Genomic DNA, 57,402 nt, shown 5'->3' with positions numbered 1-57,402 from the left:
GCGTACGGCCTTGAATGAAGCCCTGGAGTACGGCGATCCGGGCGCTTTTTACAGTTACCTGGCGATGGCAGAGCTGGCAGCCTCTGAGGATGATATCTCCGGTGCCTTCGCGTTGCTTGCCGAGGCCGAGCGTCTGATGCAGCGCCATCGTGTGGCAGATACCCTGTACCGCGGCGTTTTGCTCTTGGCCAGCAGTCAGCTATGGATATGGCAAGGCCATCGTAAACGTGCGCGGCAGGCGCTTACCCGCGTGCTTGCTTACCACAAGCGTGAGCAGGGCATGTTGCCACCGCAATATTACCCTGAGCTGATCGTTCGTCTGCGCTACTCACTGTTGAATGTTGACCTCGGCGAGGGTGAGGATGTACGTGGGCCTGTGCGGCAAATGCTCGATGAGGTGACCGCGCAGGGACGATTGGCCGTCGCGTGCGAGCTGTGGTCATTATTGGCCCGAGCCTGTGAGGTGATGGACGACACAGCAGGCGAGATGCAGGCCCGTCAGCAGTTGCGTGAGTTGATGGCACGCCTGAACTACCAAGGTTTGTGGTCTCAGCGCGGCGAGGCTGTAGCTGAGGTTGTCAGTGGTCCTGCAGAGAACCTATTGAGCAGCCGCGAGCTTGCAGTGCTGAAGTTGATCGCCCAGGGCTGTTCCAATCAAGAAGTGGCCGATCAACTGTTTATATCGCTGCACACGGTGAAAACCCATGCCCGGCGTATCAACGGTAAGCTCGGCGTGGCACGCCGTACGCAAGCAGTTGCCAGCGCTAAAGCCCAGGGGCTGTTATAGCGCAACCTCAGTGCAGGGGTTGGGCATGGCCCAGCTTGCGCAGGCGCTGGCTGAGGGTAAGCTGCTCGGTGCTGCCGTCGCAGAGCATCAAGGCGCGCTCCACATCAAAACGCTCGCCTTGTGGGCACGCCAGTTGTTGGTAAATATCGGCGCGGGCCAAATGGTCAGCCATGCTGGGAGGGCCGAGTTGTAATACCCGCTCGGCATCTTTGAGTGCTGCCAGGTAATCATTATCCTGTACATGCAAGTGCCGCAGATTGCGCGACATCCGCTGGATAATGCTCTGAGCATTGCAAGGGGCCAAATGTTCCGCTTGCAGCGCTTTGCTGTCACCAAAATAACCTATGAGCAAGGCCCGGCAATCCTGAGTGTATAAGCGCCTGCCACTGCAGGGGTCGAGCAGATGATCGGCACCAACGGCGCGAACGAGAAAGTGTCCCGGAAAACTCACCCCTTGCAGCGCAATGCCCAGACGTTGGGCCAGTTCCAAGGCGATGATCGCCAGTGCCAGAGGCTGTCCTCGACGCCGCCGCATTACCAGGTGCAGCAAACTCGCTTGGGGCCGTAAGGGGGCAGTGTCATCTTCGTGGAAATCCAGGTCGTTCAAACACCGCAGCAAGGGCATTGCCAATTCCGCTGCTGGCAGGTGCGGCAGTCGCGATCGGACCTGATGCAGCAGGTCATTAAGCTGCGCCAGTGTATCCTCGGGCTGCACGCTTGAATCATGCTCAGCCGCAAGCCACAGCGCAGCCTCAAACAATGCAGGCGGGCTTTGTGCAAGACAGGCAAGGCAGCGTTCGCGTGGGCTCATGGCATCCCTCTGATGTGCCATTTGTAACCCTGTTGTGGCGCGGCGTCCAGTCCCTTGCAGTGGAAATGCGCGAGGTCGAGTACGGCTTGTATCGGGCTATTAAACCATCCTGCTTATGCAAACAGAGTAGGGCGCCGCAGCGGCTTATGCTCAGGCTGTCAGTTGTACCAGTAGCGGCTAGCTATACTTGCTTCAGTCCGTAATAGGGGCTGTGACTGTTTCGCTGCAACGCGGCGCATGCAGGCCCATGGGAGCCATATCATGTTTGACATCATGGACGCCGCCCAATTTGAGACCCTGCATGTTGCACAGGACCCGCACACAGGGCTCAAGGCAATTATTGCGATACATAACACCCAGCTGGGACCTGCGTTGGGTGGGTGCCGATTCCTTCCCTATGCCACGACTCAATTGGCGGTGCAGGATGCGCTGCGTCTTGCCCAGGGCATGAGTTATAAAGCAGCGCTGGCGGGCTTGAAACAGGGCGGTGGTAAAGCCGTGATCATGCGACCCGCCCATGTAAATGACCGTTCAGCCCTGTTTGAGGCCTTTGGCCGGCTTATCGAGACATTCAATGGCCGCTACATCACGGCTATGGACAGTGGCACGTCCAGTGCAGACATGGATTGCATTGCCCAGGCCACGCAGCATGTTACCAGTACCACGCAAGCGGGTGACCCATCACCCCACGCAGCAATGGGCGTCTTTGCCGGCATTCGGGCCACGGCCTATGCGCGTCTGGGATCTGATGATCTGGAGGGCTTGCGCGTGGCGATTCAAGGCTTGGGCAATGTCGGCTATGCCTTGGCTGAACAATTACACGCCGCTGGCGCCGAGTTGTTGGTCAGTGATTTGGATTTGGGCAAGGTTGAGCTGGCGATAGAGCAATTTGGCGCCCATCCCGTGGCGAATAGCGAAATACTCAGTGTGCCTTGTGACATTCTCGCGCCCTGTGCCTTGGGCAGTGTGCTTGATGCCCAGGCAGTGGCTAAGTTGCGCTGCTCTGCAGTTGCTGGCGCGGCCAATAACCAACTGGCCAGCCCGGATATTTCCGAAGCCCTTGAAGCCCGAGGCATTCTGTATGCACCAGATTATGTGATTAATGCCGGTGGACTGATTTACGTCGCCCTCAATCACCAAGGTGAAGACTTGTCTTCGGTCACTGCACATTTAGCCAGAATCGCTTCACGCTTGACCGAGATATTTGCCCATGCGCAAGCCGATAAGCGCCCACCCGCGCGGGTGGCGGATGCGCTGGCCGAGCGCCTGTTATACCCCTATCGACCTTAAATCTAGACGCAGCTTTGGTTGCGAGCAGGCTTCATGGCTTTGATCACTCCAAACAAAAATGGCCCTTGAATCGGGCCATTTTTGTTTTCGCTGGGCTCGGTCAATAGCCGAGCATTCTGGGCAGTGTCAGGCTGATTGCCGGGATGCAGGCGATGATAAAGGTGGCAATGGTTAACACTGCAACGAATGGCAGGGCACGCTTGGATATATCCTCGATTGCGGTGCCGGATATCCCGGATGCAATAAACAGGTTTTCGCCCATGGGTGGCGTCATAAAACCAATGCTCAGGCAGCAGATCAGTACGATACCAAAGTGCACCGGGTCAATGCCCAAGGTGTAAGTGATCGGCAAGATTACCGGGGTCAGAATCATGATCGCGGCGAGGGTTTCCATGAACATGCCGACAAATAACAAGAAGCCAATGATCAGTATCCAGATCAGGTAGATGTTATCCGTCAGGCTTAGCATGGAATCTGCCACCACCGCTGGAATTTGATTCTCCACCAATAGCCGACCGAACACCGTGGCCGTGAACAGAATGACCAGTACCCGGCCGGTGATCCATGTGGTGGTTTCCAGTGATTTGAAAATGTCTTTGATCCGCAGTTCTTTGTGGATAAACAGGCCAACAAACAGGGTGTAGAAAATCGCCACAATGGCTGATTCGGTTGGGGTGAACAGGCCTGTGTAGATGCCGCCTAAAATCACGAACGGCGCCAGCATCGACCAGAATCCTTCCCTCATGGCCTTGAATATTTTGCTGGATGACCAGCCTTCCTTGCTGCCGACGTACCCCAGCGATTTGCAGCGAAAGTAGTTCATGATCAGCAGACCACCGGCCAGCATCAGGCCAGGTACCACGCCTGCGATAAACAGCTTGGGAATCGACACAGTGCCGAACGCACCGTATTTCTCCACCGCCGCAGGGGGCGGCAGCATGCCCATGGCCGAAATACCGAATATCACCATGGGAATAGAGGGTGGAATAATGATGCCCAAGCCGCCGGATGATGCCGTGACCGCAGAGGCGTAACCTTTGGCGTAGCCGCGTTTGACCATTGCCGGAATCATCAGCATGCCGACTGCCGCTGTGGTGGCAGGGCCAGAGCCTGAAATGGCGCCGAAGAACAAACAAGCCAGTACTGCTGCAGCCGAGATACCACCGGTGATGGGGCCAGCAAAACTTTCTGCCAGCGCCACAAGACGTCTGGATATGCCTGCCGCCTCCATCAAGGCGCCTGCAAGAATAAATGCCGGCAGGGCCATCAGTGGAAATGAGCCTACCGAGGTGAAGGCTATCTGGACAAACTTGATCGGGTTTTCGCCCAAGTAAAGAAAGGATGCCAAGGCTGAAACGGCCAGCGAGATGCTGATCGGCGTGCCAATGAGCAGCAACAGAATAAATGAGCCAAACAGGATATAAACAATCGTGGTGTCAACCATGGACACGCTCCTGCAAATGGCTTGTTTTAGGGGTGTCTGGTTTGGCTGATGCTACTTGAGAGTCATGGATTATCTTGTCCAGCTCCTGAGTCTCAGGGTCACGAATATCAATACCCTTGACCAGCTTGTAGTAGTTGACCTGAAGTACGCGGATAGTCATCAAGCTGAAGGCGATGGGTAAAATCAGGTAGAGGTACTTCATCGGCACGCCCAGGGTTTGTGACTTCCAGAAGACATTTGCCTTCATGAAGAAAATCACGCTGAGGTAGACGAAGTAGCAGTTGAAGCACACCCAGACCAAATCCGAGAGCGTCTCAAGCGCAGTAGCCATCTTGGCGGGCATCAGTTTGAATTGAAATGTAACCCGATTATGGGCGGCCAGTTTGGCGGCGTAGCTGGCGCCAAAGAAGGCGAACCAGACAAACATGTAGGTCACCAACTCTTCTGTCCAGGACAGCGAGTGATTGAACAGGTTACGGCTGAGAATTTGGGCAAACAGGATAATTACAAAGAGGGCCAGAAGTACCCGGCATATGTAATTCTCCAGGTTGTCGATAATCTTCCAGAAGCGGCTGGCAGGTTTCATAAACACCTTCCTGAACGCGGCTGATGCTTCGCGTTCTACAGCGTGAGCGGTTAGCCATCGATGGGTCTGCGACTCATCGATGGCGATGGCAACGTTCAGATGCCGGTGCAAACCGACAGCCTGCTGACTTAGATGGCGTCGCGGCCCAATGCCTTGAGCACCACGTTAATCTGGTCTTTGCCGCCGAGCTGCTCGTAATACTTTGGCCATACTTTTGACACGGCCAGGTCAATCCACTCTTTCTCACCATCGGCCGGATCGGTGATTTCCATGCCTTTGGCGGTCAACTCTTGCTTGATTTTACCTTCCTGCTCGACCAACCACTTGGCGCTATGCAGCGTGGCTGCTTTGCCCGAGTCGAGAATGATTTGCTGCATTTCCGGCGTTTGCTCCTGAAACATCGACTCACTGACAATCAGTGGCTCGATGGAGAACAGGTAGCGCAGATTGGTGACGTATTTCTGCACCTCGTCAAACTTCATGGCGTTAATGGTCAAGTACGGATTGTCCTGGCCGTCCACCACTTTCAATTGCAAGCCGGTAAAGGTTTCTGACCATGCCATTGGCGTCGGGTTAATACCCCAAGCGCGGTAGGTGTCGATCATGATTTCGTTCTTCGGCACACGAATCTGCAAGCCTGCCAGGTCTGCAACTGTTTTTACGGGTCTTTTCGAGTTGGTCAGCACGCGAAAGCCTGAGTACGCCCAGCCAATGATGCGTACACCGGCATCGCGCACGGTGTTGTCGATCAAGGTTTTACCAATATCGCTCTGGGTCAGGGCGACGGCATCATCGAGGCTTTGGATCATGTAGGGCAATGTTAGAACCCCCACCGAAGGCGAGAAGGGGGTGACGTTGTTGATCGCCAGAATCGAGAAGTCCAGAGTGCCCATCGCAGCGTTGCTCACGGTGTCTTCTTCACTGCCGAGCTGGCCATTGAGAAACAGTTTGGCGTCGTCTTTGCCTTGGGTTCTGGTTTTCAATTCTTCAGCAAATTTGAGGCCCAGTTCGTGTTGGGTGCCACCAGCGCCATCGCCGACAGCAACGCGGAAGGTTTTCGCCTGAGTCAGACTGCTGCCCAAAGCAGTCGCCAGAATGCACAGGGCGAGGGCCAGGGGGCGGGTTAATCCTTTGTTGGTTGTCATAACTGCGTACTCCGTTCTAGTTGTTTTGGATTACGAAAGTGCAGATCAAGCGGCATCACACAGGTGGGTGTGAGCCAAGGACGAGCAATGCTTCACGGGTAAAATGGCTGCAAGTCTGGGTGCTTGCTTCCCGTCAATTACAGGTGACCGAAGCAATAATCCGCCTGTGTTGAAGTGCTGTTTAGGGCCACATTTAACGCCTGTCTGGGGCCAGTTTTTTATGCCCGAATGCGGGGCAAAAAAACAAGTTAAATCAGGTGTTTGCACCAAGATATAGCGGGCATGCGATTGCGCGATTTGCAGGTTGCAGGGAGCCAGATGAGCGCCAATCTGGCAGCTTAGAGAGCGCGGCGCAACAGCTGTAGAATTTCATCGAATACGCGGTTGTCGAAACTGTTCGACAGGTCTAGTTCGAGGCTGTTGCGGTAATAGTTGCTCAGGTCCAGGCCTACGCCCAAGGCATACAGTTCGACCTCGGATTGTTGTTCAATCTGCTGAGCGACATATTTCAAGTGCAGGTCGAGAATGTCACTGGAATTGCTCTGGTGAGTGGCGCTGTCCATCGGGCAGCCATCACTGATGATGATCAGGATGCGCCGTTGCGCCTCGCATTTCAGCAGCCTGCTGCGGGCCCAGAGCAGGGCTTCGCCGTCGACGCTTTCGCGGAATAAGTCAGACTTGAGCAGCGCGGCGATACCCGGGCGTGCCTTGCGCCAAGGGGTGTCGGCGTCCTTGTAGATGCGATGCTCCAGCTCATTCAGGCGTCCTGGGTTGGCGGGTTGTCCTGCTGCGCGCCAGCGCTTGAGGGGTCGGCCACCGTTCCACTGGCCGGTGGTGAAGCCGAGTATTTCGCTCTGCGCGCCTGCAAGTTCCAAGGCACGGCTTAGGGTATCTGCGAGCAACGCGATGGCGTCGATGTGGTTGCGCATGGAACCCGAATTATCAATTAACAGGCAAACTGCACAGTCGCTTTGCGGGCGCTGGCGCTCATGGCGGAAAATTTCCCGATGTTCCGGGCTGATAATCAAGCGACTGAGTCGGCCTGCATCGATTTGCCCGTCTTCTTGGGCAAACGCCCAGCCGTCACGCTGTGGGCGCGCGAGCAGAGCGCTAAGGCGTTTGGCCAGGCGAGGCAGATTGAGGCCTTGAGTTGCCATGCGCTGGTCCATGCGCAGGCGCAATTGTTTTAGCAAATCGTCACGGACCAGGCTGCGGGCAGGTATTTCGCGGTCATAGTCGCGGCAAGATACCTGATAGACGAATGCACCCTGGCTATCACGTGAGTTGCCTGATGCGCTTGCGTTGGCGCTGTCCTCAGACTCGCTGTCGTTATCACTGTCTAGTAACAACGCAAAGGCTAGGTGGGTTTTCTCAGCGATTTGCGAGACGTTGCGCTCGTCGTTGTTGAGCAGTTCAGCGTCAAGTTGATCGAGCAGTTCAACCACTTTGTCGGCAATAAACAGCGCATGTTGGCTATAGGCCAACTGTTGATGACGGCAGCGGCGCAACAGGCCAAAGTGTGCACCGAAATGTCCGAGAAGGCTCAGCCTGGGAGCCTCGATCAACATCTCGGTTTGCTCTGTGGCTCGCCCGCCACAGAGCAGAAACCAGCTCATTTGCGCCAAGGTGTAAAGCATAAGGCCCACATGGCCGTCTGTTTGACCCGAGTCGAGAAACTGTTGGCTCCACTGGGCAAAGCGCTGCATCAGATTACGCCGCACGCCCGGATGCCGATCACTGACCAGCGATTCAACACGCAGCTGCTCGAGCAGCTCAAGGACCAGGCGAGCGATCGGCTGTTCCGGCAGGTACGTCTGCAGCAGGGTTCGGTCGCTATGCTTGAGGCGCAGAGCCAAACTGTCGGCGACACCGCGGTAGGCTGAGAAATCATCGCGTTCAGGGTCGGGGTGCAGGTGCGGTGCGCGAACCGGAACAAACTGTCCGTTGACTTCAAGACGAGCGCCACGGTAACGCAGGCGGCGTTCGCCGGAGAGTGCGCGTAAGCTTGCTGCGCATAATTCTTCCAGCCGCTGTTGCTGCTTCTCACGCCGCGGCGGCTGGTTCATATGTGAGCTCAAGCCAGGGCCAACTGCGGCAGGGCCGATTCTTTAAGCTCATGATCGAAGCAGCGTTGGTAATACTCGGCGACGATGCTGCGCTCGGCTTCGTCGCACTTGTTGAGAAATGACAAACGGAAAGCCAGCGCTGTATCACCGAAGATTTCCGTATTTTCCGCCCATGAAATCACGCAGCGTGGCGACATCAGGGTTGAAAGATCGCCGCAGGCGAATCCCTCACGGGTCAAGCCCGCCACCGCAACCATTGAGGCCAGCAGGCTTGAGTCATACAGCCCAAGCAGTTGGGGAACGCGGGCTGCGACTATGGCTTGTTCTTCTTCGGGCGGCAGGTAGTTAAGGGTGGCAACGATATTCCAGCGATCAAGCTGCGCCTGATTAAGCACCTGGGTGCCGTTGTATAGGCCATTGAGGTTGCCAAGGCCAACGGTATTGGATGTGGCAAACAAGCGAAACTGCGGATGGGGCGTGATCAATTGGTTCTGATCAAGCAGGTTGAGTTTGCCGTCGCGTTCGAGGATGCGCTGAATCACAAACATCACGTCAGGGCGTCCGGCATCGTATTCGTCGAATATCAAGGCCATGGGGCGACGCAGGGCCCAAGGCAGAATCCCTTCCTGAAACTCGGTAACCTGCTTGCCTTCACGCAAGACGATGGCGTCTTTGCCGATCAAGTCGAGGCGGCTGATATGGCCATCCAGATTAACCCGCACGCACGGCCAGTTGAGGCGGGCGGCGATCTGTTCAATGTGGGTGGATTTCCCCGTACCGTGCAACCCCTGCAACATGACGCGCCGGTTGCGGGTAAAGCCGGCGAGCACCGCTTGGGTCACTTCCGGGTTAAAGCGATACGCGCTGTCGATCTCCGGTACTTGATCATCCTGCTTGAGCAACACGGGTACGCGCATGTTGCTGTCGATGCCAAACAGCTCGCGGGCAGAAACTAACTTGGCAGTGGCTGGGCAACTGGCAGATTCAAGTGTCAGGTCGGTCATGCGCGGGGCCTCGATAACAGGAGATTGACCTGATTCTAGAGACGCAGCCGCTGTGGCGAAGGGACCAGTTGGCTGCCCGTTATGCGGCCAACGGGGCTGGAGCAGGCCCAAATACGCTCCAGCATGGGCTTTCCTGGAGCCAATAGCGGCCATGAACTGGCTCTATGGTCTGGCCGTTAACCCGCTAAGGATGGGGCCAGACGCGTGCACACACCTATTGTTTAACGAGGTTTACCTGATGGTCACAGAAACGCTGACGCTGCCAATCAACAGCCAATTGCTTGATCTGTTTAAGCGCTATCAAGCGCATACCCAGGTTACGCCAGAGCAGTACATTGAAGCACTGCTGAGCAAAACCCAGCCGACATTGCAGGCTGTGGTTGAGGCGCTGGACGAGTCGGGCGGCGACTCGGACGCACTGGCTCAGCTGTTTGCCAGCAAGATGGCGCACATGACTAAAACCGCTGAGCCTGTAGAGTCCTGATGTTGATTCAGGCCAGGCACTCGATTTTTTGACTGATATCGGCCATGACTGGCGCTTGGTGCTGCTGATTTGGCGACAGCGGTTGAACTGCAACGGCGGTTAGCTGTTTGAGCTCTGCCAGCGCGCTGCGCAATACCGGGCTGCTGCTCTCCAGCTCGGCGAAGGCTTGACTGTGTCGGCTCTGCCCTGGAATGGCCTGACGTGGACGGGCAAAGGTGAATTTCTGGCTCTCAGAGCGCAGCGCATTGGCTTGGCGATGAAAGTGGATCTTCAGCACCTCGCGGTCCCGTTCGTGGCGCAGGCTAAAGCGTTTAATGGTTTCTGTGGCGTGGATGCCCATCTCTTTCAGGGTCGGGTAGTGCGTCATGGCAGTGGCTCTTCTCAAGTGTCAATAATGTTCGGCTCCATTTAAAAAACGCACAGCAAAGATTCCAACTGGCTTATTCAGCAGCTGGACGTTTGTGGCGCATTGTTATTGTTTTCAGCGGTTGCCACTCTGCAGGCTAGGCGCAAAGCATGCTGCAGATCGGCAAGGGAGACCGCTCTCCTGTGGAGAGTTACACAGAGTTTAAAGTGCTACTGGTTTTAGCCAAGAGCCAGGGTTAGCGCATTGATGGTGCCAGCACGCGATGCTCTATTGGATGCTTCATGGGATTCAAGCCATTTATAGGCGCAAAAATCCCGCTAACGGCAAGCCGGAAGCGGGACTGATAGCAATATCGGATCAGTGACTCGCAGCCGCTGCCGCAGGCATTTCGGCCTCAGTCGGCGTTGGTTTTTTGCGTTTGCCAATCCACCAAACGGAGTAAGCGCTAACGGCGCCGGCGAATAGCACGTAGAGGCAGGTCGTCCAGGGCTGTCCGTCGCTGCTGCGCATCAAGGCGGTGGCGATCATTGGGGTCAGGCCGCTGGCGAATATCCCGGAAAATTGGTAGACGAACGAGATGCCGGTGTAGCGCACCTTGGCGTCAAACAGCTCGCAAAACAACGCGGCTTCTGGCCCATAGACCGCTGCGTAGAAGATCCCGAGCGGCACCACTATGGCCATCCAGATGGTGAACATATTGCCGTCGCTGGTCATCATCAGCCAGAACGCCGGGAAGGCTGATATTGCGGTAATCAATGATCCCCAGAAATACACCCGGGTTCGGCCAATTCGATCAGACAGCGCGCCAAACATGGGAATGCTGAAACACATCACCACCGCCGCCACCATGACCCCGATTAATGCTTCAGAGCGCGGCAGATTGAGGGTTTGCGTCAGGTAACTGAGCGAGAACACCCCGAACACATTGAAAAACACCCCGTCGATATATCGCGCCCCCATGCCGGCCAGCACGTTTTTCGGGTAGCGCTTCATCATGTCAACAAATGGAATGGCCGCTTCGGCGTTGGCCGCTTTAACTTTGGCGAACTCAGGGCTTTCCATGACATTGAGGCGAATCCAGGTGCCGACAAACACCAGGCCTGCACTGAGCAGGAAGGCAATTCTCCAGCCCCATTCAAGGAACTGTGCGTCTGTCAGAAAATACGACAGCAGGCCGACCACGCCGGAGGCAAGGCACAAGCCGATGGCAAGGCCGATTTGTGGCAGGCTGGCATAGAATCCGCGTTTTTTCTCAGGGGCATACTCAAATGCCATCAGTACGGCTCCGCCCCATTCGCCGCCCAGGCCGATGCCCTGAAAGACGCGCAACAGCAGCAATATAATCGGTGCCCAGATACCGATATGGTCGTAGGTAGGCACCAAGCCGATTAGAAAGGTGGCCACGCCCATGATCATCATGGTCATGATCAGCATGCTTTTTCGGCCGATCTTGTCACCAAAATGTCCGAAAATTACCCCGCCAATTGGCCTGCTCAGAAAACCTACGGCGAAGGTGCCGTAAGCCAGCATGGTGGAAATAAGCGGATCATCACTGGGGAAGTACAGGTGATTGAACACGATGCCGGCAACGACGCCGTAAAGAAAAAAGTCGTACCACTCGATGGTGGCGCCGATGACACTTGCGACTACGACTTTGCGCACGGGATTTGGCGTGGACATGTCAGTATTCCTATGTGTTTGGCTTGGCATCAAAGCCCGCTTGCGGCGATTGGCTCGCAGCGTTGGCTTCAGTGCCCTAGGTGCTCAGACAGCGTGGCAAAGCGCTTCTGAGGGCTGCGTTGGAAGCGCATTTGGCTCAACGCGCGTGGGCCGGACGGCATCTTCAAGAATCATCGCCGAGGCTTTCTCTGCGATCATCACCACCGGCACGTTGGTGTTGCCGGAAACCAGGGTCGGCATAATCGAGCAATCGACCACCCGTAAGCCCTGGATACCGTGAACACGCAAGCGTGAATCAACCACTGCCAGTGGGTCAGAACCCATTTTGCATGTGCCTGAAGGGTGGAAGATGGTCGCACCATATTGGCGACAGAACTCGAGAATCTGCTCGTCACTTTGCTGCTCGATACCGGGCCGGTATTCGCGTTTTATCAGCGCTTTAAGTGGCCCCGTTGCCGCCAGCTTGCGGGTGTAGCGCACGCCAGCTATCACGGTTTGCCGGTCCAGTTCCGTAGACAGGTAATTGGGCTGCATGGCGGGCGGCTGATTGGGGTCGTTGGAAACGATCCGCACATAACCACGGCTTTCGGGCCTCAACTGGCAAACTGACATGGTAAACCCCGAGAACGGGTGAACCTTGCCGCCAGCAGAGTCGGCGCTGAGTGTGCCAAAGTGATACTGGATATCGGGGGTTTTACTCTGTGCAAGCACTTGGGTAAACAACCCTCCCTGATTGATGCCAATGGCCAGTGGTCCGCTGCGGGTAAACAGCCATTGCAAGCCCATGCGCAGTTTGCGCCAGGGCGAGCGCAGCTCGTCATTGGTGGTAATGGGACGGGTGCATTCGTACATGAGGCGGATCTGCAAGTGATCCTGCAGGTTTTCGCCGACGCCAGGCAGCGCCTTGACCAGTGGAATCGAGAACTGCTTGAGTAGCTCGCTGGGACCGACGCCCGAGAGTTGCAGAAGCTGAGGCGATTGCAATGCACCGGCACTTAGAATGACTTCGCGCTGGGCCTGCACGGTCTGCACTTGGCCGTCCTTTTCAAATACAACTGCCTTCGCACGGTTGCCTTCAAACAGCACTTTATGCGCCTTGGCCAAGGAGACTATCGTCAGATTGCTGCGCTTTTGCGCGGGGCGCAGATAGGCTACTGCCGTGCTGCAACGCAGGCCATTGCGGGTGGTTAGCTGGTAATAACCGACACCTTCCTGGTCGCCGGTATTAAAGTCATCAGTACGCGGCACGCCCAGCTCATTGGCAGCGTTAATGAAGCCTTCCGTCAGTGGGTGGCGAGCCTTGATGCTGGATGCAGACAATGGACCTTCGGTACCACGGGTCGGGCCTGGGCCAAGGTCATTGTTCTCGGCGCGGCGGAAGTAGGGCAGTACGTCCTTCCAGCTCCAGCCTGGGTTACCTGATTCAGCCCAGGCATCGTAATCAGCCTGCTGGCCGCGAATGTAGATCAGGCCGTTGATTGAACTGCAGCCGCCCCAGACGCGTCCGCGTGGCCAGTATATGCGGCGGTTGTTCATGCCTGGGTCTGGGTCGGTATAGAACCCCCAGTTGTACACAGGGTGGAACATGGTTTTGGCGTAGCCAATGGGGATGTGGATCCACGGATAACGATCCGGTGGGCCCGCTTCCAGCAAGCAGACGCTGTAACGTCCGTTCTCGCTGAGCCGGTTTGCCAGCACGCATCCAGCAGAACCAGCACCCACTACGACGAAGTCATAGATGAGCGACATTCGAAATCCTCTTTGTTTTTATTAGTGTGAAACCGAACTTCAAAATCAAATTAGAACAAAATGGTCCATTGATGTTGGGCCAGAAATATATTTCGATTGAGTCCAATGCCCTGCTATCACTGGATATTGAGGTTAATTGTTTTATAATCATGCAGTTAATTCAGGGATAGGATTTCAAGGTGATTAAAAAAATGGAACAAAACGTACCAGATAAAGACATTTTGCTGGCTGATATGGATTCCAGCGCCAATCCTGATCGCAGTTTGCGGGCGCTGTTGCTGCTGGAAGCCATTGCCGTGGCTGATGCGCCCCTGTCGCTGGCGCAGTTAGGTCATCGCCTCGCCACGCCCAAGGCCACGCTGCTGCGCCTGTTGCAGGCGCTGGAACGATTGGGTTTCTTATTGCGCGAAGTGGATGAGAAGACCTACTTGCTCGGGCCTCGCGCCAGCCAGCTAGGGCTGCGGCTCATGCGCAACGAGGTGGTCATGCAGCGCCACCGGCTGGTCCTTGAAGCGCTGGTCCAAACCTTGGGCGAGACCTGCAATCTCACGGCGCTGGACGGCTCTCAGGTGATCTATATAGATCGGGTTGAAACCCAGCAACCCTTACGCCTGCATGTCGAGCCCGGCACGCATGTGCCTTTGCACTGCACGGCGAGCGGCAAATTGTTCCTCGCCGAGATGCCAGGCGATGCCCGTCAGCAGCTCCTGCAATCTTTGCCGTTGACGGCACAGACCCCGCGCACAATCACCGACATGGGCCTGCTGCAGGCTGAGTTGGAGCGTATAAACAGCCGCGGTGTGGGGATCGACAGCGAGGAGTTTGTCGCCGGGATGGTCGCAGTCGCGGTGCCGATACGTGATCGAGACGGTCGCTGTGTGGCGGCATTGGCCTGCCATGCGCCGACGGCACGCAAGAGCCTGAATGATTTGATTGAAGGCATCGGCCACATGCAGTCAGCAGCCGAACAGCTGGGGGCAATGTTTAGCCCGGACGCTTAAATAATTGCCGGCAGCTACTGCGCCTAAACGGCCTTGCCATTCGGCTGGCGCAGGTCGCTGAAGCGCCTGCGCGGCCCTCTCCTGCCGGGCGATGGTGCCAGCGATTTTGGTCCAGTGTCGCTGGCGCAAAAGCCCAATGGCCGGGCTGGTACCTCAGGTGGGTAATAACTGGTTCTATCTGCGTGGGCCTCCATCCTCTTAGTTTCGTCATCAGAGGCTGGCTCGGGAACACAGCCTGTTACCGGATGATCGCGGCGCCGCATGGGCAGACGGATCGCTGACAATAATAAGGTTCCACGCAGGAGATTGGCATGAACAGCATGACGAACGAATTTGACGCGGATGAAGTGCTTGCCAGTGATCGCAGCCACGTCTGGCATCACCTGACCCAGCACAAATCACTTGAACACAATGACCCTATGGTAATTGTCGAAGGCAAAGGCATGCGGGTCTGGGACATCAAGGGTAATGAATACCTGGACGGGGTCTCCGGTGGCGTGTGGACAGTTAACGTGGGTTACGGCCGAGAAGTCATTGCCGACGCGGTACGTGATCAACTGGTCAAACTCAATTACTTTGCCGGTTCGGCGGGCAACATTCCCGGCGCGCTATTTGCCAAGAAACTGATTGAAAAGATGCCCGGCCTGAGCCGCGTGTACTACTCCAACTCCGGTTCAGAGGCCAATGAGAAGGCGTATAAGATTGTTCGCCAGATTGCCCATAAAAAATACGCAGGCAAGAAACACAAAATTCTCTACCGTGAACGTGATTATCACGGCACCACCATTACCGCGTTGAGTTCGACAGGCCAGTTCGAGCGCAAGAATCAATACGGGCCGTTCACGCCGGGGTTCGTCGAGTTTCCTCATTGCTGTGAATACCGCTCGCAGTTCGGTGATGTGTCGGACTACGGCGTGCGTGCGGCGCTGGAGATGGAGAAGGTCATTCTGGCTGAAGGGCCGGACACCGTAGGCGCTGTGGTGCTTGAGCCGATTACCGCCGGTGGCGGGGTGATTACCCCGCCAGTGGGTTACTGGGAAACCATCCAGGCGATTTGCAAAAAGTACGACATTCTTTTGCATATTGATGAAGTTGTCTGCGGTCTGGGGCGAACCGGTAAATGGTTTGGTTACCAGCATTACGGTATCCAGCCCGATATTGTGACCATGGCCAAAGGAGTCGCCAGTGGCTACGCGGCGATCTCCTGCACCGTGACCACGGAAGCCGTGTTCAACGCCTTCAAGGACGATGCCGATGATCCCATGGGCTATTTTCGCGATATCAGCACCTTTGGTGGCTGCACGGCAGGGCCTGCTGCCGCACTGGCCAATATGCAGATTATCGAGGACGAAGGCCTGCTGGAAAATGTGACGCAGATGGGCGAGTACTTCATGTCACGGTTGCATGAGCTGCAAGCCAAACACCCTCTGATTGGTGATGTGCGCGGCAAAGGGTTGTTCTGCGGTATTGAGTTGGTTAAAGACCGTCAGAGCAAGGAGCCGGTTGCCGAGGGCGTTGCCATTGCCATCGCGGCGGATTGCATGCGCCAGGGAGTGATTATTGGCCGCACCAACCGCAGCTTTGAGCAGTTCAATAACACCCTGTGTTTCAGCCCGGCATTGATCGCGACCCAGACCGAACTGGATCAGATTATCAATGCATTGGATACCGCCCTTGGACGGGTCGCCTAGGGGTAAGCAGGGATGTTGGCCGGGAGGTCTGCTGCGGCAGGTCGCCCGGTTTTGGCGTTTTGCCCAATGCTGGCTTTCAGCAATCCATGGCCGGATAGTCTTGGGTTAATGTTGGTGCTAGTCTGCCCCGCAGTCATCGCACGCTGGTGCATGGGCGAAGTGGAGTTGCTGGGCTGAGGAATATGGGTTCCAGCATGTGCAGTTACTAGAGCTGAGGCCGCGATATGTTTCATCTTTTTCATTTGTCCGCTGATAAGCCAACTGGCTTGCAACAGCAGTTACGTGAACAGATTGCCCAAGTCATTCTCAATGGCAATATCCCCCTCGACAGCCCACTTCCGTCCAGTCGGAAGCTCGCCAAGCAGCTGAATATCGCGCGTAATACCGTGGTGCTGGCCTACGAGCATCTGCTCGATGATGGCTACCTCGTCGCCCGCGAGCGCAGCGGTTATTACGTCAATCCTGACATTCTCGCGCGTAAGGTCGAGCCGGCGAAAACACCAGCTGATTCGTCCTTCGATGGCGCGCCGGATTGGTCGAGTCGCTTGGTCGTCAAGCCAACCGAACAACGCAATATGAGCAAACCGCGCGACTGGCAGAAATACCAATATCCGTTTATTTACGGCCAGTTCGACCCGGTTTTGTTTCCCACCGCAAACTGGCGTGAATGCTGCCGCGACGCCGTGAGTATTCCGGCGATACGCGACTGGGCTTCAGACCGTTTTGACAATGATGATCCCTTGTTGATGGAGCAGATTCGCACGCGCTTGTTGCCGCGGCGTGGTGTCTGGGCATCGCCTGATCAGATTCTGGTAACGGTCGGCGCTCAGCATGCGCTCTATATGCTTGCTCGCCTTTTGTTGCGCCCCGAAAGCCTGATGGGCATTGAAGATCCCGGGTATATGGATATCCGCAATATCGCCATGCTCAATCCGTCACGGGTGCAGCCCCTGGCTGTTGATGGGCAAGGGCTGGTGCTCAGTGATGAGCTCGATCAGTGTGATTTGGTTTACACCACGCCGAGTCATCAGTGCCCGAGCACGGTAACCATGCCGCTGGAAAGGCGTTATGAACTGCTGCGCCGTGCCAATGAACACAACTTTCTGATTATCGAGGACGATTACGAAAGCGAAACCAACTTCAAGGCCAACCCGATCCCTGCACTCAAGAGCCTGGATAAGAACGACAGAGTCCTTTATGTCGGCAGCCTTTCAAAAACCCTCGCGCCAGGGTTGCGGGTGGGCTATTTAGTCGGTCCAGAACCCTTGATTCGCGAGGCGCGCGCTTTGCGTCGTTTGATGCTGCGCCATCCGGCGGCGAATAATCAACGCTCGGTTGCCTTGTTTCTGGAGCGTGGATATCACGATGCATTGATCATGAGTCTGATGCGGGCTTATCAGGACCGGCATCAGCAAATGGGAGATGCCTTGCGCGAATATTTGCCCGACTCATCCCGTGAGCCGAGTTTTGGCGGTTCCTGTTACTGGGTCAAAGGCCCGGATGGTTTGGATGCTCGTGAGCTGCAAAAACAGGCAGCTGAACATGGGGTACTAATTGAGCCTGGCGACATTCACTTCTATGGCGCTCAACCGCCCTTGAATTTTTTCCGCCTGGGTTACTCATCCATTGCCGCGGAAAAAATTCGTCCCGGCATCAAGCTGCTAGCCGAGCTTATTGAGCAACTCTGCGCAGGTGCATCCGAGAAGCGACTGCACTGACCACAGTCGCGTTCCCTGTGAGCTAGCAGCTACTTTTGCTGCGCCTTAACAACAGCGTACTGGCAGCTAACGTCGTCTGCCGTATGGGCAGGCTGGTCTTTTAAGAAGACGCTTCCAATACCGCGCACCATTGGCCACAGCACCTTGACCCGGTGCTGTGTTGTCGTGCGCGCAGAAAAAGGTGTGACCAGCACTGGCGCAACAACTGGCCCGCAACTGGTTCTATCGGGCTGATCGCTCAGGCTCCTACTCTAGGTCCAGTCCAGCCGAACCTGCATTCACCTTGCAATGCAGGGTTTAGCTGGGTCAGCAGCGCATCACCAGAAAAATAACGGGAGAGATCAACATGCTTAATGGCATCTCGAATCTGATCAACCATCGTCAACAGCACCTGATTATGGTGCCAGTTGCGGCTCCTGTGATGCAGCACCCGAACATTCAAGCAGGGCAATTTGAAGTTGCCGAGTTTCTCGGCTATCTCTGTGCGCCGACGCCGCTCTGCGGCTAAGCCCCGATTAACCGGCGGCTTGGCCGCCGTACCCTAAGTACTGAGAGGAAAGTCGATATGGCACGCATGACACCCAGCGAAGCGCTTGTTGAAACGATGGTCGCCAATGGCGTAACCGATATTTTCGGGATCATGGGCTCAGCTTTCATGGATGCGATGGACATCTTTGCCCCAGCCGGTATCCGGTTTATTCCGGTTGTGCATGAGCAAGGTGCCGGTCACATGGCCGACGGTTACTCACGCGTGAGCGGCCGTCATGGTGTATGTATCGCGCAGAACGGCCCAGGCATCACCAACTTTGTCACCGCCATTGCCGCGGCCTATTGGGCGCACAGCCCAGTGGTGGTCATCACCCCTGAAACCGGCTCCATGAGCCAAGGCCTTGGCGGTTTTCAGGAAGCGCAACAGTTGCCGTTCTTTGAAACCATCACCAAGTATCAGGGCCATGTCGCGAACCCTGCGCGAATGGCTGAACTGACGGCGCGCTGTTTTGATCGTGCCATGCAGGAAAACGGTCCGACGCAGCTGAATATTCCCCGCGATTTTTTTTATGGCGATATCAATGTCGATATTCCGCAGCCAATGCGCATTGAGCGCAGTGCGGGTGGTGAAAACAGTTTGAGTGAGGCAGCTGCCTTGCTGGCGTCTGCCAAGAACCCGGTGATTATTTCCGGTGGTGGCGTGGTCATGGGCGATGCTGTCGAAGCCTGCAAGGCGTTGGCGGAGTACCTGGGTGCGCCGGTGGTGAACAGCTACCTGCACAACGACTCATTCCCGGCCAGTCATCAGTTGTGGTGCGGCCCGCTGGGTTATCAAGGCTCGAAAGCGGGCATGAAATTGCTCTCGCGCGCCGACGTGGTATTGGCCCTGGGTACCCGTCTGGGCCCCTTCGGTACATTGCCGCAGCATGGTATGGATTACTGGCCAAAACAGGCCAAAGTGATTCAGATCGATTGTGATCCGAAGATGCTCGGCCTGGTTAAAAAAATCTCGGTCGGTATCTGTGGTGATGCCAAAGCGGCAGCCGTTAACCTGCTTGATCGCTTGCACAATCTTGATGTGCTGTGCCTTGAAAACAAGGGCGCTCGCGCTGAAGAAATCGCCATGGAGAAAGCCAACTGGGAAACCGAGCTAAGCGGCTGGATTCATGAGAAAGATGAATACTCGCTGGATATGATCAACGAGCAGAAAGGGGAAGATGGCAGCTACCTGCACCCGCGCCAAGTGCTCCGGGAGTTGGAAAAAGCCATGCCGGCTGATGCCATGGTTTCGACCGATATCGGCAACATCAACTCGGTGTCCAACAGCTACTTGCGCTTTGAACAGCCCCGTTCGTTCTTCGCGGCCATGAGCTTCGGCAACTGTGGTTATGCCTTGCCTACCATCATCGGGGCCAAGGTGGCTGCTCCGCATCGTACGGCCATTTCCTACGCAGGAGATGGTGCCTGGGGCATGTCGATGATGGAAGTCATGACCTGCGTCCGCGAGAACATTCCAGTCACCTCAATCGTCTTCCACAATCGCCAGTGGGGCGCCGAGAAGAAAAACCAGGTCGACTTCTACAACCGGCGTTTTGTTGCCGGTGATCTTGAAAACCAGAGCTTTGCCGGTATCGCCCGTTCGATGGGCGCTGAAGGTGTCACGGTTGATCGCCTGGAAGATGTCGGCCCGGCGTTAAAGGCCGCCTGTGAAGCGCAAAAAGCCGGCAAGACCACGGTGATAGAAATCATGTGTACCCGTGAACTGGGCGACCCGTTCCGCCGTGATGCACTGTCCAAGCCGGTGCGTTTCCTTGAGAAGTACAAGGACTACGTTTAGGCCGCACCAGCAATCCGGTGAGTGTGTGGTACGCACTCACCGGTAAGGGTGAAGTCTCTGCTGCGGCGCCTTTGGGCGCCGTTGCAGTATCGCCAGGCATTTATCGTCGGAAAAACAACTGGGAGATAAATTATGTTGAGCACCACTGCGCATGAGTGCCCAGCGTTTCTGCTCAATCGGGCCAAGGCCTTGCCGCGCGTTGTCACGGCGGTGGTCAACCCGGTCAATCTGTTGACCTTGAGCAGCGCCAAGCAGGCCTGTGATGAAGGATTGATCGAGCCGGTTCTGGTTGGCGATATCAGCCAGATACGAGCCTTGGCCGAGCAACTGAATTGGGACTTGCAGGGTTTGCGTTTGGTGCCCGCAGGGGATGAAGCCGAAAGCGCCGCGCTCAGTTGTGCGCTGGCAGGCAGGGGGGAAGCGGGCGCCTTGATGAAGGGTCACCTGCATACCGATACCTTGTTGCGCGCCGTGCTCAAGCGTGATGCCGGACTGCGCACTGCAAGCCGACTCAGCCATGTGTTTCATATGACGGTGCCGGGCAGCGATAAAGCGCTGTCAATTACCGATGCGGTCATCAATGTGCAGCCTTCGATTATCGACAAAGTGCATATTGCGCGTAACGCGATTCGCCTGATGCACGCCTTGGATTATGTGTCGCCACGCATGGCCATCCTTTCTGGTACTGAGGAAGTGAGCAGCAGTATGCCGTCGAGTCAGGATGCAGCCGAGTTGACCAAGTTGGCGGCCATCGGCGCCATTACCGGTGCACGAGTTGAGGGGCCGCTGGGCTTTGATAACGCCATTTCGGCAGAGGCAGCCCGCATCAAGGGCATCAGCGGCCAGGTCAGTGGCAATGCCGATATTCTGCTGGTGCCGAACCTTGAATCGGGTAACTTCCTGTTTAAACAAATGGTCTATTTTATGAGTGCAACAGCGGCCGGCCTGGTCTTGGGCGCGGCGGTGCCGATCATTTTGACGTCGCGAGCGGACCCGCTTGCGGCGCGCCTGGCTTCATGTGCCTTGTCATCCATTTTTACCGAATACTGTGCGCATAGTCCTGAACGGGCCGTCGCGGTTTAATCATTGAACAATTTAATCAGTGAACACTTAATCAGTGAAAAAGGGGGCAGTATCCATGGCTGTGCAACGCTACGGTTTTATTTTCAAGGCACCGGGTATGGATTTTCTAACCCACAACGGTCAGCTCGAATCGGACAGCTTCTCGGCGACGCTGTGCGGTGTGGCTGATGTTGAGCAGGCGGTGATGGTGGCCCTTGAATTGTTGACACGGCACGTGGAAGTGATCGAGCTGTGCGGTGCATTCAGTGCAGATGAAGTGGGCCAAATCCGACTGGCGCTTAACGATAAAATTCCGTTGGGCGTGGTGCAATACAGCGCCGAAGACCGTCAGCGTTTGCAACTGACAGCGTCTGAGTAGACGCCTGCTAGGCGGGGCTTGCTGTAAGCGCTGCCTGCGATTGCCAAGCGCTGAGAACTCGCCGTCGCCACCAGTCGCTGCCTTCAACCAATTGGCGAATCAGGGCCTGCTGTTGGGCATCGCCAGAAAATGTCTGAGGCCGGGGCAGAATCGGCAAGGCGCTGAGTCGCTCCTGACACGCCAAGGGTTGTTCACCGCACAGCAGCGGCAACTGCGGGCATAAATAGAACAATATTCGACTGCTTTGCGCTTGCATTTCTGGCGCTTCGAATAGTGCTTCGCTGGCGCTTTCGAGCAGCTCCTGGGTCAACGCCAGCCCCTCGCTGCCCTGACTTTGGCGAACAGTTGTCCAGCGTGGCGCTAACTCCCGGCGAATAAAACCATCCAGTCGTGCGGCTACCTCATCAGCGCTCAAGCCGTGCATATCCAGTTGGGTGCAGTGCCCAAGAATACGCAGATAGGTCTTGTCGATCAGCGAGCGTCCTGCGTTTTGCCAGCCATAGCCAGCCGCTTTGTGCAGGCTGCCGTAGAAGAGTAAGAGCAGCGAATTTTCGCTGCTGCGCAGGTCATTGCCGCCAGCAAATAGGGGGCTGGGCTGTTGCCACTGGCGGCATAACCGCTCGCTGCTCTCGATCAACTTACGATTGTCCATTGTCACTGCCCTTCCTTCCCGTGTTCAGCAAGCGCGGTCGTGTACAGCTTAGTGCGCTGCACCATCTGCAGTTAGCGCCAGCGCTGCGGTTCGCTTGGGCCAGTTGGATTGGCCCCTAACAAGGCACTGCAGTGGCCCTAATGAGTGGGGCCAGCTTTCACTAGCATCGGTGGTAATGAGCAACCAGCGGGCGTAGGTGAAAATAATGGCAATAAAACAACACCACACGATTCCTCCAGTGGCCATGCCAGTCGATGCCCAGGATGGGGTGTCTGAATCATGGCTAAACCGCCGCACGCAGAAATGCAAACTGGTATTACCCGGTTTATGTATTTCGGCTGTGGTCGGAGTCAGTGCCTCGTTCCTTTCCGAGCATTATGGTGCTCCCGTGATGTTGATGGCGTTGCTGCTGGGAATGGCCCTGGGATTTCTATCGGAAGAGGGCCGGGCCGTTGCCGGGATTCGCTTCACCTCAAGCACCATTTTGCGTATCGGCGTGGCGCTGCTGGGGATGCGTATCACGCTTGAGCAAATCATGTCGTTGGGTGGCACCCTGCTCGCGGTGGTCGTCGGTGGGGTGTTTTTGACCATCACCTTCGGCGTGGTGCTGGCACGTATTCTGGGTCAATCGCGGGACTTTGGCATCCTCAGCGGTGGCAGCGTCGGCATCTGTGGCGCCTCTGCCGCCTTGGCGATTTCAGCCGTGTTGCCGCAGGACAAAAACAGCGAGCGCAATATCATCTTTACCGTGATCAGCGTGACTGCCCTAAGCACCATTGCCATGATTATCTATCCGCCCATTGCCCAGTGGCTCGGGCTTGATGCTCGCCAGGCCGGGGTTTTTCTGGGCGCGACTATCCACGATGTGGCCCAGGTGGTGGGCGCTGGCTACAGCATGTCTGATGAAACCGGAGATACCGCCACCGTGGTCAAGCTGCTGCGTGTAGCCATGCTGGTGCCAATTGTGTTCAGCCTGTCGCTGATGTTACGCAAACGCAGTGATGGGCCGCGTGCTGCTCTGCCGTTGCCGCTGTTTATCATCTTCTTTGTGGTCTTCGTGGCAATCAATAGCAGCGGCATCGCCACACCGACCATTCGCGAGTTTGCGGTGAGTGTCTCCAGTTGGTGCCTGGTGACTGCGATTGCAGCACTGGGGATGAAGACATCGCTGAAGTCGTTACTCGAAGTAGGCTGGCGCCCTGCAACTTTGCTGGTCAGTGAGACTCTGTTTTTGGCGACTTTGATTTTGCTTGCAGTACATTGGATGGGATGAGGTTGATGCGTGGGTGATCAAATGAGTGTGCAAGTGCACCTGATGTTTCTGGGCTGTGTGCTGCTGGCCACCTTGGCTCAGAATCTTACGGGATTTGCCTTTGGCTTGATCCTGCTGGGCATGGTCGCCTCGTTGCACATCGTTCCACTTGGCGACGTGGCAATTATTATCAGCATCCTCACGGTCGGCAACGCGCTGGTGACCCTGGGTGGCCCTAAACCTGAGCTTGATCGCGGCGTATTGATGCCAGTCTTGCTGAGCAGTCTGCTTGGCGTGAGTCTGGGGATGTGGGGGCTAGGCGCAATGAATGAGTCGCAGATGGCGTGGCTGCGGCTCTTGCTCGGTTGTGTGATTGTGATTGGCAGCCTGTTGCTGGTGGTGCAAAGCAAGCCTCAGGCGCGCGTATCGGGGCAGCCTTCATTCTGGTTGTCAGGCGGGCTGTGCGGGCTGCTGAATGGGCTGTTCTCCAGCGGTGGTCCCCCTCTGGTTTATCACCTCTACCGCCAGCCATTGGGCTACGAGGTAATCCGCAACACCTTGATTACCGTCTTCGCGGCCAATGCCGTCACCCGCCTGGGGTTGGTCACCGCCCAAGGACAATTGACTCTACCTGTGCTCTGGCTGAGCCTGGAAGCCTTTCCATTGGTTTTTGTGGTGAGTATTCTGATGCGTCGCTTCCCGCCCAAGCTATCGCTGCGCGCAGTGCGGTGGCTGGTATTCGGCCTATTGCTGCTCGCTGGAGGCGGTTTGATCAAGGATGCATTGCCGAGTGTACTGATGCTTACTTAACCCCAACCCATGTTGTGTCATGGGTTGGGACAGCGTGCCAGCGATCGTAACTTACTCGGTCGCTTCTTGGCCCAGGTCATTCAAGGCGTCAGGTTGGTTCTTGAAGGCCTTGGCAAAGATGTCGCGATTTTTCGCCATATAAATACCCAGCTCTTCGCCTTGAGTTTCGTTCAGGCTCGGCACCGCTTTTTGCAACACATCGGTGAGCAACTCAGCCAGCTCAAGCATTTTGTCATGACGGTCAGCTTCGGCTTTATCCATGAACAAGCGCTCCAAATCTCGACTGCTGCGGTACACCACTTCGACGGCCATTCATCACCTCTACGCCTTCACGCTGATTAATTTAACTGTTTGTTTATACAGTGATCGCAAGCATAAAGAACTTGCACCCATTTGAACAGCAGCAATGCTCAGGCCAACTGCAAACCTGTCGTTGTTTTGGAGCGCTTTAGCGATCGCTGCGTATCGGGCCAAACTCGGTTGGCACCCACACATAACCTTGTCCTTCGCTGCGGACATGGCCAATGCCAGGGAATGGCAAATGAGCACCGGCGACCCAGAGTTTATCCTTGGCTGCCTCTGCAAATAGTTTTTTACGCGTCTCTATTGCTTTGGCACTGTCGCTATCAAACTCAATTGCGACCTCGGGTTTGCTGAACTGGACCGAATGGCTGTGCACGATATCGCCCCAAACCAGCAGGTTTTGACCTTTAGAGCTAAGCATATACGAGGTATGTCCAGGAGTATGGCCGTTGCTTGGCACCACGACTACGCCTTCAGGCAGTGTGCTGTCAGGGCTGAAAAACTGCACATGCTCAGATGCTGTATAGGGCGCGACTGCTTTTTGGCTCATGCTGAACATGCCGCGCTTGGCCTCTGGTGCCTTGGCTTGTTCAGCGCTGCTTAGCCAATAGTCGGCATCGCCTTTGGGCACAAAGAGCGTGGCGTTGGGGTAAGCCGCTTTGCCATCGGCAGTGAGCAAGCCGCAGGCATGGTCCGGGTGTAAGTGGGTCAGCAGCACGCTATCGACTTGTTCCGGTGTGTAGCCGGAGGCTTTAAGGTTGTCCTGGATATTTCCCAGGGTTGGCCCAAAGCATTTAGCTGCACCGGTATCCACCAATACCAGATTCTTGCCGGTGTTGACCAAAAAGGCGTTCACTGCGGTTTGTACGCCATTTTGCGAATCAAGGAACATTTTTTCCAATAGGCTTTGAATGTCTTCGGCGCTGGCGCCTTTAAGCAGTTTGGTATCGATGTCGATATAGCCGTCATACAGCGCGGTAACTTCCAAATCGCCTAGCGCCATGCGGTAGTAACCCGGGACTTGGCTGTTTTGTTTGGCTACAGGCGCCGCATTAGCGTTGACGGTCATCAAAGAACCCACTGCGATGAGCAGTGCATGGCGGGCAAAGGTAAGCATGTTTGAAATCCTTATCGGCTAAAGTACGCGGGCTGTGCATCAGTGTTAGACCCTATTGCGGCGGTTTGTCCAGCCCAATAATTGCTCTGCGTGTTACTTGTCGCGCGATTGCATGCTGTTCATGCATACTTTTGCTTACGCAGGGCCCATGGCAGCGTTGTCATGGTCGATAGGCATTTTCGCTGTTAAGGGTTGAAGGAATGGTCAATGAAATGGGTCGATAATAGTCGCGAGCTGATGAACCGGAGCGCTAATTCGCTGGGTAACTTTCTGGTCGAGGGCTTTCACTACCTAGGCCTGTTCGCCATTGGTGCCGTTACTGCGTGGGCGTCGTTCATGGCGTTTATGGCGATGCTGGAAAAAGGCCAGGCGAGTATTGATGACATCTTGCTGTTGTTTATCTATCTAGAGTTGGGGGCGATGGTTGGCATCTATTTCAAAACCAATCACCTGCCAATTCGCTTTCTGCTTTACGTGGCGATCACCGCATTGACGCGTTATTTGATTGGTGATGTTTCTCACCATCGGCCGCCCGATATTGGCTTGGTTTATTCCTGCGCAGGGATCTTCCTGCTGGCGCTTTCGGTGCTTGCAGTGAGGTTTGCTTCGTACAAATTTCCGTCGAGCAAACCCATTGATTCAACCGGTGAGGTGGTGACGAAGAAGGCGGTTCAGTAAGGCGCGATCATGGCGACAGCGGTTCAAACAGTGCTTGCAGGTCATCTTCGGTAAGCTGCCATTTGGCCTGACTACCGCCATCGAGCACGCCGCGAGCGAGGTTGGCTTTAGCATGCTGCAGCTGTTGGATTTTCTCCTCTACGCTGCCGCGGGTGATCATCTTGTAGACAAACACCGGTTTGTCCTGGCCAATGCGGTAGGCACGATCACTGGCCTGGGCCTCGCTGGCCGGGTTCCACCAAGGGTCAAAATGAATCACCGTGTCGGCCGCTGTCAGGTTCAAACCAGCGCCGCCAGCTTTCAGGCTGATCAAGAATATCGAGTGTTCACCGGCCTGGAACTGTTGGACCGGGGTGCGCCGGTCCTGGGTGCTGCCGGTTAGTTTTACGTAACTGACATTGCGTGCAATCAACTCCGCTTCGATCAACGCCAGCATCGAGGTGAACTGCGAGAACAGCAGCACTTTGCGGCCTTCAGCGAATAACTCTTCAAGCATGGTGAGCAAGGCGCTGAGTTTGCCTGAGTCACTGCTTTTGAGTGAGGCTTCACTGTCGTCGAGCAAGCGCAAGTCACAGCAAGCCTGACGCAAGCGCAGCAGGGCTTCAAGAATTACAATCTGACTGCGGGCCAGACCTTGGCGGCTGATTTCGGCGCGAACCTTTTTATCCATCGCCAGGCGCAAGGTTTCATAGCGGTCACGTTGTGCCGCGCTGAGATCGACCCAGTAAGTGATCTCGGTTTTGGGCGGCAATTCGCGGGCGACATCTTCTTTTTTACGGCGCAGCACAAAGGGTTTGATGCGCCCATGCAGGTGCGCCAAGCGCTGCTCGTTGCCTTGTTTTTCAATGGGTGTGCGGTAGTCGCGGGTAAAGCTCTTATTGTCGCCAAGCCAGTCTGGCATCAAGAAGTTAAACAGTGACCATAGCTCGCCCAGATGATTTTCCAACGGCGTGCCGGTCAAGCACAGGCGTTGACGCGCGCGAAGCTGGCCGGCGGCGAGGGCGGTTTTGCTGCGTGGGTTCTTGATGTTTTGCGCTTCATCGAGAATCAGCAGGTGGTAGCTGTGCGCGCTCAGGTTTTTTAAATCCCTTGGCAATAATGCATAGGTGGTCAGCAATACATCATGTTGGTCAATCAGTTTGAACAAGCTGCGGCGTTTACTGCCGTGCAGAGCCAGCACGCGCAGCGTCGGAGCAAAGCGTGCGGCTTCGTCTTGCCAGTTGGGGATCAGGCTGGTCGGCATCACGATCAATGCCGGTTGCTGCAAACGCCCGGCCTGTTTTTCACCGAGGATATGGGCCAGGGTTTGCAGGGTTTTACCCAAACCCATGTCATCCGCCAATAAGCCACCCATTTCCAATTCGCTCAACGCCTGCATCCATGCCAGCCCTTGGACTTGATAGGGGCGCAGCTTGGCTTGCAACTCGGTGGGTAGCTTGGCTTTGAATTCAGGCAATGCCTGTAGGCGGTGAGCAAAGCTACGCAGAGGCTCGCCGCCTTGCCATTCTAGCGCGGGCCCTTCGGCTAGTCGGTTAAGACGAGGTGCATCGGCGCGCGGCAGGCGAATCTTATTGCTGATTTCTGCCGGGTCGCGGAAGAACAGCTCGCCAAGGGTTGCCAGCATGGGTTTCAGGCGGGCGAAGGGCAGCGCCACGCGTTGATCGGTTTGCGTGAGGTTGACCAGCAGCATGTCTTCATCCTGACGCTGGGCAACGGCTTCGCCGTTGAGCAACCACGGGGTGCGGCGAATCGCTTGCAGCAGCACCGGTAGCAGGCTGATGCGTTGGCCGTCGACAGTCACGCCTAACTCAAGGTCGAACCAGTCATGCTCGTTTGACTCTTCAATCTCTGCGTACCAATGGTCAATCTGCGCCAGGTTGTAGTGGAAACCCGGCTGCATCTCGATCTTCCAGCCTTCCTCGCGCAGTTTGGCTAGGTGGATCTCAACAAAGCGCAGCCAGCTGGCCTCATTGGGCAGTTCAAAATGCTCGCCCGGATGCTCGCCCAAGGCTTCGCTCTGGCGCAGGGCAATGCTTAAGCCGATGTCGGTCAAGCGCTTGCGCAAGCGGCTTTCGGCGTTGGCATCACGCACGATGCGCAGGTTTAAATCCGCCTGCTGACGGATCAGTACATCTTTGCCTTGGCGGCCGTACGCCAGATGCCCTTGGTAGTCGAATGCCAGTGCGGCGCGGTGTTGCGTCTGCTCCAGCATGCGTCCTTTGCGCGCATCAAAATGCACGCGCGCGTGGCTGCCCAGACTCAATATGGGTTGCGGGCTGATGCCTTCAAGTCGCTGTTCGGCAATTTTCTGGCTGGGGGTTATCAGTGCGCTGTGATCCACGGCGGATTTTTGCTGGCTCTCGAGGGTTAATAAAGCGGCAGCTACATGTTTGCAGTTATAGCTCACCGGGCAACTGCAGTGACCATTGATGCTCCAGCCATGCACGGTTGGAAACAGATTGATGCGTTGCTTGTAGATTTGCCCTGATGAGCCTTTGCAGCTGGCAAGCAAGCTGTTGTCAGTCAGGTTCAGCAGGGTGCTACGGCTCTGCTCGGCATAGCCAAGCCCCCGACGAAAATGCCCGGCATCAAAGCTTGAGCGCCAGTTGTCCTGGCTGAGATGGAGGATGTTCAGTGGCATCGCTGTAGCTCTGCTGGAGGGTTCATCACCGCGCCGTTGAATCAAGCAAAGCCGATGATTATTGCACTGTTGGGCCGGGTTATGGAGACCGTTTGGCCATTTAGTTTGCGCCAGGATTTTCTGACAGAAATTGCCGATATGGCCTGCAGGATGCTAAGGCCTAGGCGGCTGAACACTGGGCAGTTGTGCCTTGGAATTACTGGGTAAATACAGCGCGGTATTGGCTCGGCGTTGCATTAAACGCCTGACGGAATCGGTTGCTGAAATGACTGGCGCTGGCAAAGCCGCAGCTAAGTGCGACCTCAATCAACGAAAGGGGACTATTGCGTAGCAACTGCGAGGCCAAATGCAGGCGTTGTTTAAGCACGTAACGGTGCGGGGGCAGGCCAAAGCTCTGGGTAAACATGCGGGCGAAGTGGTACTCCGACAGCGTGCACATCTGTGCTAACTGACCAAGGCTCAGCGGCTGATCGAGGTGGCTGTCGATAAACTCGCGCAAGCGTCTGCGTTGGGCAGGCGCCAAGCCGCCGGTGACTTTCAAACCCTCGCGTCTACCCACCTGCGAGAGCAGGGCGTGATCAAGCACTTGGTGAGCGATGCTATTGATCAGCAGCCGCTCGCCTGGCTCGTGCCAATTCAGCTGGCTGAGTTGTCGGAAACGCTGGGCTTGCGCTGCATCATCGAGGAAGGTGCCTTCGCGCAGTTGCAGTTCACGGGGTTCGCGGTCGAGCAAGCGTACGGCGGTCAACGCGAAGTGCTCTTCACTGATATACAGGTGAGCCAGATTGATCTCACCGTTAATCACCCAGTTTGAATGGTGTCCGGCAGGCATTACACAGAGTTTGTCTGGTGCGCCTTTGCTGTCTGGCTGGTCGCGGCGGAAGGTGCCGGTGCCGCCCGCGAGGTAGCACGACAGGGTGTGATGCGTCGGCGCTTCGTAATTTCGTGCGTCATGGCTGTTGCTCCACAATGCAGCGGCCAAGCCATCGCCAAGCTCGGCACTGTGGTGCAAACGAGCGTTGGGCGACTGCCCCATTGCGTGGAATACCTGACTTTCTTCGAGTTGCGCCATACACACCTGTCCTTTAGCAGCAACATGCTACCGCCATGCGCGCCTGCTGCCAGCCCCCAACGTGAAAAAAGCGCAAGATTGTGCAACTCTCATGGCCATGCGTCGTCTTGCACAGACTCGGCTGCAGATCGGCGACGGGGTGGCGGTATGGCCGGCGAAAAGCGCAACTTTGTGCAAGCGGCCCGGCAAGGGCGGGCGCACACTGGGTTCATCTACTGGGAGTTGACTGATGAATCTGTGGTTGTATTTGATGACTGTGCTGATCTGGGGCACCACATGGATCGCCCTGAAACTGCAGCTGGGTGTGGTGGCGATTCCGTTGTCGATTGCCTATCGGTTTGGCCTGGCCGCTGCGGTGCTGTTTGCGATTTTGCTGGTTAGTGGGCGCTTGCAGAAGCTGGATCGGCGCGCACAGTTGATCTGCCTGACTCAGGGGCTTTGTTTGTTTTGCGTCAACTTTATGTGTTTCTACACCGCCAGTCAGTGGATACCCAGTGGGTTGGTTGCGGTTATTTTTTCAACCGCCACGCTGTGGAATGCACTCAATGCCCGGGTGTTTTTTAAGCAGAAAATTGCCGCCAATGTGCTGGCCGGTGCTGGTCTAGGGCTATGTGGGCTGGGTTTTCTATTCTGGCCTGAGTTGGTCGGTCATGAGGCCAGTCGTGAAACGCTGCTGGGCATTGGTCTGGCCGTGATCGGTACGCTGTGCTTCTCGGCAGGCAATATGCTGTCTAGCTTGCAACAAAAAGCCGGTTTGAAGCCGCTGACGACCAATGCGTGGGGCATGTTGTATGGGGCAATGATGCTGCTGATCATCTGCCTGGTGACCGGAACGCCTTTTAACTTTGAAGCCAATACCCGCTATATCGGCACGCTGCTTTATCTGGCAATACCTGGCTCGGTGATTGGCTTTACCGCATACCTGACTCTGGTTGGACGCATGGGGCCGGAGCGGGCTGCCTATTGCACGGTTTTATTTCCGGTGGTGGCGCTGAATATTTCGGTGTTTGCCGAAGGCTACCAATGGACCGCGCCTGCGCTATTTGGCTTGGTATTGGTGATGCTGGGTAACGTGCTGGTGTTCCGTAAACCCAAAGCCCTGGCTGCTCCGGTAGGTGTTGCGCGGTAATCCACCGTCAGCGCGGCAACTACTGCTGCGGTTTGCTTTTACCCGGCATCAGGCAAACCGCGAGCAATACCGGGTAGCACAGGTAGTGCAGCCAGAACAGAATGTGGCCGACATTACCGGGCTCATCTTTTAGGTACATCATGCCTAGCAAGCCCAAATAAAGCAGGCCCAGTACCGCGGCGTAAATCCCGACCACGGCCCAGCGTTCACGCGGGGCAGGCAGCCGCTGATTACGCCACTGAAATACGAGGCGAACCAACAGGCCAACCGCTACCGCGATCAACAGCGTTGCAGGCAACCCGCCGAGTTTGAGCAGTGCGCGAACCAGCAGGTTGAGTATGGCGACTGCGGCAACGGCGCCGAATGCGTAGTAGCGTAGGCTCATCAAAGTGTCCGGTTGAGGCCAAAGCGTTTGATCAGGCCTTTTTCCAGCAGCGCTTTAGGCAGTAGGTTGGCGAGCAGCGGCAGTATATGGCTGCCGTTGCCCAGCCGCAGAAGGCGTGGCCGTTTGGCGCTTTGCACCGCGGCCATTAAATTGCGGGCAAAGAAGGTGGCCGGGGTGGGGTTGTCTTGTGAGGCATTGGCCCGCGCGCGGATTCCCTCCCGCAAAGGCCACCAGGGTGATTGCTCGTTTATCAGCTGCTCGGCTTGGTGGCTGGCATTGGCGCCAAAGCTCGAGGCAATGGCGCCGGGCTGTACCTCCATCACATCAATCGAAAAGGGTGCCAGTTCCATGCGCAAGGCATCGGTTAAGGCGTGCACTGCCGCTTTGGAGGCGCAGTAGGTGCCGGCGAATGGCGTCACCAATACTGCTGAGACGCTGCCGATGTTTATTACCAGGCCCTTATTGCGGCGCAGCAAGGGAAACAGCGCGCGAGTAACGCTGACAACGGAGAACACATTGGTTTCGAACTGTTGGCGCATGGCTTCTGCGCCGCCATCGAGCAGCGGGCCCATGGCCCCGTAGCCCGCATTGTTGATCAGCACATCCAGACCGCCAAGCTCTTCGCTGAGGCGAGCCCCCAGTTGCTCAACGGCTACTGCATCGTTGACGTCGAGGTGTACGGCGTTGAACCCGGCCGCACTGAGTGCTGCCAGGTCGGACTCTTTGCGCGCGGTTGCCCAGACTGTGTAGCCCTCTGCTTGAAAAACATCGGCCAGTGCGCGCCCAATGCCGCTTGAGCAGCCAGTGATTAATGCAGTGAGCTGGGTCGTCATAAGAGCGTCCTGAGTCATTTGTTTTATTGTCGGCTGAGAATAAGCCAAAGCGGGCCTGGGTACCTACTGTGAATACCTGATCATGACCGTCCGTTCAGTTTGCGAAACTGCCTTGCAGGCGTTCGGCACGAAACTCCAGGCTACTGGCCCTATAGCCACTGCGTAAGGGCGGCAGTGGCAGGCAGTTGTTCCAGCTTGAACCGGGTTGCAGGTCGCCGGGCCCGGTGTAGCGTGGTGATTCATAGGTGTTTTCCACCAGGTTAACGCTGTCGCCAGGGCGATAGGCAGCAAGCTGCCATTGCAATTCGAGCAATGGGTTTGGGCTGGCGTTATTCAGCGTCACAGCGAGGGGGCGGTCGGCCGGGCAGTTTTGCGGGTCGTAGTTGAAGCGCAGTTCCAGCTCTGCCAGGTGGCCTTTTTCACGGTTCTCTTGCCAGATCACGGTTGAGGCGACAATAAACAGGCCGATGACGGCGAGCAATGTGACGGGCAGGGCTTTGCTCGGGTAGCGAATCAGCAGGATAAACCAACTGAGAATCAGGATTGCACCGAATAACATGGTGATGGCCTTGGTCGGTGAACGTGTATTTATCCTACACAAGCTGGTGCGGCGGGGAAGGCCAGACGGTAAAAAAGTGTGTCGGTCGCCGGCTGTTGCGTGCAAAAAAAAGCGCGGGCTCTACCCAGAGCCCGCGCTTTTTTTAACACCTAGCTTGAATTAGCGCACTGCTATCCGTGCAGCTTCGTCGTGGCTTCGGCCGTAGACATCTTCAAAACGCTCGATATCGTCCTCACCCAAGTAGGTTCCTGATTGCACTTCAATCAGCTCAAGGGGGATTTTGCCTGGGTTGCTCAGGCGGTGGACCGAGGTCATCGGAATATAGGTCGACTGGTTTTCAGTCAGCAGAAAGGTGCGGTCATCACAGGTCACTTCAGCGGTGCCGGCCACTACAATCCAGTGCTCTGCGCGGTGGTGGTGCATTTGCAGAGACAGCTGCGCGCCAGGCTTGACAGTGATGTGCTTGACCTGGAAGCGGCCGCCCATGTCGACCGAGTCATACGAACCCCAGGGGCGATAGACTTCGCAGTGGTTTTGCGCCTCATTGCGCTGTTTGGCGTTGAGCTCATTTACCACGTGTTTTACGTCTTGCACGCTGTCGCGGTGGGAAATCATGGTTGCGTCTTTGGTTTCGACCACAACAATGTTGTCCAAGCCAATGATCGACACCAGCTTGCCATTACCCTGAACCAGGCAGTTACGGCTGTCGTGAACCATGACATCGCCTTTGATGACGTTGCCGTGCACGTCTTTCTCGTGCACATCCCAGATTGACGACCAGCTACCGACATCATTCCAGCCGGCATCCAGCGGCACGACGCAGGCGCGGGTGGTTTTTTCCATGACGGTATAGTCAATCGAGTTGTCAGGGCAGCAGGCGAATGTGGCTTCGTCGATGTTGACTACATGATCGACTTCATTGCTGCGCTCAAGCGCCAGCAGGCAGGTGTCGTAGATGTCAGCGTCGTAGCGCTTGAGTTCTTCGAGATAACGGCTGGCGCGGAACATAAACATGCCGCTGTTCCAGAAGTAATCGCCGGATGCCACAAACTCAACGGCGCGCGCTGCATCAGGCTTCTCAACGAAGCTTTGCACCCGTACCACGCCTTCAGGCAGGCTGTCATCAGCTGTTGATCGGATGTAGCCGTAACCGGTTTCCGGGGTTTTGGCCGGTACGCCAAACAGCACCATCTCACCTTTCTCGGCCGCAGTCTTACCCACCAACAGCGCGGCTTCAAACGATGGCTGGTCGTCCAGTACGTGATCAGCTGGCAGCACTAACAGCAGCTCATCGCGGCCTTCAGCAATCAGTTTCATGGCTGCGATTGCCACCGCAGGTGCGGTGTTCCGGCCAAACGGCTCAAGCAGGATAGACTGCGCTGCTAACTCCTGAGCGCTAAGTTGCTCTTGGATAATAAAGCGGTGTTCTTTGTTGCAGACCAGTACGGGCGGCTCCATACCGGCAAAAGACAGCCGCTTGATGGTCTGCTGAAACATGCTATCGTTGCCTGTCAGCGCCAGAAATTGCTTTGGGTACTGTTTACGCGAAAGGGGCCAGAGTCGCGAACCGCTGCCACCTGAAAGAATTACCGGGATCATGTGTTTAACTCCTGAAACGTTCATAGATTTGTCTGGTATCTCGCGTTATTGCGAGACCACCCATTAGCAAGCTCATATGAGCCGTAGCGGACTTCTCCGTAGCGCCTGCCGTGGCGGCGCTATCTTGTTAGCGACCTGGTTTTCGGCCTTGGTATTATTGGTTGTATTAATCAGTTTTGGCAGGGCGTTTAACCCAGTTCGGTGAAAGTTTTTCACCGCTGCCGGTGACATACAGGCTGACCACTTCGCCGCGGGCGAGGGCAACCGGCTTGAGGTCACTGATTTTGTTGTCGCCTTTAAACAGCGCCAGGTTGATCTTGACCGGGTTAACTTCGCGCTCGCCATGACTGGCCGGCGCCACGCTATCAACTACCTTGGTTTTGCCATCGGCTGTTTTCAGGGTGACGTTGCTGTCTGAAAGGTTCTGTACGCGCAGCAAGGCTTTTTGCTTGTTTTTGAACACCGGGTCTTCAACCAGTTTTGGTGCAACGCCCGGTTGGCTAACCAAGGTGTAGTAATGGTCGGCATCCAGTTTGACCGGGATGGTGGTGCTGCCGACCTGAGCGCTGTAGCTGCCGGCTGGCATAAAACTAAAGTCACTTGACCCCAGCGGCGAAACCTCATTCAGCGAGGTGTTGCCGACGCTGACGCTTAGCTCGGTGTTGCCTGCGTTATAGGCGCGCACGAAGGTTGACCCTTTAGGGGCGATAGGTGCATACAAACCACCTTCTCCGGCACTCGCATGTAAGCTGCCAAGGCTAAGCGCGACAGCGCAAGCGAATGTGGTCAAGTTGCGATTGGTCAGTAAGGTCATCAGTAGTTCTCCATCTTCGTTTCACACAGCGGCGTTGCAGCCGTTTGATTAAGTGAGGTGACATACCTCTTTAATGTTGCGCGCTGGCAAGGTGCCGGCGCGCGTACTGGTGCTTCAGCGGTTGCCGGTCAGCGCCAGATTTTGCTCATTGCCCTGGTTCTTCAGACGTGCGACCCAGTCTTGGTCGAACTCACTGAGGTCATTGGGCATCGGGAAATAGCGTTCAGGAAACTCCCAGATCACCACCTGAGGCGGGTTGTTCTTGAAGTCATCACTTTGTAGGTACCCGAGCATCGGCAGCACCGGGCCACGCCCGTCTTCGGCGTAATTGCCCACGTCGCGCTGCAGGTGCTCACGCAGCGCGCCTTCGAAGTTCCAGTTGGGATTAGCGCTGTAGCTGGTACCCACCAAAGCGACTGCAATATTGCTTTCGGCAAACAGGGCGTCGGCGCCTTCAGTTTGTGAAGCCGCTACGGTGCTGCGCTTTTGCAGGTCATCGGGAGGCGGCATAAGGGTTTTAAACAGCGGGTCGACGGGGATAAAGCGCGTCAGGTCACCGTGGTACGACTCGGTTTTCTCCGTAGAGGTGACGTACTCCTGCGGGTCGCCCGGTAGGACAAAGTTATGCGTCACCGCTGCACTTAAACGTTTGGCAGCGATATCGGCGCCAAACGGCGTCCAGTGGGTATCTGTGCGCAGAAATAGCTGGCCCCGAGGTTTTGCGGCTTCAAGCGTCGCGAGCAGGTCGGGTGCCATGATTCCCTCACGGTCCATGGCTTTATGGAACTGTTGGTACAGGTCCGCGTGGATCGGGCTGGCGTGATTGTTACCAATGTGTTCGGGATACAAACGCGCCTTGGCGGGAACAATCGCCATGACCAATTTGATGTTGTGCTTGGCCAACTCATTGCGTACACCTTCAATGGTATTGAGGTTATCGCTCAGGTTGTGTGTGCCAGTCGGATCAGGTTTGAATTCTTCGTCCGAATACAGCCAGCCGTCGGCACCGATCTTCACGCCTAGGCGACCTTCGTTGAACAGCACGAAATCAAGCGCGGCCCAGACATTGGTGCCGATGTCTTTGAGTGGCAGTTCTTTGTCGTAGTGATCTTCGAAGCTTTTCGCCAGGTTACCGTCAAGCACGCTATAGGTATTGGGTTGCTTGTAGTCGAGCACCCCGCTCATGGACGAGATGAAGCCCAGCGTCAACACACCGATAAATGAGGCGACGTAAATGTTTTGCGCGGTTTTACTCATGTTCAGCCTCACTTAGAACTGGAAGTAAAGGAAGGGTGAGTAGCTCTGTGCGGAGAGCTTCAACAACGAGGCGCAAAACAGCAGCAACAGCGCAACACGAACCAGGGTATGCGCCATGGCTGGGTTCTGCTGCGCCATTACGCTTGCTGTCGCGGTATTGCCCGAGCTGATGACCGGGTCACTGCCCAAGGTTGCGTCCTTGGCTGGGCGCTTGCTTGAACGGTGCCGGTTGAACTCTCGCACGCCACAGACCGCCAGTACGATGTAGGCAATGGCCAGTGTTGCGATTTGCAGATCATTGATATTGGCGCGGTTCAACTCACTGAGCTGCCAGCCGTTGAAGCTGAACATCGCGCTGTACATGCGCCATGCAATGTCGAGATTTTCAGCGCGGAAAATCACCCAGCCGAGCATCACTAAGAAGAAGGTAAATGCCCATTTGATCGGGTTGAGCACGGTCGGTGCGGCTTTTACACCGAGCGCTCGCTCAATGGCGAGCCATGTGCCGTGCCATGCACCCCAGATCAGGAAGGTCCAGTTAGCGCCATGCCAGAAACCACCCAGCAGCATGGTCAAGAACAGATTGCGATAGGTGTTGAACGTGCCATGGCGATTGCCGCCGAGCGGCACGTAGAGGTAGTCACGCAGCCAGGTAGACAGGCTGATATGCCAGCGCCGCCAGAATTCAGTGATGGATTGGCTGATGTAGGGCTGATTGAAGTTTTCCATAAAGCGGAAACCCATCATCAGGCCCAAACCAATGGCCATGTCGCTGTAACCAGAGAAGTCAAAATACAACTGGGCGGTGTAGGCCAGCATGCCGAGCCAGGCATCGCCGGTACTCGGGTTGCTCAGGGCGAAGCAATGATCCACCAGTGGTGCCAAGGTGTCAGCGATAAACACTTTTTTGACGAAGCCCTGCATAAAACGCGTGGCGCCTTCGGAGAACTTGTCGATGCTGTGGGTGCGATCGGTGAACTGGTCCGCCAGATCTTTGTAGCGCAGCACCGGACCGGCAATCAGCTGCGGGAACAGGGCGATAAAGGCAGCAAAGTTGATCAGGTTTTCCGTCGGTTCGGTATCGCCCCGGTAAACGTCGATCAAGTAGCTCAGCGACTGGAAAATGTAGAAAGAAATACCAATCGGCAAGATCACATGGGTCAGCACAAAAGGCTCAAGGCCCGCGGCGTCCATCATCTGGTTGATATTGGCGACACCAAAGTTGGCGTACTTGAAGTAACCCAGGGTTGCCAGGTTACCGACCACGCCCCACAACACCCAGCGTTGTGCAGCCTTGGTCCTTACGCCCGCCCGGTATATGCGCAGGCCAAAGCCGTAGTTCCACAGTGTTACCACGACGAACAACAGCAGGAAATCGACCCGCCACCAGGCATAGAAGGCGTAGCTGCCAATCAGAATCAGCAAGTTGCGGTAGCGTGCGCCACTGAGGTAGTACAAGCCGAGAAAGATCGGCAAGAACAAAAACAGGAACACGTTGGATGAAAAGACCATCCGTGCTTCTCCAATAACAGGTCAGAACAGAGCTTTTCAGCTCGTCATATAAGTCCCGCCAAGCAGCTTGGCGGGGGTGTTTTTAGCGCGGGTTAACCGCCCTGACTTTTTGGATTGAAAACGCTGCTGACATCGCCGCCTAAACGGAATGTCTTGAACGGGCCAAACTTTTCGATACCTTTGTTGAAGTCCGCCGTGCAGCTGTAAAGCGTGCAGTAGGGTGCGAGCCAAGAAAATTTGGCGGGCTTCTTGAGGTCGGTCATGTCCTGCTTGTCACCGGTTTTGGCTTTGAATTCATCCGGGTCAGACACACCGTCCATCACACGTTCGGCTAGGCGCTTGAGTGCCTGCTGATTAGCAGGGCGCAGATCAACCCCATTGGCTTCGGCAAATGCAGCAATCATGGTCAGCGGCGGCAGGCTGTAGTTGTGATACGCCAGCGCTCGCTGTTTGCGCTTCAGTTCGTTCGGCAGGTAGCCATCGGCATCGACTTGATTGGCGGCAACCTGAAACTCCTTGATCGACCAGTCGAACAAGTCGCGATGATTAGTAGCTACCGCGGTTGCCATCACCGACCAGGCAGCCCAATAGCTGTGGTTGTTGATTTTTCGCTGCGGCAGATTGCTCCAGTCCTTGACGGTCAGCTCAGCGAGCTTGACGAACCACTGCTCGATTTCTTGGGCTTGCTCTGGGTAAGCCTTGAGCGGTTGGCTCTCAGAGAACTTCAACCGTAGATAAGCCGAGGACATGCTGCCCAAGGCCCATTTGCGCATGGATTTACCAGTGTGGTTGTAATCAGTACTGAGCAGGGCACCTGCCTGTGCCCAGCTGTCCATCCACTGAATCGCGCATTCGAGTTGCTTTGGATCGCCGGTTTGCATGTAACGCATTACGTAACGGTTGCTGCCGCGTTCCATGGTGGTGATGTCGGCAGTGCTATCGCGAAAGGCTTTCTCGGCTTTTTTGTTCAGCGTCGAACGCGCCTTGTCAGAACCTTCGTACTTGCTGCGAAACACCAAACTGCCGGTATAGGGCGTTGGTGGGGCATCACAGGACCGCGGCTTTTTTGCCGGACTGTGCACCGGCGCGTAATAGCCTGCCGGAGGCACCAGATCGCTGGCGCTGGCGGCTTGCGCAAACACTGCGCTGGCCAGTAAGCAGGGTGCCAGTAGACAGGGGATTGATAGCCATTTTTTCGCTTGCATAGTTGACTCCATTCTCAGTCAGCTTTCGCTGTGAGATTTTTGCCGGTACTGGATGGCCGCTTGCACAGCGTTGCTTCTACGCTGAGGCCAGCGGGCATTTCTTCCGGGCTTTGGATTTCAAGGGCGAGCAGGTTGAGATCGCGCCAGTCGGGGTCGTTCCTCAGTTCAAAGGCATAGCGCCCGCCGGTATCGACGCGGTCGCTTTGTTCAATCTTGAATTTTTCGCGACGGCCATTGAGGTACCACAAGGTGGCTTTCGACTCATGCACACTGGGGTCACTGAATGTCAGGTCAACCTGGTAGTCGCCGCCGCGGATGTCTTGCAGCGCAGTGTTCTCGCCATTGACGAAGATCTGGTTGTTGCCGGGCTTCATCTTGACCTTGTTATGCATTACTGCCGGGCGACCTTCGCAGCCGTTGTTGACCATTGGCATCGCCTGGCGATAGAAGCTGTCCTGGGCGAGATCGTAGTGGGTGGCGAACTCCCAAATCAGGATTTTCGGCGGGTTGGTGCGAAACTCTTCGCTGCTCATGTACTGCAACAGCGCGCTGTCGAAACCACCGCCACTGACGGCCATGTTCAGCACTTCAGCTCCGCTGTACTGCTGCAAGAACCCAGGGAAGTTGTAAGCCGGCCCACTGTTACTGGTGCCGACAATGGTGATTTTCGGCACCGACTCATCACCAAACAGGCTGTCACCGTCGGCATCGCCAACTGGCTCGGTTTCGTAACGGGGCACATATTGCGTGGCATAGCTCACACCACAGAACTCAGCGGCGGTCTTGTGCAAGGTGCCTGCTTTCGGCAATAAGCCCACCACGGTGCTTTCGAATTCCTTCTTTGGAATATCTGAAAAGCCGGGCATTTGCTTGAGGGTTTGTGCAACCAGTTTGGCCGTGCGTGACGCACCCGCCGGGGTCCAGTGGTGGTCAGCCTCGAAGTAGTAAGGGGTTTTCACGTCCTGTTCATCAAACAGTGGGGAAAGATCAGTGACCCAAATACCGGTTTTGCGAAAATCGGCAATCGCTTGCTGGTAGTTCTTCTTCGCCAAGGCGTAGTTAAAGCGGGCTTTCTCCGCGTCAGTCAGTTGCTCACGATTGACCAGGCCGCGGGTGGGCTGATAGACAACCATCAGTTCAATGCCTTTGCTTTTCAGTGCATCACGCAAGCGTTTGAACTGCTGGTAGCCGTGTGGCGTTGTGCCAAAGTCGGTACGCAGGTCATTGCGACTCCGAAACAGCCAGTCACCTTTACCTTGGACCAATGCCGTAAAAAAGCTCAGGTACTTGGTGTTGTAATTTGCTGGGTTTTGCGCGGCCGGGCACAGTGGGCCGACGCGCTGCACGCTATAGCTGGGTTCAGCCATAGCCGCGCTGGCGGTGCCGAGCAAGACACTGGCTACAGCCAATTGGCGCAATTTAAAAATCTTCTTACTCACGTGGTTAGCCCTCAATTCTGCAGTTCTGCCTGGCTTTCGACTGGGTCGATAAGCACCGCCAATTTGCGCCGCACTAAGAGATCGAGAATCTCTTCCTGGCGTTTGCCGAGCACACCCGAGAAACTGATGCCGGTACTTTTGGTCGGTGCGATCATGTTCACCCGGTACAGCTCAAGGCTCAGTGGCGAGTCGATGGACAATGGGCCTGAACCGTTTGCTGCCAGCGTGCCGCCTACCAGAATCATTGAAACCTTGGTGTCGAATGGATCGAGGTCAATGTCGCGGTCGGTGTCGGACAGGTCTTTGATGTGGCCATAAACTCCGGTCAACTTATTGCCCGCTGAAACGTTTTCGTAGAGCCGAATGTTGACGCTGTTACGTATCCGGATGCCGTGACGCGAGTTGTTCAGAACCTTGTTGCCCCACAGCAGGTTGTGGCTGCTTTCATACAGGGTGATACCGTCGGAGTGGTTCTGATAAACCTCGTTGTAGGCAACCAGGTTATTGATGCTGTTACGGTCAATTACGATGCCGGAAAGCTTGTTGTCGTAGCTCTTGTTGTTGATGATCCAGCTGTCATCCACCTCACGGGAAATAATGATTCCGTGCTTTTTCTTGGTGCCATGGACGGTGTTGTCGGCAATGATCAAACGCCGTGACCGGTCATGGGGGTCGATGCCGTAGACGATGTTGTCGCGGTAGGTATTGCCCTTGACCACTACGTCGTCGGCTTCGTAGCAATAAAAGCCATACCAGTGATCGACGAAGGTTGAGTTAATCAACCAGCCGGTCGGACGCGGGCGCTTGAGGCGCTTGTCCACACCCGGCGAGTACTGGGTGATACTGACGCCGTATGACTTGCTCTGGTTGTAGCCCAGGCTGGTGACTTCGCTGTTGGAGATATACAGCTCGCTGCCGCCCCAGGACACCAGGAATGGACGGAACTCATTTGGCGTGCGAAAGGTTGCCGGGCCGTTATCGGCTTCCCGCCAAGCGGTGAGCTTGGAGTCAGTGATAAACAGCATGCCGTCATTGACCATAAATGCGCCGCGCTCTTGCGACAGGCGCAGGTCTTTGGTTTCTTTGCCAACCTGCAATGTTGCACCTTGAGATACAACGATGGGCAGGCGTGAGAGGTAAACCCCTGGCGATGTTTCGGCAAACTGGTTTTCAGGCAACGCTTTGGCGATATCTTCAGGGGTGACGTAGCCGCCCTCGATGAAGATTGCCTGCGGCATGCCTTTTTGCCGCTTTACCCACTCGCGCAGACGCTCATTACCGCCGATGAAGTCTTGCAACTCAACTTGTTGCACCATGCGCCGCACCACCACTTTGCCACCCGGTGTGTGCTTGACCTTGGCGGCCACAGCCTCAGCGGTGTAGCCGCTGAGATCAGGTAGCTTGGGCGTATCCAACTGCAGCGGCTCAATCGGCGCACTGGTGACCGTGTAGTTGTTGGTCTCGTTGAGAAACTTTGCCGAGCCATGCTCCGCCGCTTCGGCATTGCTGGCCGGGCTTTTCGCCTCATTGGCCAACGCCACCGGCGCACCGAGTAGCAAGGTGCTTAACAGCAGCACATTGATACAAGCGTGGGCTCTGAGTGTGTCAGGTTGTGGGTACATGAGCAGTCCTCAGAAGCGCCAGATTACGTCGACAAAGGCGCGGTGCATGACCGAGTCGGTGCCCTTTGCATAGGCATCACCTGGCATGAATACACCGCCACGGAAGCGCACCAGTGCCGCGCCTTCATCAACCTGTTCGGCTAACGCAGCTGGCAACAATCCTTGTTTGAAATAACGGGTGACAACCAAGTCGACCTCTTGGCCAACGTCTTTTTCACCGTCTTCGAGGTTGGCGATAATGCCGCTGTCGCCGATGTCTTGTTTGTCATCGACACGCCAGAACTTGTGGTACACCAGGCTGGCGTCGTACTGATCGTCCATCTGCCATGAGCCAAACAAAGAGGCTGCGTGTAAGTTGCTCAATTCACCGCGGAAGGCCTCACCAAAACGATGCATGCGGGCGTTAGTGCCGGTGAAGTTGGAGCGGTTACTTTCCAGACCGGTCTGGCGGAACTGCTCGGAGCTGTCGTCATCGCCGCCGCCGCTGCCACGCGCATAAGCGCCGCCGACTTTCCAGTTTTGGTCGATATTCCAGCGCAGCCCCAAATCCATCGCCCAAGCATTTACGTCAACATCGCGCGAGCCATTGGCGAGCTTTTCGTCGCCGGCGTTGACTTGTTCAAGTTCGTCAATGCTGCCGGTCAACCATGTGGCTTGCGCCCAGTAGTTAAGGGGTTGCGTCGAGTGGCGGTTGAAAAAATCGCCATCAGCGCTGAGGCCCAACCACGTCAGGTCACCGGTGTAGCGCTTACTTAGCTGATCAACTTCCTCACCATTGTTCGGCAGGCTGCCGGAGTCGCGGCTGTGGTGTGCTTTGAGGCCCACCCAGTGGCCTGGCTTCCACTGTGTAGAAATACCGCCGAAGTAGTGCTGGCGATCCTCGTCTTCTGGTGCCAGATCATCGAGGTCGGTGCGGTAGTCGGAGAAGCGCTGTGCCATACCGGCGTTGGCGCGAAGTAGGGTGGTATCGAATTCCCAGTTCAGGGCTTCGATATTGGTGTCCCACCAGGTGCCTTCGTCGCTGCGTACACGCTGGCGACCAAGGCGCAGATGTTCGCCGGGATAGGCGGTCAAGCCTTTGTAATCTACCCAGAACTCGCGCATTGCCAGATAACTCTTGTCCGGCTCTCGGCCGTCATTGCTATTGGCGCTGCTGCTATCGCTGTCGTCTGAGTTGCTCTGAAGGGTGTCCGTTTCAATGATGTCGGTGGCGGTTACCGCTTGCCCCATGGCAAACGCACTCCAGTTGCCGCGCTCGCCATATAACCAAGGGCGTAAGTCGAGGCCTATACCGTTGACATCGCCGCCGCTGCGGGTGCCAAGGTCGCGGTCGTCTTCAGATTGCGCGGTTATCTTGGCGGTCAGGCCGAAGTTCTGATCCGGATCATTCGCCGCGAATGCACTGGCGCTGGATAACAGCGTCAGGCCCAGGCCCAAGCTGGTGGCGATGGCGTTGAGTTTTGTCGTTGGTTTCATATTCATTGAAGCTGTGCCTGTAACTGAGTTTGGTTTTGCAAAGCAGTGCCACGCAATTCGCGTTCTTCGCGGAGCTTTTGCTCGGCTTCACTGCGTTGTGCTGGCGTTAGCTTTTGCGCAACCTCGTTGGCCAGGTCAGTGCTTGCCTGAGTGTTTTTCGGCAACGCCAACTGGCTGAACACATATGCGTTACTGAGGTTTGGCACGATGCCTTTGCCTTGCGAATACATTTGCGCCAGGGCGTAGTCGGCATTGATCTGGCCGCTCCGTGCAGCGCTTAGCAGGTGATCAAGGGCTTGCTGCGGATAGATATCGCCCAAGTACCCGCGCAGGTAGAGTTGCCCCAGCAGGTAGTTGGCTGTTGGCTCACTCGGTGCTGCTTTGCGCAGGTGCTCTTCGGCTTTCTTCGGGTCCTGCGGGACCATCTTGCCTTCGTAATACAGGCGCCCAAGCAGCAGCTCGGCACGGGGCAGCGATGCTTCACGACCGTTGTCGAGATAGGTCATCATGGTTTCGCTGTCACCCAATGCGGGGTAGTCGTACAGCAGGCGAGCAAGGCTTACCCAGGCGGCCGGGTAGACCGGAGCGATGGCTTCCAGTAGCTCTTTGGCCTGGCTTTCATTGGGCTTGCCCAACTCAGCGTCGGCCAATACCTGGGCGACTGCCTCAACCCGGCGTGGCGGCAAGGCCCGGCTGTGATACTCATTCATCATGGTGGCGATAAGCGCGTCTTGCTGTTCGCTTTTGCCTTGCATCTGGTAAACCGTGGCCAGCTCTACATAGCAGGCATCGGACTCGGTGATGAGTTTTTGGCAGATGTCTTCGATCTCAGTCAGGTGCTGATCGTAGGTGCCTTGGGTGCGGTAGTAGAGAATTTGTGCCAACTCGGCTTGTGGATAGCCTTGTTGGCGCCAGCTAGAAATTTGCTGTTGCACGTTCATAGCGGGAAAGTCCTGTGGGTATTGCAGATAGAGCATGGTCAACGGCAGCAAACTGTTGGGTTCGCCAGCGCTGAATGCCTCCTTTAGCAATGTCGCGGCTTCCAAGCGTTCGGCGTGGCTGCTGCCCGGCTTGCGCGCGAGCAAACGGCCCAGTCGTCCTTTGGCGCGGGGCGACTGGTCCATCGCCTGGCGGTAAGTGCGCTCGGCTTCTTTGAGGTCTTCTTCAGTGCCGCTGGCGACTTTCATGTCAGCCAGACCGACCTGTGCTTTGACATAACCCAGCTCAGCCAGCTGCTGGAAATTACGCTCAGCCGTGACGGTGTCGCCGCGCTTGAGTGCTTCGCTTGCCAGACGCTCGTCTGGCAAGCCTGCGCAACTGGCCAAGGTGACGGCGGCTGCGAGCATGAGTAGTTGGGGATGAGCAGTAGCCACCTGTGAGTCCTCCTTAGTAGCCAGCTGCTGTGGCTTTGTTGATCAACCAATCGAGCGATGGGCCGCGATCAATTTCGACTTCAACAGGTTGGCCAGCCAAGGTGCTTGGCAGAGTGCTATCCGGTTCGATAATGGCGCGGATATCGGATGACAAGCCGCCATTGTGCAAGTTGGTGCTGAGGATTTTTCCGCTGCGAGCCTGGTCGTCGCCAGCCACCCAGAACTTGATCGGTGTGCCCGGACGCGCCTCAGAGAACTTGCGGTACGGGAAGCTGGCCAATACGGTGGCCTTGGTGTCTTGGGGAACCATTTCAAAGATCACATCACCTTTGCTGGCGAACTGACCATCGGCGACCAGCTGGCGAGCAATTTTGCAATTGCAGGGACTGGTCAAGGTGCCTTTCATCTGCTTGCTGAACAGTTGTTCAATGTTGGCCGGTGTTAGCTGTTCATCGGTAAGCTGGCCCTTGAGCATTTCAAGCATGCTGGCGGAGAAGCTCGCAACCGGTGCGCCTTTGTTGATGATGCCGTCAGCGCCGACCAGGCTCTGTACGGTACCTTCGCGAGGCATGGTGATGTTCAGGCTAGGCACATTGACCATGCCTGAAGAGGCATGGGTGACGAAGTACAAGCCGTAGATGGATTTGAAAATGTAGCCAAATGCGGCCACGCCAACGGCAAAGATGGCAATGCTGAAGGTTACCGCTTTGATGCGTCCCAGCACGCTCATACCGCCACCATTGCCTTGCTTGCGCGGCTTGGTGAAGTTTTCCCGTTGCAGGGTGTTCAGCAGGTCACCCGTCGAGACAATTTCGCCGCTCAAGTGGGCGCTGATCAGGTAACGCAGAGTTGCAATCTCGCGCGGCTTGAGGTTGTGGAACTGGCAACCTACGCGGTTGTTGATCGGGTCGGTGGAGCACACCTGAAATTCAATATCGAGGCTCAGGTTGAGGCTGTCCAACTGAAACTGCATACGGGCTTTGTGGAAGTCACCGACATTGGCTTGGGTTTTCTCGTTGGAAAAGCTGAAGCCCCCGGCCGACAGATCAAGCACGCGCACTTCAACCTGTTCGCGAGCCTTGGTGATGTAGCGCAGGGTCGCCGGAATTTTCACCCGGGCGTGCTGGCGCTGAGCTTCCGATTCATGGACCACATTGACGTTAACGGCTGTGTTCATGGGTTTGATTTCCTATTCAGTTCTGGTCACACCAACGCAAGAAGCGTGGCGATGAATACGCTGGTGGCAGTAAAAGTCATGGCTCGTGAAGACCAGCTGTTGAACAGTCGCGAAAAGCTGGCGAGGTCTCGGTTGAGCTTGGTTGGCTGACGGGTCCAGGATTGCTGGTCTAAACGGAAGAACACGTAGATCTTCACCATGGCGCCGACAATCTGGTTGTAATAAAGAATGGCTGGGTAAGCCGGACCGATACGGTGGCCGCTGAGGCTGAGCAACAGGGTCAATACCAATCGGGTAATGCCGATCCACAACAGGTAAATGATGATGAACGACGGGCTGTACTTGATGCTGGCGATCACCGCGACGGCCAAACCGAGCAGGCTGGTCCACATTGACACCCGCTGATCGAACAAGACCACGCTGGTGAAACCACCCAAGCGGTTGATGCCCAGGCGCAACGCCCGTGAGTTCTGTCGAAGGTTGTTGCCGTACCAGCGGAACATCAGCTTGCGGCTGGCTTTGATAAAGCTCTTTTCCGGTGGATGCTCGACAGTGTTGATGGCGGCATCCGGCACGTAGAAGGTGTCATAGCCCAGACGCATCAAGCTGAACCAGCTCGACTTGTCATCACCCGTCAGGAACTGAAAGCGACCCAGGCGCCAGTGCTCAAGGTGATCACTTTCAACGTCGGCAATAAACTCAGGATTGGTCACCACTTGAGCACGGAATACTGACATCCGCCCGGTCATGGTCAGCACGCGCTTGGACAAAGCCATGGAGCACATGTTGAGATGACGCTGAGCGAAACGCAGCTTGTGCCACTCGCTCATGATGTAGCTGCCGCGAACTTCACAAAATTCGTTGGTGGTCAGGCCGCCAACATTGGGGAACAGCTGAAACCAAGGCACGGTTTTGCGTACGACACCGACATCCAGCACGGTGTCGCCATCAATCACTGCAACCACCGCATTGTTGTCTGGCATCTGCCGTGAGATGGCGCGAAAACCGTACGCCAGTCCATCGCGTTTACCGGTGCCGGGAATTCGCACAAAGTCGAGTTTGACGTGGGCAGGCGGGTTCATTTTCTCCCACATGCTTTTCACCAACAGTTCATCGGAGAGCTCAACGATTGAGCAGACCATGGTCGTTGGGTAACCGCACTCGATGGCTTCGCGAATCACTGAGCGATAGACCATTGCAGTGGTAAGCGCATCGATACGAAAGCTGGTGACCATCAGGAATACATGTGATGGATCAGCCGCTGAACCCAGCTTGCGAACCTTGCGCTTGTAATAGGGGTAAACCAAATAAAGGAACAGGCAGCCACGTACAAAATGTATGGCACCCATGGAATAACGCCAGATACCAACCGCGCCAATCAGCAGCAGATAGTGCTTCGATTCGGGATCGAAGGTACTGGTCGGCAATGCCAAGGCGAGCAACATCAGTAATGACAGGTAAAACAGCCAGCCAGCAGCCTCAAGGAGGCCTGTCTTGAGCTTATCCATATGCGTTTCCATCGTATCCACTGGACTCACCATGGGCATGGGCAATAAGGCGCATGCCCAAGGTGGGTTCATGACTAAAAGCGAGACTTACCAGCAGATGCCTTCGGCGCCGCTGCGGGTTGCTGTGGTCATGAAACCAACCAAGTCGATGACTTGTTTGCCTTCGAGGTTTTTGTCCGCCAGGGGCGCAAAGTCTTTGTCGCCATTGCCCAGAATGATCACCTCGGCATCGCTGACCACTTGGTCGAAGTCGCTGTTGAGCAGTGAGGAAACGTGAGGGATTTTCGATTCGATATAATCTTTGTTCGCCCCGTAAACACGGGCGTACTCGACGTTACGGTCGAAGATGCTGAGGTCGTAGCCCTTGCCGATAAGCATTTCCGCCAGTTCAACCAATGGGCTTTCACGCAGGTCATCCGTACCGGCTTTGAAGCTCAGGCCGAGCAACGCCACTTTGCGCTTGTTGCAACGCGAGACGATGTCGAAGGCTTTTTGCACCTGAACCACGTTGCTGCGCATCAGCGAGCTAATCAGCGGCGCTTCAACGTCTAGCGAGGTGGCGCGATAGGACAGGGCGCGTACGTCTTTCGGCAAGCATGAGCCGCCAAAGGCAAAACCAGGGCGCATGTAGTATTTAGACAGGTTGAGCTTGTTGTCCTGGCAGATCACGTCCATGACTTCGCGACCGTCAACGCCAACAGCTTTGGCGATGTTGCCAATCTCATTGGCGAAGGTCACTTTGGTTGCGTGCCAAACATTGCAGGTGTACTTGATCATTTCGGCGGTATCGATGGTCTTGCGAATGACCGGTGCATCGAGTTCGCTGTAGATGCTTTCGAGCAGGTCGCCAGACGCGGTATCGGACTCACCGATGACCGTCATAGGCGGGAAGTCGTAGTCCTTGATCGCCGTGCTTTCGCGTAGGAACTCAGGGTTGACTGCAACGCCAAAGTCGACACCGGCTTTCTTGCCAGAGCAGTCTTCAAGGATTGGAATCACCACGTTGCGCACTGTGCCCGGCAATACCGTGCTGCGCACAACTACGGTGTGACGTTCGCCCTTATCACGCATGGCCATGCCGATTTCGCGGCACACGCCTTCAATGTAATTAAGCTCCAGGTCGCCGTTCTTTTTGCTCGGCGTACCAACACAAATGAATGACACTTCGCTGTCGGCAACAGCGCTGGCAACATCAGTAGTTCCGCGTAGTTTTCCGGTGGCTAGACCTTGCTGTAGCAGGCCTTCAAGACCCGGTTCAACGATAGGCGATTTACCTTTGTTGATCAGGTCGATTTTGTTCGCGGAGATATCCACACCAATAACTTCATGGCCCCGTGCCGATAAACAGCCAGCACACACGGCGCCGACATAACCTAAACCAAAGATACTAATGCGCATGGTCTTAACCTCATTCATTTATTACAAAATTAATACTGCTTAACGGGTTTTAAGTTGCTGTTTTCTGCACAACTTCTTGTTGCGGTTACTTATTCAGGCCGTACTTATCCCCGCTCGCTTAATGGAGCGCGAATAGGCATGTATTGTTAAATCCTCTGTTTCAAGGTTTTCGGTATTTGCCGAAAAACTCTTTGATTAGAGGGGGTTAGGCGTAAACTGCCGCCCGGCACCTATGTCTTCTAGTTGTCTGTCTTACATTGCTTAGGTGAACCGTTACCTCGAATGTTATTCCGAGAATCTAGGGCAGTTTGTATCGCGCTGAATGATGCGCGAAGAAGTGTGTTACGCCGAATATGAGTGTAGGAAAATTCTGTAAGTTCATACCGTTCGTCAACTTTTGTCGTAGACAAATTATTTGGCGTGATTGCAGGGTGATCGCAATCTGATATCTAGAGTAGTGGCTATTTGTAATTAGCTAGACGCTGAAGTGATGTTGGCTGAGTGTGGATTTTGCGTGCACGCATATCCACTGAACTATTCGTTAGTTATGTGATACATCAACTATTGCTGGGCGATATAGCGCAATGGGTTGAATATTCAACCCATCGGTAGAGGCGGGGCGTCAGGCGTTTTGTTCGTCGCGCAGGAACACAAGATTGTCCGGCTTGGAACGATCTGGCGCGAAGCGATAGCCCTGATCGTCAAAGTTCATCAATCCTTCAACATCGGAAATTTTTTCCTTGATGACGTATCGAGCCATCAGTCCGCGGGCTTTTTTGGCATAAAAGCTGATTATTTTATACTCACCGTTCTTCTGGTCGCGGAACTCGGTGTTAATGACACGGGCATTCAACGCGTTGCGTTTAACCGCTGAGAAGTACTCGTTCGATGCAAGATTGAGCACAAGATCGTCACCTTGCTCGGCCAGCGCTTCATTTATCCAGCCGCTGATACGCTCGCCCCAAAAGGCATAGATGTCTTTACCCCTTGGATTTTCCAGCTTGGTGCCCATTTCCAAACGATAAGGCTGCATCAGGTCCAGTGGGCGTAACAGGCCATAAAGTCCCGAAAGCATGCGCAGGTGCTGTTGAGCAAAGTCAAAATCAGCATCCGTGAAGTCTTCTGCTGCCAAGCCGGTGTAGACGTCACCTTTAAAGGCCAGCACGGCTTGTTTGGCGTTTTCTGGTGTGAACGTGGGTGACCAACTGCCAAAACGCGCAGCATTCAGGCCAGCAAGCTTGTCTGAAAGGTGCATCAGTTCAGCAATTTGCTGCGGTGAGTAATCGCGTAATTGACTGATCAAGTCACTGGCATGATCGAGATGTTGCGGCAGGGTGAAACGTTCGGTCACAGGCAAAGTCTCGTAATCGAGGGTTTTCGCCGGAGAAATCACCATCAGCATAAAGTCTGCTCCTTAAAGTCTGGGAGTGATTTTAGGCTGACCAGGCACTCGGACTCTAGCTATTAAGGCCATGAGCAAAGCTAATCAAGGTTTTTCCGACGCTCAGGCATTTAACAGCCTCGACAGAACCTGGGGGCAATAACCTCCTGTCGGGTGCTTTTTGATTGGCTGGACACTGATGTTGAGGGTTGTGACGGGCCGCAGAGAAAGGCCTGTAAAGCAGAAATTTTACAGGCAAAAGCATCGATGGGACTTCCGACTTTAACGGCACAATGCCTGCTCGCCAAGCGCTATTCGTCTGCCCGACAAATAAACATAAAAAAACTGAAATCTTCGTTTAACTGTCATGTTTTTTGGAGTATCAAAGAAGACAGACGCCGAACCCTGCAGTCAGGTGGCGATATTGCTCTTCACCTTTCTTGCAGCTTCTCAGCCGCCCCTGAGAAGTCGGCGGTCCTGTGCAGCGGAGCGCTGATCTGGCATTCCGTTGCTTGGCTTCTACTAGAAGGTGAACGAGTATGGATGACCACGGACGCAGCAAGCCCACCGCTCCAACCCTCTACGCCCTCGACACCAATGTGCTGATCCACGATCCCAACGCGTTGCTCAATTTTGAGGAGCACCACGTCGCTATTCCGATGACGGTGTTGGAAGAACTGGACAAGCTCAAAACCGGGAAGCAAGGCGTAGCTGCTGAATGCCGTCAGGCGATCCGATTGATCGACAAGATTCTAGGGAGCGCATCACCTGAAGAAGTGGAGCATGGCGTACCGATTCAACGTGAAAAAAGTGGTGCCTGCGGCTTTTTATCGATCCTGATGAGCAAAAGTGCAGCCCCCATCACTTGGTTGCCTGAAGACCTCAATGACAACAAAATCATTAACCAGCTGGTTGAGTTAAAGTCGCGCCGTCCAGGCTTGAATGTGGTGTTGGTTACCAAAGACATCAATATGCGCCTCAAAGCGCGAGCCTGTGGCATTGACTCCGAGGACTATCACACCGACCAGTTGGTGGATGACGTTTCGCTGCTGTCGCAGGGTTATCACAACATGTCAGGCGGTTTCTGGGACCGCGTCAGTAAAGTAGAAACCCGTCAGGACCACGGTCGAACCTGGCATCGGGTGCAACTCACCGACAATCTGCCTTCAGTGCACGTCAACGAGTTCATTATTGATGAACAAGGCTTTGTGGGCTGGATCAAGGAGATCGACGAAGGCGAAATGCTGATTCTGGATTTGCATCAGGAGCCGCTGATGCACCAGGAAGCGTGGGGGCTCAAGCCGCGCGATATTTATCAGGCGCTAGCGCTATACGCTTTGCTGGACCCGGACATTCACCTGGTCAACCTGTCCGGTGCCGCCGGCTCGGGTAAGACCATCTTGGCCTTGGCGGCCGCCATCGAACAAACCATGGTCAGCAAGCGTTACCGCCGTATCATCGCCACCCGCAGCGTGCAGGGGCTCGATCAGGAAATTGGTTTCCTGCCCGGCACCGAGGCCGAGAAAATGGAGCCTTGGCTCGGCGCAATTACCGATAACCTCGAAGCCTTGCACATGGACGATGAAAATACCCATGGCAGCGTTGACTACATTCTGCAGAAAGTACCGCTGCAGTTTAAATCCCTCAACTATATTCGTGGCCGCAGCTTCCAGCAGAGTTTGATCCTGATAGATGAATGCCAAAACCTTACGCCGCACCAGATGAAAACCATCATCACCCGTGCCGGTACCGGGTCCAAGGTTATTTGCCTCGGTAACTTGGCGCAAATCGATACGCCTTATTTGTCAGCGCCAAGTTCCGGCCTGACCTACCTTACAGAGCGCTTCAAAGACTTTTCCCACGGTGTGCATATCACCTTGCAAGGGGTCCCTCGCTCGATACTGGCGGAGTACGCAGAAACACACATGTAGCAGCCTTGCTCAATCACAAGCCCTGTTGGCGTAAGCTGGCAGGGCTTTTTTGTTGAGTGCAGGCAGGGCTTGAATATTCACAGGTGCCGAAACCTGACTCTGAGGTTTACAATCGACCCATCGAAGTTTGGAGTAACACTGTGCTCACTCATCTTGATTCACAAGGCCGTGCCAACATGGTCGATGTCAGCGACAAGTCGTTGACCGTACGCGAGGCTGTCGCCGAAGCATGGGTGCGTATGCGCCCCGAGACCCTGCAGATGATTGTCGAGGGGGGACACCCCAAGGGTGATGTCTTTGCTGTCGCACGTATTGCCGGTATTCAAGCCGCGAAAAAAACCTCGGACCTGATCCCGCTGTGCCATCCGCTGATGCTGACCAGCGTCAAGGTTGAGCTGAGCGCAGAAGGCACTGATGCCGTGCGCATTCAGGCGCGGTGCAAGCTGACCGGGCAAACCGGGGTCGAAATGGAAGCGCTGACCGCTGCCAGTGTGGCCGCACTGACTATTTATGACATGTGCAAAGCGGTTGACCGCGGCATGACGATCGAGAACCTGCGGTTGCTGGAAAAAGTGGGCGGCAAGAGTGGCCATTTCAAGCATCAAGCGGAAGGTGGCCAATGATTCGCGTGCAGTATTTTGCCCGTTACCGAGAAGCCTTAGGCCTTGATGGTGAACAATTGAGCGACAGCACCAGCTTTGCCACCCTTAATGATGTGCGTGAATTTTTGTTGGCCCGTGGCGGCGTATGGCAAGTATTGGCTGAACAGAACTTGATGTGCGCCCGCAACCAAGAACTGTGCGGCCTGGATGAGGCGGTTGCTGAAGGCGATGAAGTGGCGTTTTTCCCAACAGTCACCGGAGGCTAGCAATGAGCATTCGGGTTCAACCTGAAGCATTCGACCCTGGCGTCGAACTCAATAGCCTGCACGCGCAGAACCTGGGCGTCGGTGCAGTGGTGACATTTGTTGGCTATGTTCGCGATTTCAATGATGGACGTGATGTTGGCGGCATGTTCCTTGAACACTTCCCCGGTATGACCGAAAAGGCCCTGGGCAAGATTGTTGAGGAGGCTGCGCAACGCTGGCCGTTGCTCAAGGTGGAGTTGATTCACCGCATCGGTCGGCTTGAACCCGGTGAACCCATTGTGTTTGTCGGAACCAGCAGCGCCCACCGTGACGCTGCATTCGACGCCTGCGCGTTCATAATGGATTACCTGAAAACCCGCGCGCCATTCTGGAAGAAAGAAGACACCGCAGAGGGGCCGCGCTGGGTCGAAGGACGTTGCAGCGACCAAGCCGCAGCGCAGCGCTGGAAGCAAGATTAAGCCTTCATTTACGCAGGCACATTCAATTACCGGGTGAACCATGGTGGCCAAGCTTCGCGTTGACACAGCCTACAACTGACGCTCTTGTGGGGTGGCTGACGCTCTTTTCAGCCACCGTTTCACTGATTGCGCAGCGCTTGAAGGCTGTTGATTTGCTGGCCGTTGCTGTCGAAGTTAGCCTCATCCAACCAGCGAATGAAGGCTTCACGGCAGCGTGGCCATTCGCTGTCCACGATGGAGAACCAGGCAGTATCGCGATTGCGGCCTTTGATCACCATGTGCTGGCGAAATATACCCTCGTTAACGAAGCCAAGACGCTCGGCTGCGCGCATCGAGCGTGCATTTTGTGCATTGCATTTCCACTCCAGGCGGCGATAGCCCAGTGCGGACATTGCGTAATTGGCAAGCAACCAAATGGCTTCGGTTGAGCCCGGTGTGCGTTGCATCACGCGGCCAAAAGCCACGTGGCCAATTTCAATGGCGCCGTCTTTCGGGGTAATCCGCAAATAGCTGAATAAGCCAACTGCGCGCTGGCTGGCGATATCGATAATGGTAAAAAACAATGGGTCCGCGCTGTCCTGCTTGGCGTTCAGCCAGTCATTAAATTCCTTACGAACAGGGAAAGGTCCATAAGGCAGATACTCCCAAAGCTTTGGGTCTGAGTCCGGGCCTTGCAACGCCTGCCACAGATCATCGCCATGGCGACGGGTATCCAAGGGCTCAAGTTGAACAAATTTGCCGGTTAATACTGTGCGCTCAGGCGCTGCCACAGGCTGCCATTCGAGCGGATTGTTATTGAGTTGATATTTCATTGTCTGGCCCCTGATCAGAACAGTTTGCGATATTGGAGAAAACCCGAGCGGTCGGCAATGCGATCATAGAGCTGCATGGCATCGGTATTGGTTTCCTGAGTCAACCAGTGCACTCGAGAAGCGCCAGCTGCTTGCGCCTGAGCATAGACATGCTCGATCAATTTGCGGCCAACACCTGCACCGCGCAGGGGCTGCTCAACAAATAAATCCTGCAGGTAGCAATAGTCGCCGACGGTCCAGCATGAACGGTGGTAAATCCAATGCACAATCCCAACCGGCTTATTGTCCAGCCAGGCGATAGCGGCGTGCATGGGTTCGTCAGGGTCCAGAAAGCGCTGCCAGGTGATGGCGCTGGTTTGCGCACTGATTTCAGTTTTATAGAACTGCTGATAACCCTGCCAAAGTGGCAACCAGACGGCTTCATCGGCGGCGGTGATGGGGCGAATCTCGAGAGACATGGCTAAATCCTATGGCTTAGTCGGAGTTGGGCATACGCCCGGCAAGTAGTTGATCGCGCAGATCTACGCTGTTTTGCAGGCCAGCGTGAACGCCTTGCCGGTCGGCTATATCGCGGTTTTGGCTGAGCTTGTATTTGCCTTCCAGCTGCTCGATAGGCAGGGCAAAGCCGACAATGGCGCGCAGCATCTTGTCGATATAGTCGGCGGGGGCGTCCGTGACGGACCAAGGTTGAGCGCGGCTCGCTTCGTGTTTGTCACTCAGGCGGCTGACCAGTTGCAGTAACCGCTGCGGATCATCGAACAGCTCGATCGGGCCGCGCGCCTGGATGCTGATGTAGTTCCAGGTTGGCACCACTTTGCCGTGTTCGGCCTTGGCCGGGTACCACGCCGGGCTGATATAGCCATCTGCGGTGTTGAACATTACCAGCGCCTGATTGCCATCTTGCCAATCGCGCCAATGCGGGTTCGCCCGCGCAAGGTGTCCATAAAGGGTGCCGTATTGACCCTCTTCACGGACCAGCAACAGCGGTAGGGGAGTAGCCTGCAAGCCACTCGCGCCGTGGCTGACTACCGTGGCCAAGCGCGCTTTATCGATCTCTTCATGCAGCGTGCCGAGATCATCTAGTCGAAAGGCTGAAGGTAAATACATACAGGCTCTTCTGCGTGATGGTTGTGAATGGATGCTTCTAGATAGAAGTGTGTGGTGATTGAGCCCCATGCTAGGCAGAATATTGGCCTGTTGTAAGATCCATTTATAGCCAACTTGATGGGGCCATTTATGTCGACGAGCGCACCTCTACCCGTTGATTTGTCGGGTGTTCGCCTTGAGCCGGGTCGCGGATTATCGCGCCAGCTCTACCAGCATTTGCGTGAACGCATCCTCGACGGTCGCTTGGCGGGTGGCGCGCGGCTGCCTGCCAGTCGCGACCTTGCCAGCTTGTTTAATGTCTCGCGCAATACGGTGACCCGGGCCTTTGATCAGCTTTATGCGGAAGGCTATATCGAAGGCCGGGTCGGCGATGGCACCTACATTGCGCAGTTGGTAAGCGTTGCAGCCGCTGCACCGGCGCAAACTGTTGACCCGGCGCCCAGCGATGCCATGCGGCGCCTCGACAATCATCATCTGCCTAAACCGCCGGAAGGGGCACCACGGGCATTTCGGGTGGGCGTTCCGGCATTCGACCTCTTTCCGTTTGAAACCTGGGCCAGGTTAACAGCGCGGTTCTGGCGCAAGCCGTCGCCCGCTCGGCTGGGCTATGGTGACCCCGCAGGTGACCGCCAGTTGCGCGAGTTGATTGTGGCTTACCTGCGAAACAGTCGCGGCGTGCAGTGCGACCCGGCGCAAGTGGTGATTACCAGTGGCGCGCAGCAAGCAATCAGCCTGTGCGCGCAGTTATTGCTGCAACCCGGTGATCGGGTGGCGGTTGAGAACCCCGGCTACCGTGCAGCAGGCCATGCATTTGCCGTCGCTGGCGCCCAGTTGCAGGGCGTCGCAGTGGATGGCGAAGGCATTGATACGGCCGCGCTGGAACGGATTGGCCACTGCCGCTTGGCCTATGTAACACCATCGCACCAATACCCAACCGGGGTGACCTTGTCGCTGCAGCGCCGGCTTGAATTGCTGGAGTGGGCAGAGCGGCATAATGGCTGGATTATTGAAGACGATTACGACGGTGAGTACCGTTACAGCGGAACGCCGTTGGCGCCCTTGGCTGCGCTCGACCGTCAGGGGCGGGTGTTATATGTCGGCACGTTTTGCAAAATTACCTTTCCGGCCTTGCGCCTGGGCTATTTGATTTTACCCGCAAGCCTGGCGGAGTCGTTTTCGCGGCGACGGGCCCTGGATATGCGCCATTCTGAAATTGGAACCCAAGCGGTGATGGCAGAGTTCATGGCGGCGGGTCACTTTCAACGCCATATCCGTCGGATGCGCAGCGCTGCTCGCAGTCGCCGTGACGCACTTTTGGCCGGGTGGCCAGAGGCAATAGCAGGGTGTGCAGCGATGCCCGCGGTTGATGCGGGTCTGCATTTGTGCGTCAGAGTCGATAGCCTTGCCCGAGAGCAAGCATTGATTGCCGCTGCGGGGGCAGCGG

Annotated in this window: 52 protein-coding genes (2 of these 52 cut by a window edge); 19 read left to right on the top strand and 33 right to left on the bottom strand. The window is 55.7% G+C overall.

Annotated elements, in window-relative coordinates:
* Positions 1–787: the final stretch of a LuxR C-terminal-related transcriptional regulator gene (locus AACY09_RS04335; protein ID WP_339486259.1), read on the top strand. It extends 1,745 nt beyond the left edge of the window; only the last 787 of its 2,532 coding nucleotides appear in the window; its start codon lies beyond the left edge, outside the window; it ends in the stop codon at positions 785–787.
* 7 nt (positions 788–794) lie between these two features.
* Here the strand turns inward: AACY09_RS04335 and AACY09_RS04330 are convergent, their stop codons facing one another.
* Complete coding sequence (locus AACY09_RS04330; RefSeq protein ID WP_339486258.1) at positions 795–1,598, bottom strand: SirB1 family protein; 804 nt, start codon at positions 1,596–1,598, stop codon at positions 795–797.
* Between the two features lie 261 nt (positions 1,599–1,859).
* Here AACY09_RS04330 and AACY09_RS04325 point away from each other — a divergent pair, with 261 nt between their 5' ends.
* Positions 1,860–2,888, top strand: a complete 1,029-nt coding sequence (locus AACY09_RS04325; protein WP_339486256.1) for a Leu/Phe/Val dehydrogenase — start codon at positions 1,860–1,862, stop codon at positions 2,886–2,888.
* Positions 2,889–2,988: 100 nt separating this feature from the next.
* Here AACY09_RS04325 and AACY09_RS04320 read toward each other — a convergent pair whose 3' ends face one another.
* The 5 genes from AACY09_RS04320 to AACY09_RS04300 form a co-directional block, all read right to left on the bottom strand.
* Positions 2,989–4,332, bottom strand: coding sequence for a TRAP transporter large permease (locus AACY09_RS04320; RefSeq protein WP_339486254.1), 1,344 nt, complete (start codon positions 4,330–4,332; stop codon positions 2,989–2,991).
* Positions 4,325–4,918: a TRAP transporter small permease gene (locus tag AACY09_RS04315; protein WP_339486252.1), complete on the bottom strand. Its 594-nt coding sequence runs from the start codon at positions 4,916–4,918 to the stop codon at positions 4,325–4,327. The genes AACY09_RS04320 and AACY09_RS04315 overlap by 8 nt, the downstream gene beginning before the upstream one ends.
* A gap of 128 nt (positions 4,919–5,046) precedes the next feature.
* Entirely contained in the window at positions 5,047–6,063 is a 1,017-nt protein-coding gene (locus AACY09_RS04310) for a TRAP transporter substrate-binding protein (RefSeq protein ID WP_339486251.1), read from the bottom strand.
* Between the two features lie 338 nt (positions 6,064–6,401).
* Entirely contained in the window at positions 6,402–8,129 is a 1,728-nt protein-coding gene (locus tag AACY09_RS04305) for a cobaltochelatase CobT-related protein (protein ID WP_339486249.1), read from the bottom strand.
* Positions 8,130–8,137: 8 nt separating this feature from the next.
* The gene (locus AACY09_RS04300) at positions 8,138–9,133 is read right to left on the bottom strand and encodes a MoxR family ATPase (RefSeq protein ID WP_339486248.1); all 996 of its coding nucleotides are present in this window, start codon (positions 9,131–9,133) and stop codon (positions 8,138–8,140) included.
* A 238-nt stretch (positions 9,134–9,371) separates the two neighbouring features.
* On the opposite strand from AACY09_RS04300, the gene AACY09_RS04295 reads away from it, so the two are divergent.
* Positions 9,372–9,617, top strand: coding sequence for a hypothetical protein (locus AACY09_RS04295; RefSeq protein ID WP_339486247.1), 246 nt, complete (start codon positions 9,372–9,374; stop codon positions 9,615–9,617).
* A gap of 7 nt (positions 9,618–9,624) precedes the next feature.
* Here AACY09_RS04295 and AACY09_RS04290 read toward each other — a convergent pair whose 3' ends face one another.
* The 3 genes from AACY09_RS04290 to AACY09_RS04280 all read right to left on the bottom strand — a co-directional run bounded on the left by AACY09_RS04290 (position 9,625) and on the right by AACY09_RS04280 (position 13,413).
* Positions 9,625–9,984, bottom strand: a complete 360-nt coding sequence (locus AACY09_RS04290) for a DUF3461 family protein (protein WP_339486246.1) — start codon at positions 9,982–9,984, stop codon at positions 9,625–9,627.
* Between the two features lie 357 nt (positions 9,985–10,341).
* Positions 10,342–11,664: an MFS transporter gene (locus AACY09_RS04285; protein WP_339486245.1), complete on the bottom strand. Its 1,323-nt coding sequence runs from the start codon at positions 11,662–11,664 to the stop codon at positions 10,342–10,344.
* A gap of 84 nt (positions 11,665–11,748) precedes the next feature.
* Entirely contained in the window at positions 11,749–13,413 is a 1,665-nt protein-coding gene (locus AACY09_RS04280) for a GMC family oxidoreductase (RefSeq protein WP_339486244.1), read from the bottom strand.
* A gap of 191 nt (positions 13,414–13,604) precedes the next feature.
* Between AACY09_RS04280 and AACY09_RS04275 the strand changes: the two genes are divergently transcribed.
* The 7 genes from AACY09_RS04275 (at position 13,605) to AACY09_RS04245 (ending at position 21,590) form a co-directional block, all read left to right on the top strand.
* Complete coding sequence (locus AACY09_RS04275) at positions 13,605–14,414, top strand: IclR family transcriptional regulator (protein WP_339486243.1); 810 nt, start codon at positions 13,605–13,607, stop codon at positions 14,412–14,414.
* 311 nt (positions 14,415–14,725) lie between these two features.
* Complete coding sequence (locus AACY09_RS04270) at positions 14,726–16,105, top strand: aminotransferase family protein (RefSeq protein WP_339486242.1); 1,380 nt, start codon at positions 14,726–14,728, stop codon at positions 16,103–16,105.
* 224 nt (positions 16,106–16,329) lie between these two features.
* On the top strand, positions 16,330–17,823 hold the full coding sequence (pdxR, locus tag AACY09_RS04265; RefSeq protein WP_339486241.1) for a MocR-like pyridoxine biosynthesis transcription factor PdxR: 1,494 nt from the start codon (positions 16,330–16,332) through the stop codon (positions 17,821–17,823).
* Between the two features lie 346 nt (positions 17,824–18,169).
* The gene (locus AACY09_RS04260) at positions 18,170–18,331 is read left to right on the top strand and encodes a hypothetical protein (protein WP_339486240.1); all 162 of its coding nucleotides are present in this window, start codon (positions 18,170–18,172) and stop codon (positions 18,329–18,331) included.
* A 57-nt stretch (positions 18,332–18,388) separates the two neighbouring features.
* Positions 18,389–20,149, top strand: coding sequence for a sulfoacetaldehyde acetyltransferase (gene xsc, locus AACY09_RS04255; RefSeq protein WP_339486239.1), 1,761 nt, complete (start codon positions 18,389–18,391; stop codon positions 20,147–20,149).
* Positions 20,150–20,281: 132 nt separating this feature from the next.
* A complete protein-coding gene (locus AACY09_RS04250) occupies positions 20,282–21,232 on the top strand; it encodes a bifunctional enoyl-CoA hydratase/phosphate acetyltransferase (RefSeq protein WP_339486238.1) in 951 nt (316 codons plus the stop codon).
* Between the two features lie 55 nt (positions 21,233–21,287).
* Positions 21,288–21,590: a DUF6506 family protein gene (locus tag AACY09_RS04245; RefSeq protein ID WP_339486237.1), complete on the top strand. Its 303-nt coding sequence runs from the start codon at positions 21,288–21,290 to the stop codon at positions 21,588–21,590.
* A 7-nt stretch (positions 21,591–21,597) separates the two neighbouring features.
* Here the strand turns inward: AACY09_RS04245 and AACY09_RS04240 are convergent, their stop codons facing one another.
* Positions 21,598–22,242 carry a hypothetical protein gene (locus AACY09_RS04240; RefSeq protein ID WP_339486236.1) on the bottom strand — a complete coding sequence of 215 codons (645 nt, stop codon included), beginning with the start codon at positions 22,240–22,242 and terminating at the stop codon, positions 21,598–21,600.
* 268 nt (positions 22,243–22,510) lie between these two features.
* Here AACY09_RS04240 and AACY09_RS04235 point away from each other — a divergent pair, with 268 nt between their 5' ends.
* Entirely contained in the window at positions 22,511–23,515 is a 1,005-nt protein-coding gene (locus AACY09_RS04235) for a YeiH family protein (protein ID WP_445323786.1), read from the top strand.
* A gap of 21 nt (positions 23,516–23,536) precedes the next feature.
* Positions 23,537–24,304: a TSUP family transporter gene (locus AACY09_RS04230; protein WP_339486235.1), complete on the top strand. Its 768-nt coding sequence runs from the start codon at positions 23,537–23,539 to the stop codon at positions 24,302–24,304.
* Positions 24,305–24,355: 51 nt separating this feature from the next.
* Here AACY09_RS04230 and AACY09_RS04225 read toward each other — a convergent pair whose 3' ends face one another.
* Positions 24,356–24,616, bottom strand: a complete 261-nt coding sequence (locus AACY09_RS04225) for a YebG family protein (protein WP_339486234.1) — start codon at positions 24,614–24,616, stop codon at positions 24,356–24,358.
* Positions 24,617–24,752: 136 nt separating this feature from the next.
* Positions 24,753–25,724 carry an MBL fold metallo-hydrolase gene (locus AACY09_RS04220; RefSeq protein ID WP_339486233.1) on the bottom strand — a complete coding sequence of 324 codons (972 nt, stop codon included), beginning with the start codon at positions 25,722–25,724 and terminating at the stop codon, positions 24,753–24,755.
* 207 nt (positions 25,725–25,931) lie between these two features.
* Between AACY09_RS04220 and AACY09_RS04215 the strand changes: the two genes are divergently transcribed.
* Positions 25,932–26,402 carry a phosphate-starvation-inducible protein PsiE gene (locus AACY09_RS04215; RefSeq protein ID WP_339486232.1) on the top strand — a complete coding sequence of 157 codons (471 nt, stop codon included), beginning with the start codon at positions 25,932–25,934 and terminating at the stop codon, positions 26,400–26,402.
* Positions 26,403–26,409: 7 nt separating this feature from the next.
* Here AACY09_RS04215 and AACY09_RS04210 read toward each other — a convergent pair whose 3' ends face one another.
* A complete protein-coding gene (locus tag AACY09_RS04210) occupies positions 26,410–29,043 on the bottom strand; it encodes a DEAD/DEAH box helicase (protein ID WP_339486231.1) in 2,634 nt (877 codons plus the stop codon).
* 196 nt (positions 29,044–29,239) lie between these two features.
* Positions 29,240–30,115, bottom strand: coding sequence for an AraC family transcriptional regulator (locus AACY09_RS04205; protein ID WP_339486230.1), 876 nt, complete (start codon positions 30,113–30,115; stop codon positions 29,240–29,242).
* A gap of 229 nt (positions 30,116–30,344) precedes the next feature.
* Here AACY09_RS04205 and AACY09_RS04200 point away from each other — a divergent pair, with 229 nt between their 5' ends.
* On the top strand, positions 30,345–31,244 hold the full coding sequence (locus AACY09_RS04200) for a DMT family transporter (protein WP_339486229.1): 900 nt from the start codon (positions 30,345–30,347) through the stop codon (positions 31,242–31,244).
* Positions 31,245–31,263: 19 nt separating this feature from the next.
* On the opposite strand, the gene AACY09_RS04195 is transcribed toward AACY09_RS04200, so the two are convergent.
* The 16 genes from AACY09_RS04195 to yaaA form a co-directional block, all read right to left on the bottom strand.
* Positions 31,264–31,629: a hypothetical protein gene (locus tag AACY09_RS04195; RefSeq protein WP_339486228.1), complete on the bottom strand. Its 366-nt coding sequence runs from the start codon at positions 31,627–31,629 to the stop codon at positions 31,264–31,266.
* Positions 31,629–32,462: an SDR family oxidoreductase gene (locus tag AACY09_RS04190; RefSeq protein ID WP_339486227.1), complete on the bottom strand. Its 834-nt coding sequence runs from the start codon at positions 32,460–32,462 to the stop codon at positions 31,629–31,631. Before AACY09_RS04190 ends, AACY09_RS04195 begins: the two co-directional genes overlap by 1 nt.
* A 94-nt stretch (positions 32,463–32,556) precedes the next feature.
* On the bottom strand, positions 32,557–33,021 hold the full coding sequence (locus AACY09_RS04185; protein WP_339486225.1) for a multidrug transporter: 465 nt from the start codon (positions 33,019–33,021) through the stop codon (positions 32,557–32,559).
* A gap of 159 nt (positions 33,022–33,180) precedes the next feature.
* Positions 33,181–34,620 carry a mannose-1-phosphate guanylyltransferase/mannose-6-phosphate isomerase gene (locus AACY09_RS04180; RefSeq protein ID WP_339486223.1) on the bottom strand — a complete coding sequence of 480 codons (1,440 nt, stop codon included), beginning with the start codon at positions 34,618–34,620 and terminating at the stop codon, positions 33,181–33,183.
* Positions 34,621–34,786: 166 nt separating this feature from the next.
* Positions 34,787–35,434 (bottom strand): alginate O-acetyltransferase AlgF, encoded by a 648-nt coding sequence (locus tag AACY09_RS04175; RefSeq protein ID WP_339486222.1) that lies wholly within the window; start codon positions 35,432–35,434, stop codon positions 34,787–34,789.
* 114 nt (positions 35,435–35,548) lie between these two features.
* Entirely contained in the window at positions 35,549–36,691 is a 1,143-nt protein-coding gene (locus tag AACY09_RS04170; RefSeq protein WP_339486221.1) for an alginate O-acetyltransferase, read from the bottom strand.
* Positions 36,692–36,703: 12 nt separating this feature from the next.
* A complete protein-coding gene (locus AACY09_RS04165) occupies positions 36,704–38,203 on the bottom strand; it encodes an MBOAT family O-acyltransferase (RefSeq protein WP_339486220.1) in 1,500 nt (499 codons plus the stop codon).
* Between the two features lie 92 nt (positions 38,204–38,295).
* The gene (locus AACY09_RS04160; RefSeq protein WP_339486219.1) at positions 38,296–39,408 is read right to left on the bottom strand and encodes a mannuronate-specific alginate lyase; all 1,113 of its coding nucleotides are present in this window, start codon (positions 39,406–39,408) and stop codon (positions 38,296–38,298) included.
* Between the two features lie 14 nt (positions 39,409–39,422).
* Positions 39,423–40,847: an alginate O-acetyltransferase gene (locus tag AACY09_RS04155; RefSeq protein ID WP_445323768.1), complete on the bottom strand. Its 1,425-nt coding sequence runs from the start codon at positions 40,845–40,847 to the stop codon at positions 39,423–39,425.
* Positions 40,848–40,858: 11 nt separating this feature from the next.
* Positions 40,859–42,469, bottom strand: a complete 1,611-nt coding sequence (gene algG, locus AACY09_RS04150) for a mannuronan 5-epimerase AlgG (protein WP_339486218.1) — start codon at positions 42,467–42,469, stop codon at positions 40,859–40,861.
* Between the two features lie 9 nt (positions 42,470–42,478).
* Positions 42,479–43,951: an alginate export family protein gene (locus AACY09_RS04145; protein ID WP_339486217.1), complete on the bottom strand. Its 1,473-nt coding sequence runs from the start codon at positions 43,949–43,951 to the stop codon at positions 42,479–42,481.
* Positions 43,948–45,291, bottom strand: coding sequence for an alginate biosynthesis TPR repeat lipoprotein AlgK (algK, locus tag AACY09_RS04140; RefSeq protein ID WP_339487072.1), 1,344 nt, complete (start codon positions 45,289–45,291; stop codon positions 43,948–43,950). The genes AACY09_RS04145 and algK overlap by 4 nt, the downstream gene beginning before the upstream one ends.
* Positions 45,292–45,331: 40 nt before the next feature.
* The gene (locus AACY09_RS04135) at positions 45,332–46,495 is read right to left on the bottom strand and encodes a PilZ domain-containing protein (RefSeq protein WP_339486216.1); all 1,164 of its coding nucleotides are present in this window, start codon (positions 46,493–46,495) and stop codon (positions 45,332–45,334) included.
* 26 nt (positions 46,496–46,521) lie between these two features.
* Positions 46,522–48,003, bottom strand: a complete 1,482-nt coding sequence (alg8, locus tag AACY09_RS04130; RefSeq protein ID WP_339486215.1) for a mannuronan synthase — start codon at positions 48,001–48,003, stop codon at positions 46,522–46,524.
* Positions 48,004–48,090: 87 nt separating this feature from the next.
* Positions 48,091–49,401 (bottom strand): GDP-mannose 6-dehydrogenase, encoded by a 1,311-nt coding sequence (gene algD, locus AACY09_RS04125; protein WP_339486213.1) that lies wholly within the window; start codon positions 49,399–49,401, stop codon positions 48,091–48,093.
* Between the two features lie 622 nt (positions 49,402–50,023).
* The gene (yaaA, locus tag AACY09_RS04120) at positions 50,024–50,803 is read right to left on the bottom strand and encodes a peroxide stress protein YaaA (RefSeq protein ID WP_339486212.1); all 780 of its coding nucleotides are present in this window, start codon (positions 50,801–50,803) and stop codon (positions 50,024–50,026) included.
* A 518-nt stretch (positions 50,804–51,321) separates the two neighbouring features.
* Between yaaA and AACY09_RS04115 the strand changes: the two genes are divergently transcribed.
* From AACY09_RS04115 to moaE, 4 genes are all read left to right on the top strand, one after another.
* Positions 51,322–52,713: a PhoH family protein gene (locus AACY09_RS04115; RefSeq protein ID WP_339486211.1), complete on the top strand. Its 1,392-nt coding sequence runs from the start codon at positions 51,322–51,324 to the stop codon at positions 52,711–52,713.
* 140 nt (positions 52,714–52,853) lie between these two features.
* Positions 52,854–53,336, top strand: a complete 483-nt coding sequence (moaC, locus tag AACY09_RS04110; protein WP_339486210.1) for a cyclic pyranopterin monophosphate synthase MoaC — start codon at positions 52,854–52,856, stop codon at positions 53,334–53,336.
* On the top strand, positions 53,333–53,581 hold the full coding sequence (locus AACY09_RS04105) for a MoaD/ThiS family protein (protein WP_339486209.1): 249 nt from the start codon (positions 53,333–53,335) through the stop codon (positions 53,579–53,581). Before moaC ends, AACY09_RS04105 begins: the two co-directional genes overlap by 4 nt.
* A 2-nt stretch (positions 53,582–53,583) precedes the next feature.
* Entirely contained in the window at positions 53,584–54,039 is a 456-nt protein-coding gene (gene moaE / locus AACY09_RS04100) for a molybdopterin synthase catalytic subunit MoaE (protein ID WP_339486208.1), read from the top strand.
* A gap of 119 nt (positions 54,040–54,158) precedes the next feature.
* Here moaE and AACY09_RS04095 read toward each other — a convergent pair whose 3' ends face one another.
* The 3 genes from AACY09_RS04095 to AACY09_RS04085 are packed head-to-tail and all read right to left on the bottom strand — an operon-like array spanning position 54,159 to position 55,958.
* A complete protein-coding gene (locus tag AACY09_RS04095; RefSeq protein ID WP_339486207.1) occupies positions 54,159–54,851 on the bottom strand; it encodes a GNAT family N-acetyltransferase in 693 nt (230 codons plus the stop codon).
* A gap of 14 nt (positions 54,852–54,865) precedes the next feature.
* Positions 54,866–55,309 carry a GNAT family N-acetyltransferase gene (locus AACY09_RS04090; protein ID WP_339486206.1) on the bottom strand — a complete coding sequence of 148 codons (444 nt, stop codon included), beginning with the start codon at positions 55,307–55,309 and terminating at the stop codon, positions 54,866–54,868.
* Between the two features lie 16 nt (positions 55,310–55,325).
* On the bottom strand, positions 55,326–55,958 hold the full coding sequence (locus AACY09_RS04085; RefSeq protein ID WP_339486205.1) for an FMN-binding negative transcriptional regulator: 633 nt from the start codon (positions 55,956–55,958) through the stop codon (positions 55,326–55,328).
* A 129-nt stretch (positions 55,959–56,087) separates the two neighbouring features.
* On the opposite strand from AACY09_RS04085, the gene pdxR (AACY09_RS04080) reads away from it, so the two are divergent.
* Positions 56,088–57,402, top strand: the 5' portion of a protein-coding gene (gene pdxR, locus AACY09_RS04080) for a MocR-like pyridoxine biosynthesis transcription factor PdxR (protein WP_339486204.1). The gene runs 152 nt beyond the window's last position; the window shows 1,315 of its 1,467 coding nt (coding positions 1–1,315); its start codon is at positions 56,088–56,090; its stop codon lies off the right edge, out of view.

This window comes from Pseudomonas sp. EL_65y_Pfl2_R95 (genome assembly GCF_963971045.1).
Taxonomy (GTDB): Bacteria; Pseudomonadota; Gammaproteobacteria; order Pseudomonadales; family Pseudomonadaceae; genus Aquipseudomonas.
The sequence above is the reverse complement of the archived record's forward strand: the minus strand, read 5'-3'. Positions and strand labels throughout refer to the sequence as shown.

Coding starts and splice junctions, on each gene's coding strand:
- AACY09_RS04330 (WP_339486258.1), bottom strand. CDS start 1,598: ATGAGCCCACGCGAACGCTGCCTTGCCTGTCTTGCACAAAGCCCGCCT.
- AACY09_RS04325 (WP_339486256.1), top strand. CDS start 1,860: ATGTTTGACATCATGGACGCCGCCCAATTTGAGACCCTGCATGTTGCA.
- AACY09_RS04320 (WP_339486254.1), bottom strand. CDS start 4,332: ATGGTTGACACCACGATTGTTTATATCCTGTTTGGCTCATTTATTCTG.
- AACY09_RS04315 (WP_339486252.1), bottom strand. CDS start 4,918: ATGAAACCTGCCAGCCGCTTCTGGAAGATTATCGACAACCTGGAGAAT.
- AACY09_RS04310 (WP_339486251.1), bottom strand. CDS start 6,063: ATGACAACCAACAAAGGATTAACCCGCCCCCTGGCCCTCGCCCTGTGC.
- AACY09_RS04305 (WP_339486249.1), bottom strand. CDS start 8,129: ATGAACCAGCCGCCGCGGCGTGAGAAGCAGCAACAGCGGCTGGAAGAA.
- AACY09_RS04300 (WP_339486248.1), bottom strand. CDS start 9,133: ATGACCGACCTGACACTTGAATCTGCCAGTTGCCCAGCCACTGCCAAG.
- AACY09_RS04295 (WP_339486247.1), top strand. CDS start 9,372: ATGGTCACAGAAACGCTGACGCTGCCAATCAACAGCCAATTGCTTGAT.
- AACY09_RS04290 (WP_339486246.1), bottom strand. CDS start 9,984: ATGACGCACTACCCGACCCTGAAAGAGATGGGCATCCACGCCACAGAA.
- AACY09_RS04285 (WP_339486245.1), bottom strand. CDS start 11,664: ATGTCCACGCCAAATCCCGTGCGCAAAGTCGTAGTCGCAAGTGTCATC.
- AACY09_RS04280 (WP_339486244.1), bottom strand. CDS start 13,413: ATGTCGCTCATCTATGACTTCGTCGTAGTGGGTGCTGGTTCTGCTGGA.
- AACY09_RS04275 (WP_339486243.1), top strand. CDS start 13,605: ATGGAACAAAACGTACCAGATAAAGACATTTTGCTGGCTGATATGGAT.
- AACY09_RS04270 (WP_339486242.1), top strand. CDS start 14,726: ATGAACAGCATGACGAACGAATTTGACGCGGATGAAGTGCTTGCCAGT.
- pdxR (WP_339486241.1), top strand. CDS start 16,330: ATGTTTCATCTTTTTCATTTGTCCGCTGATAAGCCAACTGGCTTGCAA.
- AACY09_RS04260 (WP_339486240.1), top strand. CDS start 18,170: ATGCTTAATGGCATCTCGAATCTGATCAACCATCGTCAACAGCACCTG.
- xsc (WP_339486239.1), top strand. CDS start 18,389: ATGGCACGCATGACACCCAGCGAAGCGCTTGTTGAAACGATGGTCGCC.
- AACY09_RS04250 (WP_339486238.1), top strand. CDS start 20,282: ATGTTGAGCACCACTGCGCATGAGTGCCCAGCGTTTCTGCTCAATCGG.
- AACY09_RS04245 (WP_339486237.1), top strand. CDS start 21,288: ATGGCTGTGCAACGCTACGGTTTTATTTTCAAGGCACCGGGTATGGAT.
- AACY09_RS04240 (WP_339486236.1), bottom strand. CDS start 22,242: ATGGACAATCGTAAGTTGATCGAGAGCAGCGAGCGGTTATGCCGCCAG.
- AACY09_RS04230 (WP_339486235.1), top strand. CDS start 23,537: ATGAGTGTGCAAGTGCACCTGATGTTTCTGGGCTGTGTGCTGCTGGCC.
- AACY09_RS04225 (WP_339486234.1), bottom strand. CDS start 24,616: ATGGCCGTCGAAGTGGTGTACCGCAGCAGTCGAGATTTGGAGCGCTTG.
- AACY09_RS04220 (WP_339486233.1), bottom strand. CDS start 25,724: ATGCTTACCTTTGCCCGCCATGCACTGCTCATCGCAGTGGGTTCTTTG.
- AACY09_RS04215 (WP_339486232.1), top strand. CDS start 25,932: ATGAAATGGGTCGATAATAGTCGCGAGCTGATGAACCGGAGCGCTAAT.
- AACY09_RS04210 (WP_339486231.1), bottom strand. CDS start 29,043: ATGCCACTGAACATCCTCCATCTCAGCCAGGACAACTGGCGCTCAAGC.
- AACY09_RS04205 (WP_339486230.1), bottom strand. CDS start 30,115: ATGGCGCAACTCGAAGAAAGTCAGGTATTCCACGCAATGGGGCAGTCG.
- AACY09_RS04200 (WP_339486229.1), top strand. CDS start 30,345: ATGAATCTGTGGTTGTATTTGATGACTGTGCTGATCTGGGGCACCACA.
- AACY09_RS04195 (WP_339486228.1), bottom strand. CDS start 31,629: ATGAGCCTACGCTACTACGCATTCGGCGCCGTTGCCGCAGTCGCCATA.
- AACY09_RS04190 (WP_339486227.1), bottom strand. CDS start 32,462: ATGACGACCCAGCTCACTGCATTAATCACTGGCTGCTCAAGCGGCATT.
- AACY09_RS04185 (WP_339486225.1), bottom strand. CDS start 33,021: ATGTTATTCGGTGCAATCCTGATTCTCAGTTGGTTTATCCTGCTGATT.
- AACY09_RS04180 (WP_339486223.1), bottom strand. CDS start 34,620: ATGATCCCGGTAATTCTTTCAGGTGGCAGCGGTTCGCGACTCTGGCCC.
- AACY09_RS04175 (WP_339486222.1), bottom strand. CDS start 35,434: ATGACCTTACTGACCAATCGCAACTTGACCACATTCGCTTGCGCTGTC.
- AACY09_RS04170 (WP_339486221.1), bottom strand. CDS start 36,691: ATGAGTAAAACCGCGCAAAACATTTACGTCGCCTCATTTATCGGTGTG.
- AACY09_RS04165 (WP_339486220.1), bottom strand. CDS start 38,203: ATGGTCTTTTCATCCAACGTGTTCCTGTTTTTGTTCTTGCCGATCTTT.
- AACY09_RS04160 (WP_339486219.1), bottom strand. CDS start 39,408: ATGCAAGCGAAAAAATGGCTATCAATCCCCTGTCTACTGGCACCCTGC.
- algG (WP_339486218.1), bottom strand. CDS start 42,469: ATGTACCCACAACCTGACACACTCAGAGCCCACGCTTGTATCAATGTG.
- AACY09_RS04145 (WP_339486217.1), bottom strand. CDS start 43,951: ATGAATATGAAACCAACGACAAAACTCAACGCCATCGCCACCAGCTTG.
- algK (WP_339487072.1), bottom strand. CDS start 45,291: ATGCTCGCAGCCGCCGTCACCTTGGCCAGTTGCGCAGGCTTGCCAGAC.
- AACY09_RS04135 (WP_339486216.1), bottom strand. CDS start 46,495: ATGAACACAGCCGTTAACGTCAATGTGGTCCATGAATCGGAAGCTCAG.
- alg8 (WP_339486215.1), bottom strand. CDS start 48,003: ATGGATAAGCTCAAGACAGGCCTCCTTGAGGCTGCTGGCTGGCTGTTT.
- algD (WP_339486213.1), bottom strand. CDS start 49,401: ATGCGCATTAGTATCTTTGGTTTAGGTTATGTCGGCGCCGTGTGTGCT.
- yaaA (WP_339486212.1), bottom strand. CDS start 50,803: ATGCTGATGGTGATTTCTCCGGCGAAAACCCTCGATTACGAGACTTTG.
- AACY09_RS04115 (WP_339486211.1), top strand. CDS start 51,322: ATGGATGACCACGGACGCAGCAAGCCCACCGCTCCAACCCTCTACGCC.
- AACY09_RS04105 (WP_339486209.1), top strand. CDS start 53,333: ATGATTCGCGTGCAGTATTTTGCCCGTTACCGAGAAGCCTTAGGCCTT.
- moaE (WP_339486208.1), top strand. CDS start 53,584: ATGAGCATTCGGGTTCAACCTGAAGCATTCGACCCTGGCGTCGAACTC.
- AACY09_RS04095 (WP_339486207.1), bottom strand. CDS start 54,851: ATGAAATATCAACTCAATAACAATCCGCTCGAATGGCAGCCTGTGGCA.
- AACY09_RS04090 (WP_339486206.1), bottom strand. CDS start 55,309: ATGTCTCTCGAGATTCGCCCCATCACCGCCGCCGATGAAGCCGTCTGG.
- AACY09_RS04085 (WP_339486205.1), bottom strand. CDS start 55,958: ATGTATTTACCTTCAGCCTTTCGACTAGATGATCTCGGCACGCTGCAT.